Source organism: Candidatus Competibacter phosphatis, from assembly GCF_012939995.1.
Classification (GTDB): domain Bacteria; phylum Pseudomonadota; class Gammaproteobacteria; order Competibacterales; family Competibacteraceae; genus Competibacter; species Competibacter phosphatis.
In genome coordinates, this window is the sequence record NZ_SPMZ01000002.1 from 57,672 (window position 1) to 108,577 (window position 50,906).

The following is a 50,906-nucleotide window of genomic DNA, read 5'->3' on the forward strand; positions in this document are numbered from 1 at the left end:
GGGGCCGGAGATTGGCAGCCATAATATGGAAGTGTTCGGTGGCTTGCTGGGTCTGAGCGCGGCGGAACTAGCGACGCTGAAGGGTCAGGGCGTCTTTTGATTCTGACCATTTTTGTCAGCCTACGCCGGTCAGGGTCACTCTTAAACGATACGGATGACGCGTTTATGAGGCCATCCAACCCGGTTCCACACAGGAGTGTTATTATTATTCTTTGTTTAACAACATATTAAATAAAATATCCTCATCATTAGGCCGATTGGCACATCCTCTGCAACAGGGTACGCGACGGGATTGAACGATGATCCCCGAAAACTCCCAAGTCCCCCAACGGGTTTTCATGTAAAAGCGCAAGTTAAGGAGTATCCCATGAAGAAGTTCCAACAAGGCTTTACCCTGATCGAACTCATGATCGTCGTGGCGATCATCGGTATTCTGGCGGCCATCGCGATTCCAGCTTATCAAGACTATACAGTTCGCGCCAAGATAACTGAAGCCGTAAATGCAGCCGCCCCTGCCAAAACTTCGCTCGCCGAATATCTGATCAGCCAAAACGCGTACCCTGCCGATGCTAGTGCAGCCGGTTTCACGACCAACATTGATTCCAAGTATGTTCAATCTGTCAAATATAGCGGCGGCACGGCCGGCGGCACAATTAATGTTACTATCAAAGGAGTTGCAGTGGGTGGTGGTCTAGCCAACAACGATGAAGCGGTTATCCTGAGCCCAATCTGGACGGCTGGTGCCGCTACAGTGGATTGGAAATGTAAAGCTGGCTCAGACTTAACTTCCACACTGAAGTATCTGCCGGCCAATTGCCGCAATTAACCCTTGGAAGTTAACCCACTCCCTGCAATCGGGTCTCCTAAAATTAGGAGACCCGATTTAACTATAGAGCTTCAATATCCGCCTGACTCAGGCATTTCCTACACGAATCGTTACATAAAACCCTTCAAGCCATTACAGTCGACACATCGGTAGCAATCAAATTAAAGCCAAAGAGCCATTTGCAAACCAAGCATCCCTCAGCAGGACTAGGGTTTTACCCATGTTTATTACTGCAAAACCGTAGTCTAAATTAATGCATATTGCGTGTTTGGTGCAAGGTATCCAATATATTCAAGTTTGCAATAGGTTTGATAGAATGCATTATTTATTTAGAAAACCTGTTTTGATTTTCGTTACATTAATTGTTTATCTAAGCACCATATTGGCTTGCTACTGGCTCGGAATCCAAGGTGCGGCCTTCCAATTCGACGACCATCCCAACCTCTCGGTCCTCGGTGATTTTGGTAGCATCGATTCCTTCCAAAATCTCGTGGTTTATCTTCGGTCCGGTATCGCCGGCCCGACTGGCCGTCCGCTATCGCTACTGTCTTTTCTTCTTGATGGGCAAATTTGGCCGACCGATCCGCTACCCTTTCTTCGAACCAACGCACTGATCCATGCGGTCAATGGCTTTCTGATCTTCCTTATCGGCGAGCTGCTCCTGGAGCGAAGTACCGATACTCGCCTCGCCCGCCATGCGATCGTGATCGCTGGACTGGCTGCCATGCTGTGGTTGCTGCATCCCTATTGGGTCTCCACCGTGCTCTACGCCGTGCAGCGCATGGCGATACTGTCGGCATTCTTCTGTCTGCTGGGATTAGCTCTATATCTCAAGGGTCGAACACTCACTCAAGTTAAGGCAACGTGCTGGTGTGGCTGGTGGCTGGCAAGCGTGGGAGTGATTTGTGGCACTGGGTTTGCGTCCTTGCCAAGGAGAATGCGGCGGTTCTACCGGTTTTGATCCTGGTGGTCGAGTGGATGGGGGTACGCCCGCTGTGGCAATTACGGCGCTCGACCCGAATTGAGCGGGCCTGGTTTCTCGTCTTTCTCCTGATTCCGACCATCACGCTGCTTGCCTATCTCGGGCATAAGGCACAATTTGGCTCCTTTTTCGAGTTGCGGGATAACCGATTATTCACCCCCTATGAGCGTGTTATCACTCAACCAGGCATTCTGTTGAGTTACCTTTACGACCTGTTGATCCCCAAAGCGGGTTACGCGGGCTTGTATCAAGAAAACTATCCGTTCGCCCGTAGCCTAATTTCACCGCCGACAACCTTGATTAGCCTGATCTTGGTCGCCAGTCTCGCTGGTCTCGCTGTCTGGTTGCGCAAGCGTCTCCCTCTCGTCGCGCTCGCACTCCTTTTTTTTTCTGGCCGGTCATCTGATCGAGTCCACCGTCCTGATGCTCGAACTCAAGTTCGAACACCGTAGTTACCTGCCAGCGGCACTGTTGTTCCTGCCTGTCGCCGCAGCAATTGTGCTTGGACTCCAGCGCCTGCGCTGGGTGGTTGGCACACTGCTAGTCGTGCTACTCGCTGCCTTCACCTTCAATTATGCGGCACTGTGGGGACGTCCGATGGATCTGGCCGTCTATTGGGCCGAGCGGAATCCAGATTCCTGCCGCGCCCAGATCGTGGCGGCCAGTCGTCTTGCCAGGAGTGGGCACAAACAGATATCCCTGGAGCTGTTGCAGCGCGCCACGACCCACCATCCTAACTCACCCGCACTACGTCTGACCTATGCCAGCTTTCTGCAGTCGGATGGCGAGACATCGGCTGTAGAAACCGAGGTTCGGGGTGCTGTGGAAGCGATCCGGACTGGTCCCTATGATGCTCATGTCAACATGTTCCTGGAGCCTTTGCTCGACGACTATTGGGGAAAACTTGCCTCGGCCCTGCCGCGCACAGCGTTGCTGGACATCATCGCCGCATTCGAGAATCGCCCTGAGTACAACCGCTCCAGCGGCGATCGTCAGAACTATGCCTACGCCCTTGCACGTCTGGAACTCACCGATGGGAATCTACCTGCGGCCTGTGAGCATCTCCTTGCCATACAACGGCAGTCTGGCCGCATCGGCACCGATCTTGAGATCTTCAGGCTGCTGGCAAGCAAGGGGTATTACGCCGACGCCCATTATTTCCTAACAATGGCTCAGAACAAAATTGCACTCGGCACTGCGGCTGGCCTGCGCTTCCCACCCGATTGGTATCGCGCTGAGCTCAAACGTCTTGAACGCAACCTCGCGGAAGATGAGGCGCAATTCGCCGAGCCTCAAACCGCGATCTGTGGCACTCGATAACTGCTACTGATCCATAAACTAAAGTTTCCATCTTCTATGAATATTCTGCTGGTCACCCGTAACTTTCCACCCTTGTTAGGTGGCATGGAACGCTTGAACCAATATCTTCTGCAAGAACTGGAGCGAGAATATGACGCTTATCTCGTTGGCCCAAAGGGCGCCAACACACATGTAGCGCACCCAGAACGAGTCATCGCCTGTCCCTCGACACCAGTTTCCGTGTTTCTTATTCACGCTGCTGTCAAGGCAGTACGGTCGGCCAGACGCTATCGACCGTGCTTGATCATCGCAGGGAGCGGCGTGAATGCTTTGCCAGCTTGGTTGGCAGCGAAAGCTAGTGGAACCCCTTGGGTAGTTTATCTGCATGGCCTTGATCTGGTGGTAGACAACATCCTTTACCAACAGATTTTTCTACCTATTATCCGTCGTGCTGACGCCTGGTTGGTCAATAGCCATGCTACTGCACGACTGGCAATTGCCGCTGGTCTAACCGCCAATCGTCTAAGCATTCTCCATCCTGGCGTAGCAATTCCCGAGACTTTGCCATCTAATGACGATGTTCGAGCTTGGCGAAAACAACACAGTTTCGGCAACCGTCCCCTCTTGCTATCGGTAGGCCGCCTGACAAAACGCAAGGGTCTGCGAGAATTTGTACTTCACGCCCTACCCACGATTTTAGTGACTCACCCTAAGGCATTGCTCGTCGTGGTTGGAGAGGAGCCTCATGCGGCGCTGACTTCAGCCACAATCGGTATAAATGCTCTACGCAAAGCAGCCTACCAAACAGGCACGCAAGAAAGCCTAAAAATACTTGGCAACCTATCTGATGAAGAACTAGGGCTAGCCTATCGGGCTGCCTCGGTGTTGGTTTTTCCGGTTCTCGACATTCCCAACGATGTAGAGGGATTTGGGATGGTGGCTATTGAAGCGGCGGCGCATGGGCTGCCAACTGTGGCTTTTGCAGTTGGCGGCGTGCCGGATGCCATTGGCAACGGCTGTTCCGGGTGTTTAATACCACCCGGTGACTATCCAGGCATGGCGAAAAAAAGTAATTGAATATCTGCAAGGAAAATCAGACGCTACCGTAACAGCCTGCCGCACTTTTGCCTCCGGCTTTTCTTGGTCGAGATTTGGGATTGTATTACGTCAATTCTGCCAAGGCTTGATGGCGTCTTCAGAGAATGGGAGAACATAACGGTGAATCAACACGATCATCAGCGAGTCACGCAGCTTTATGATGAGGCGCATTGCCATAATACCGCCACCGACACCAAATCTGCATGATATTCATGCTCTTGATCGGATCACACGCACCACTCACTTCCAAAATGCTATTCCTTGCCCATCGCTTGTTCGCCTGGCGTCCCGGAGCTTATCTGCGTGCTAGTGCGAGGTTGTTGGGCTGGCTGTTAGTACGTGCAGCAGCGCAGGCAACGATAGTGCTGCTGCTCACTCGCACATTGGGTGCTGATGGTTATGGTCAATTCGTCGCTATCCTAGCTGTAGCCAGCTTCTTCGCCCCTTTAGCAGGATTAGGTTTAGGAAGTGTGCTGCTATGCGATGGAGCACGGCACTCCGAACGATTACCGGAATTACTGGGCGATACACTGGCATTATGGTGGCGTAGCACGGCGATATTTGCCTTAGCTGCAATAGGCATCTCGCTATGGTTATTACCCACAGGCATTCACGTCACAGCCGTCCTGGTCTTCACCGTTAGTGAAGTCACCAGTAGCTCGTTGAGCGAGTTGGTCGCACGCATCGAACAATCACAACATCAAACACAGCATTTCGGAGCTATCTTGAGCGGCCTGATCCTTGTGCGCCTTATGGCTTTAGCAGGGTACACTTTACTCATGCCCCATGATGTGAACGGCTGGCTTTGGATTTATGCGGGATCAAGCGGACTCTACGTTTTGGCACTTTGGGTATGGGTGCAGATGCGATGGCGGCCGACACGCTCCAAAGCGCTCGCCATACACTTGGTGCGCGAAGGTTGGCCCTTTACCGTAGGAGCGCTGTCGCTTCGTTTGCAAGCCGAATTCAACAAACCGGTGTTAGCTCAATTGGGTTACGCGCAAGTCGGTCATTTCAGTGTTGCCCAACGTGTGGTCGATTTAGCCAGCTTACCACTGCAAGCAATGCAAGAAGCTTTATGGTCCAGACTGTTTGCGAGTTCCACCCCACGGCGGCGTCTGTGGTTGACCGGCGGCGCTCTCGTCACCCTCGCCTTGTTCAGCGGCGGAGTACTAACCTGGCTGTCACCTTGGATACCTCGCATATTTGGAGCAGGATTCGAGGGAACTGTAGAAATCTTACTCGCGTTGGCTTGGCTACCAGCGGTGCAAGTGGTGCGCAACTTAGCGAGTGCTGCTGTCATTGCCCGTGGCCAGCGCGCCTTTTTTAACCCGAATCTATATCGCCAGCGGTATCGTCAGCGTTGTCTTCAACGGCCTGTTAGTACCGCGTTTTGGTTTATCCGGTGCGCTCTGGTCCACTTATCTTAGTGAGGCAGTAGCCCTCGCGGTGCTTTGCTTCCTATTCGCTTCATCGCAGCAGGAAACCTTATCATGACTGCCGATCCCTCCCATGAACTCTTCCAAAACTACCTCCGACATTATCAAGCTCATGGTGCCGATCGTGCCCATGTGCCATTTGAACAGGTCACGCGCTTTCGTCTCGACCGTTTACCGCGTTGGCTAGATCGCATTCCACTCAATGCACACATCCTCGATGCGGGGTGCGCAACCGGGTATTTACTCAGCCTTCTCTGGGAAACCGGTTATCATAACCTGTCTGGCGTCGAATTGTCTGAGCAGCTTGTTCAAGTCGCCGAGACATCACTCCCGCCTAAGGTGGCCATTACTGTCTCGGATATCCGTGACTTTCTCGCCCAAACTTCCGCAGAAACTTTTTGATGTCATTCTATTTCATCATGTGCTGGAGCACATTCCACGTGAGCACACGATCACCTTATTACGTGAGTTTCACCGATGTCTGAAGCCAGGAGGATATCTCAATATTAGGGTTCCTAATGCATCCTATTTACTTGCGGGCCACCATCTTTTTGGCGATTTCACACACGTTGTGCATTTCAACGAACGCTCGATGCCGCAGGTTCTGGAGGCTGCTGGCTTTGATACAAGACACCTTGAGTTCATCCATCATCCACCTCTCTTGTTTTGGTCATGGCAGCACATGGGGCGTGCGTTGTTGCGTTTCTTAAACCGTATGCGTTGGCACCTCCACAGTGTGCTTCACAAAACGGTTTGTGCATTGATTGAACTGTATCCAATTCCAAAATGCTTCGAATGGGAGCTTGAGGTTCTTGCACGAAAATGATCTCAACCTGGCGGCAGTCGCTGAATCTTAGCTGGCGCAAATTCAAGCGCTCAATCGAGTGGGTGATTTTTGGATTATTCGATACCGTTGTTCTCTTTCGCCACCCCCCCCAAACCCAATGAGGCAGTAGTTGCCCTCGTACACGTCGAATTATTAGGCGATTATGTTCTGTGGTGGCCCTATGCCCAAGCCTTGGTTAGATATCTGCGTGATCAAGAGAAACAGGTAGTTTTAGTCCTCAACGCAGATGTCTTACCGATAGCCACCAAACATTTTCCCGACTGCACGGTGCTCGGCATTTCCAGAATGCGAGGACTCATGCGCGCTCTCGAAACTCGCTCGGCATTTCTTCAACGATTGCGCAGAGTAAATGCTGGCGCTATTTATCACGACAGCCATCCGCGCGATGCCCTCATCGGCGACGCCGCCGTACGAGCTTTGGCTGCACCAGCTTGGGGGGTTCGACGCGACATTTGCTGATCGCTCTTGGCTTGATCGAACAATTAGTCGCCGGTTGTATATCCACCTGTTGCCAATCATGGAAGGGACACATCAGCATCGACGCCACCACGCTTTTATTCAAGCCGTCGGCGTCCCAGACAATTACCTCAAAACACCTTCCCATTTTGCCGAGGGTTTTGAAGCACCCACCACTAAACCATATTTCGTCATCGCACCCGGATCGAGCCAAAATAAGCGACGTTGGCCAGTGGAGCATTTCATCACAATAGCACGGCAGCTTCTGACCAAACACCCACATTGGCATTGCGTGGTGGTAGGCATTCATGAGGAACGAGCACTGGGCGAAGCGATGGCTCAATCACTCGGCGAGCGGGTCGATAATCTCGCTGGAAAGACTAATCTGTTAAACTTGATACGTTGGATCGCTCATGCGCAGATGTTGGTGGGAAACGACTCCGCTGCTGTCCACCTTGCCGCCGCCTGCGGTATCGCTAGTGTAGTTATAGTGGGTGGCGGGCATTATGGCCGCTGTTTTCCTTACGATACCAGCGAAGCATATATTAGGCGTCTACCCCTTACAGTCAGCGAATCCATGAATTGCTTTGGATGCGATTGGAACTGTCGCTACCACATAGGTAGACACTATCCTTTCCCCTGTATTGCAGCCATCCCAACGGAGCGTGTGTGGAGCGCAACAGAGTCGCTGTTGTCGTCTGATAACCCTAAAGATAGATGTCTAACGTATCTGGCGCGCATGTAGATGGGCTATACGCCAACCTTCAAAATAAGCTTTCAGCGGCACCCCACTCCGATAACGCCAAGCACGTATGCACGCCCTCAGTGCCAAGATAATCGCACGTCCAAAATACAAAACTCCTTTATCAAACCGGTTCTTAGCCAGCTTGCGCGCTAGCAACCAATGCGCTACCACCATGCGGGACTCATAGAAGGGTGACCCCATCCTACTGCTGGCACTGCCTTCGTGGCGCACCCAAACGCCCTCTGATACATGTACCATGCGTTGCCTACCCAAACGATAACCGAGTTCGGCATCCTCGCCGTACATGAAAAAAGTCCTCGTCGAATAAAGGCGAGGACATACGCTCAGGAGCGATCAGCAGACAGCAACCACTAGCGTGAGGAACACTGGCTGGTAGCGGTGTCGTCGTAATCAAGCCGAGATGACGTTGATAGTAGGCTGTGCCGATGAGGCGTCCACCATGATCGATGGTGGGATAGGCAATGACAGCCACCGGCGTTTTAGAAAGTACCTGGCATAGTGTAAACGAGCCCCCCGGCAACAAAACGGCATCGTTGTTGATGAGTAACGCCCATGAGCCGGAAAAGCGCGTAGTGATCCATGTCAAGCCGTGGTTGACACCAGCAGCGAAGCCCAAATTTACAGGGCTAATTTCGATGGTGACACGATCCTCGCTGTCTAGCAGTTTCCGCAAGGTATTTGCAGAAATACCCTCATCTTCCGAATTGTCCCATATCAGAACATGCGCCATACCATCATTGAGCAAACTGCGTATGCACCGATCTGTCCGTACGGCATCGCGGTAGTTAAGAATCAAGCCAATGATAGGTGGTAAATTCATAAGCTCTTACTCATCGCGTTCGTGACCGCAATCCATCCCGCATCCCTTGAAACATGGCTTGTATTTGGATAATACGGTGAGAATCGAAAAGTGCATGTATGGCAAACGTCAAGGCAAGTTTGATTACTGCCCAAAATTTCCAGACCTTGGGTACATAAGGACGACATATAAGCTTAAGCGCATTACGGAACAAGTAGCGATGACGAAATGGCGAACGGCTTGGCCAAACACGCCAGCCGAACCACCAGTACCGCAAACTGCCTTGCCCCATGCGGTGCTTAAAGATCGCATTCGGAATACCCCATAGCGTATATCCCCGAGCTAACACTCGAAACGACCACTCGGTATCCACATGGTCGATGAATAAGGATTCATCTAAACCGCCTAACCGCAAAAACAAGTCGATAGACACCAACGTGCCGCTGCCATTCAGATTCGTACAGCGCACAGGCTTAGCTCTAGCGGATGGATAGAGTCGCCGCCATCGCCAGTGTGTTGCCTGATGGAAGCCATGCGACAAATTGGTCGTCGCATCGATCAGCAAGGGGCCAACACACGCAACAGATTCCCCCTTGTGCTTGTAAATCCTTAAAGCCCGCCACTAGCGCAGCCAGACTGTTAGGTTCTGGTTCACTATCCTGATCGAGCAGTAAACAAAAAATACGCCGAAGATCGCATATGCCGCGCAAAGGCAACCCCTTGATTGAGTGCTGCCGCCAAACCAATATTGGCCTCATTCACGACGACATGCACATTAGGCACGGTTGCACATAAGGCATACAACGCTCGCTGAGCATCAGCGGAAGAGGCATTATCGACCAATAGTTTGAGACAATCTCGAGGCAAAGCCTGCAATTGCGATTGCAAGAGAAGAAAGTCGGGATGAAATGTCACAGTTACCGTAACAAGGTCGGCCCATCGGAAAGTTTCTATCTCCATGTTTCATCGCAAACACACTGTCGACCACATAGCATCAAAACATCATAATTATCTCAGGATCCAAAAATTATTATTGTCATTGTCTCAGCAGATCCATCAAAAAACACAAGGAAAAGAATAGTTACTATCTATAGGGATAACTAAAAATCTTATCCATAAATCAATCTCTCTAACAAAGTCTCCATCCTTATCGAATCACTGTCTATCTTATAACTGATCATGACCCTCAATCTCGTTTAGTTCTACGTTGATCTTCCTCGACTCCTTTATAGTGCAAGCTGGAGATTTGTTCCGAGATCATGCCAATTAAAAAATATTAACAAGGAATAAATTAAGAGCACAGCACTCATGTTGGTAAATCGATGTGCGGTCGCATACGTATAACCGTAATGCAAAATAGCCACTAAAAAAAAATGTCAGGCTTATCGGAAGAAAAAAAATGCATCGGCGAGAATAAGGCGCCGACCTTAAGGATAATCAGAAAAAACCGTGCACCGTCCCGCAGGAGGCGAATGTGGCTTTTCCCACCACGCTGGCCAGCTCGGATCGGGATGTAGGCGACCGGAAACCCCGCGCGGAAAAAAGCCATGGTGCTGGTGGTGGGGTAAGAAAAGCCGTTGGGCAACAAGTAAAGGAACTTGCGAAAATGACGAGCGCGGACAGCACGAAACCCGGAAGTGAGGTCCTTGATGCGATAACCGGTCATCACCGAAGCCAACCGGTTATAGAACTGGTTAGCCAACCACCGGCCCGACGAGGCGTGAGTATCGGCTTGCCGCGCGCCCACCGCCATTTCATGGCCTTCCGCTAGCTTCGCCAGCAGGCGGGGAATGTCGGTGGGCGAATGTTGACCGTCGGCATCCATGAAAACCAGCAGGTCACCCTTGGCATTCCGCGTGCCGGTCTTGACCGCCGCGCCGTTTCCCAGCGAGTACGGGTGGCGGACCACTCGCGCACCGTGCGCCCGGCCCACCTCACCGGTCTGGTCGGTGGAACCGTCGTCGACCACAATAATCTCCGCCGCCGGATACAACGCTTTCAGTTCGGTCAGCAACGGCGGCAGATTGGCCGCTTCGTTCTTGGCCGGCAAAATGATGCTCAAGCTCTCTTTCATGATCGACCTTATTCTACGTTTTGTAAGAGCATAATCGATCTATATGGCGCTGCCCACTCGACACGCCATGCTCTATTGATTCGCCTGACCGCCAGCACCTGCTCCGCCCGATTTCAACCAGCTTACTCCTGACGCAACAACAGTTGACAATACGTCTCGAAATCAACGAGATGCCCAGACAGCACGGATCGGACGATATCCAAATTCAGCTTTTGGTAATCATGAATAGCGACGTTGCGGAATCCAACCATGGCCTGCAAGCGCCGGGATAAATCAGCCGGGATCAGATGTGCCCGCTCCAGCAAGGAAAACGCGTCCCGGCTATCTTGGGGAATGCCCAGACGGTTGACCCGCACCCGATGCATAGCCACATCGATGCTGGCCTCACACGCCCGCAGCAGGTTGAGGATGATCGAATCCTGCTTGGTAAAGTGAATCGCCAGCTCGGACTCATGGCCCTCGTACTCCTCCCGAATCCGTCCCAAATAGCGCTCGATCACCGCCACCTTGTTCAGAACCACGTCATCGGGCATGAATCCTTCCTCGCTCGTGAATATCTCCGAGAATATCTCGACGAGCCTCGTTCAGCCGCACATAGTCGGCCAAGGCCCGACTTTCGAACTCCTCGGACCGGAATCGGTCGGCGCAGTAAATGCGGCGGTCATGGCCAAACACTTGCTGGCGTAACACCACAGATGCATTCTGCAAATCCACCAAGTCCACATCCCGCTTAAATTGCCGGGCCAGATCCTGCGCCAACTCCCAGCAAGCCACACTGGCCATCGGCCTGGGCGATAGGATGGCGAGGTCAATGTCACTACCAGTGTGTTCAAATGGAGTACCGGCGCTCCCAAACCGATAAATCGCCCAGACCTCGGGTAACGCCTTCAGGATTCGATCAACGATCATCTCGTCGGATATCTTCATTAGCCAAAATACACCTTATAAACTAAGGCATTAGGTCCCAGCCATCGCGCTCGCTCATGATCTGTTCCAGCTCAAACGGACAAATCTCTGGAAACAGCGTCTCCTCCAAACCCGTTTCAGCGATCGCCATCAGTACCGCATCAATGTAGGCATCCGCCATAAGTGTCGGTAATTCGGGGCGCAGACTTGGATTATCGGCCAGCAACCGAGCCACCTGTCGCTGTTGCTCCCGAATCGTCGCTCGCCAACTTCGACCACGCCGTTCCGGTTGATAACGCCATTTCAACCAATGCATCAACAACACCGCCAACCGGCTCCCCAACGCCCGCCGCTCACTCCGTCCCATGCTTTCCAATTCCTCGGCGATGTTCATGCGATCAACTTCCGCCCATCGCCCCGCGCGCAGCAGGGCCGCATTTCGCGTTGCCCATGCGTACAAATCCCGTTCATAAAGGGTTTCCATAACGCCACCTAAATCTCAAGCCAACCGGATAAATCATCGCACCCATCATCCCATTACTTGCGGGCAAGGCTGTTCCAGCAGCCGCCACTACCGCCTCCAGCGTCACTGCCGCCGACGCTTGCTCGCCCCAGATTTCCAGAAAGCACGGCATCAACTGTCGGCGCAAAATTCAAATTCCACCTTGCCGCAAGCCTTTTTAATTTCGATCAGCGCCATAGTGCCGCCAAATGGACTCGGATCTCCGGTAACCGCTCCAAGGTCAATGTTTCATCAGGTTCCGCTGTCCGGCTCTCCCGATAATTCCCCAGCACCGGTTCTCGATAGCAGTCCATCCGCCCCTCCGTCGCGTCCAGCAGCCAAACCTCCGGGATACCGTGCCGGGCGTATAAAGGAATTTTCAACTCCCGGTCATAAGCCAGCGTGCTATTCGCTATCTCGATCAACAGCAGCACATCTCCCGCAGTCGGATGCGCATCGCGATAACCACGATTCACTACCAGCGCCAAGTCCGGCACCACTTCGCTATTTTCATCCAGTTGCACTGGGTTCTGAACCCGCACTCGATAATCGCCATAATTCTGAATCGTCAGAATCTGCGCCAATCGATCCACATAATCCGCGTGCAGGCTGTTAATCGGCGCCATATCCATCAACTCCCCATCGATCAGTTCCACGCGGTCGGATTCGGTCAGAATCCCCGCCGCGCCAAGCCGCTGAAAATCGACCACCGCCAGCTTATGTCGCGGGAATTGCACCGTCGCGGCCATAACCCCTCCGCTCCACCACGTATTTCAACTAGACCACCCAGACCAGCACCGCCGGCAGCGTCACCAACGCCAGCCCGGTTTCCACCGTCACGATCGCTGCCATCAACGGCGCGTCGCCACCCAGTTGCCGTGCCAGAATATAAGCGGTGGACGATCCCGGCAGCGCGGCAAAAGTCATCAAAACCGCCGTTTCCAACTGGCCCGGTTGCACCAACCAGCATAGCGTTGCCGCCAGCGCCGGCAATACCAATAGTTTCAGCGCGCTGACCGCGACCAGCAAGCCCAGCCGGTTCAGCGCCGCTAGTCGCAAGCCCGCGCCCACCGCCAGCAGACCCAACGGCAACGCCGCCCGCGCCAGAATATCCAGCATCGCCGCCGAGCCCCACGGCAAGCCGATCCCGCTGAGATTCAAGCCAATCCCGACCAGACAGGCCAGGATCAGCGGATTGGTGATCAAGCCCCGCAACACCCCAGTCACACTGATCGAACCACCGGCGTGCGCGCTCAACACCAGCACGCACAGCACATTGATCATCGGGATCATGAGCGCCATCACCAGCGCCGCCACCGTGCCGCCCTCGACGTGAAACACCGCCAGCGCCACTGCCAGTCCCACATACGTATTAAAGCGGATCGCACCCTGGTATACCGAGCTAAAGGCTGGTCCGTCCACTCCCAGCCACGGCCGTAGCGTATACGCCAGCGCCGTCATCCCCAACAGCAAAACCACCACCACCACCGCCACCGGCCCGACCGCGTATTCCTCCAGCCGCGCCTGCGCCAAGCGGTTCACCAGCAAGGCCGGAAATAGCAGAAAATAGGTCAGTCGCTCGGCGGCCGGCCAGAATCCGTCACCCGGAAACCCCAGCCGCCGCAGCCCCAAACCCAGCAGGATCAGCGCGAAGATCGGCCCCAGCGCGCCGAGAATCAGGGGGAGGTTGTTCATGCGGATGGCAAACAAAACCGCCCGATCAGCCCTCGCAGCAGATCCAGCGTCGGCTGAATCGTCGCCAGCGACAGAAATTCGTTCGGCTGATGGGCGCATTCCACATCGCCGGGACCGAGAATCACCGTCTCCATGCCCAAGGCATTCAGATACGGCCCCTCGGTGCCGAAACTCACCACCCCAGCCGGCGCACCGGTCAGTTCCTCGGTTGCCCGCACGATGGCGGCCGCCGCTGGCGTTTCCATCGCCTCGATCCCTTCGAACAGCGGCAGGAAATCCAGTCGCAACTCGCTCTCGGTCAGCAATCGAGCCAACCGACCATGCAACTCGCCGCGCAGGTCCGCCAACGACATTCCCGGCAACGGCCGAATATCGATGTGCAGCTCGCAGTCGGCGCAGATCCGGTTGGGATTGTCGCCGCCGTGGATATGCCCCAGATTGAGGGTCGGCACCTCGACCTCGAACAACGGGTTGCGGTGGCCCGCTTGCAATTCCGCCCGCCAGCGCAGCAACTCGCCGATCACCCGGTGCATGCCCTCCAGGGCGCTCACACCCAACGCCGGATTACTGGAATGACCCGAGCGGCCTTCCAGCCGGATCGCTTCCATCAGGATGCCCTTGTGCATCCGTACCGGTTTCAGCCCGGTCGGTTCGCCGATCAGCGCGTGCCGACCCAGCGGCCGACCGGCCGCCGCCAGCGCCCGCGCGCCATGCATGCTGCTTTCCTCGTCCGCCGTGGCCAAAATCACCAGCGGCTGGCGCAACGAACCCGCTGAGAACTCCCGCGCCGCTTCCAGCGCCAGCGCCAGAAAGGACTTCATATCAGCAGTGCCCAGACCATAAATCCGCCCGTCCGCCACCTCTCCGCCAAACGGATCGTATCGCCAGCGCCCGGCATCGAACGGCACCGTATCGGTGTGCCCAGCCAGCACCAACCCACCCGGCCCCACCCCCAGCGTGGCGATCAGATTGGCCTTATCCGGCCGTTCCGGTAGCGGTTCGATCCGCACCACGAAACCGGCATCCTCCAGCCAATTGGCCAGCAGATCGACCACCGGTCGGTTGCTTTGATCGAACTGCGGCGACACGCTACTGACCGAGGGAATGGCGATCAGTTGGCGGATACGATCCAGTAACGGGGTTGACGAAATCGGCATGAGTTTTCACTAGCGATGGAGGTGAATGCTGCGAGATAATAGCAACATTCGCCGGTTGGTATCCCGCGCTTGTCCTGGCCGTTGTCGCCAAGCCGTCTTGCCCATCCCCGTTCGCCCGCCCGACTTTCGAGTCTGGAACCGCTTTGCCTTGAAATCCGCCATGCCGCGCGCCGCTACTCCGGACGACATTCCAGCCCTGTTGGCCATCGAGAACCGCTGTTTCAGCAGCGACCGGCTGTCCCGCCGTAGTTTCCGTCACCTGCTAACCCGCGGCAACGCGATCACCTTGGTCGAAGAAGACGCCGATCGCATTCGCGGCTACGTGCTGCTGCTGTTCTCGCGCGGCACCTCAATGGCCCGCTTGTACTCCATCGCTGTCCACCCGGATTTTGCTCGCTGTAAGATCGGCGACCGCCTGCTGGAAGCCGCCGAGACCGTCGCCCTGGAGCGCGATTGTGTGTCGATGCGGTTGGAGGTCCGCCGCGACAACCCCCCTTCGCTGAACCTGTTCCGTCGCCACGGCTACCGCCAGTTCAAGGAAGTGCTGGATTATTACGAAGACCACATGACCGCGCTGCGCTTCGAAAAGCGCCTGGTCCCGCAACTCCAACTCGATCTGGTCAAGGTCCCCTACTACCAGCAGACCCTCGATTTCACCTGCGGTCCAGCGGCGCTGATGATGGCCATGAAGGCGCTGGACCCCACGCTCGAACTGGACCGCAAGCTGGAACTGCGGTTGTGGCGCGAGGCTACCACCATCTTCATGACCGCCGGCCATGGCGGCTGCGGCCCCTACGGATTGGCGCTGTCGTCCTATCGACGCGGTTTCGATCTGGAGATTCACGTCAACGAAGACGGCGTGTTCCTGGTCGATTCGGTCCGCAACCCGGAAAAAAAGGAAGTGATGCGACTGGTGCAGGAAGACTGGATCGAAGAATTGAGCCGGTTGCCAGTCGCCTTGTATCGCGGCAGTCTGGGCGTGGACGAACTACGGCAGAAATTCGAAACCGGCGGTATTCCGCTGGTGCTGATCAGTTCCTACCGGATCTATGGCGAGCGCTTCCCGCACTGGGTGGTCGTCACCGGTTTCGACGATCACTGCATCTATGTCCACGACCCGTTCGTCGATGACGAAAACGGCGAAACCGTCACCGATTCCGTCAACATGCCGATTTCGCACCGGGAGTTCCAGCGCATGGCCCGCTATGGCAAGGTCGCGCAAAAAGCCGTGCTGATCCTCTATCGCTCCAACCGTCGCCCCGAACCGCCGGCCACTTAACCACCCTAACCGCACACTCGCTTTATCAGGACGCTTTGCACCGATGGCCGATCACATCATCCTGGTGGAAAATCCCACCGAATGGAAACCCCATTTTCCCAAACTACCCGTCGTCGCCGCCAAGGACTACCTGGCCAAACCCGAATACTCCACCGGCCGCAGCCTGCGGGTACTCAACCTGTGCCGCAGCTACCGTTACCTAAGTGTCGGTTACTACTGCTCGCTGCTGGCCGAGGCCCGACGCCACCGGGTGATCCCCAGCGTACGCACCCTCAACGATCTCAGCCGCAAGTCGATCTACAGCCTGGACGTCGAGGATCTGGACGACCATGTCCAGCAGGTGCTGGGCAAGCCCCGACCCGGCTTCACTGCCACGGCCTTCGAACTGGATATCTTCTTCGGCCAGTGTGCCGCCAAGGAACTACAGGAGCTGGCCCGACAACTGTTCGATGCCTTCCGCTCACCGTTGCTACGCGTGGAATTCCGATTGCAAGGCAAGTGGCGAATCGCCACCCTCAAGGCACTGCACCTGCATTCGCTGTCGGCCGAACAGGAGGAGATGTTTCTCGGAGCACTGGCGGCTTATCTCAGCCGGCGCTGGCGGCAGCCGCGGGTCCGCAGCAGTAACTACCGCTACGATCTGGCGATGCTGCACAATCCCAAGGAAGCCATGCCGCCGTCCAACCCCAAGGGACTGCAACAGTTCATCAAGATCGGCCGCGAATGCGGGGTCAATGTCGAATTGGTCGAGAAAAAGGATTTTGGCCGGCTGGCCGAATTCGACGCGCTGTTCATCCGCGAAACCACCGGCATCGACCACTACACCTATACCTTCGCCAAAAAGGCGGAAAGCGAAGGCATGGTGGTCATCGACGATCCCGACTCCATCCTCAAGTGCACCAACAAAGTCTATCTAGATGAGTTACTGCGCACCCACCGGGTCCGCACGCCAAAAACCGTCATCGTCCGCCGCGACAATCTGGAACGGGTGGATGGCGAAATCGACTACCCCATCGTACTGAAGATTCCCGACGGCTCGTTTTCACGCGGCGTGTTCAAGGTCAATGATCGGACTGAACTGCTGGACATGGCCGCTAAACTGTTCAAGTCCTCCGACCTGCTGCTGGCACAGGAATTTCTCTATACCGAATTCGACTGGCGGGTAGGAATTCTCAACAAGACGCCATTGTTCGTCTGTCAGTATTTCATGTCCAAGGAGCACTGGCAGATCTACAACCACGAACCCGGCCAAAAAACCGGTAACCGCGCCGGCGATTTCAAAACCTTCCGGGTCGAAGATGCGCCGGAGGTGGTGGTCAAGACGGCGCTCAAGGCGGCCAACCTGATCGGCAACGGCTTATATGGCGTGGATTTGAAACAGACCGACAAGGGCGTGGTGGTAATCGAAGTCAACGACAACCCCAACATCGATCACGGCATCGAGGACGCGGTGCTCAAGGAAAATCTTTATCGCACCATCGTCGAAGACATCGTCTGGCGCTTGGATCGCAAGCGGGGAAAATAAGGGAGCCGGCAGGGAGCAGGGATTACGCAAGACCTGCTCCCTGAATTCTCAAGCGGTTCAGGCCGCCTTCTTGGTCCAGGCGGTGCACCAGCCGTTGGCATGAACCAGTTTACCCTGGAAAATTGCGCAAGGGCCGCTCTCTTCGCCAGCCTTGCCGGTGTACAGGCCACAATTATGGCAAAACGCCTCGGCATCCTTGCGCTTGTCGGATTTGGTGGCGTCGGCCGCGTAACCCAGCGACGCCGCCGTGGGATCGGTCTCGCTGACCATGTCGGCCGCCTTGGCGGCTCCACTCAGCAGGGCGTTGGCGAACGGCGCGGCCGCCAAGCCGATGGCGGTCAGCTTGATGAAGCGGCGGCGACTGTTATCGGAAACAGGATTGGTCATGGGGGTCTCCTCGGGAGTTGTTATATGACCTGGTCAAACTCACGCGAACAGCACCTGCGCGAGCGCTTGAATGATAGCATGGACCGCCATCGGGCAATTTGACATCCTGCAATGACAACGACCGATTTCCTCCTTTTTGGAGCGACATTGCATGCACGCAACTGCTGACAGGGCGCGGTTTCGCCTTCGGTGGCGCCACTGGGCGCCGCAGGTCGGTATCGGCCTGTTGGCGCTGCTGGCCAGCTGCGCCATCTGGTTGTATAGCCGATTGCACGGCAGCCTGCCTCAACTGGATAGCACGGCGGTATTGGCCGGACTGAGCGCGCCGGCCATTGTCGAACGCGACGCGCTGGGCATACCGGTCATCCGTGGCGCCAACCGGCTTGATGTCGCCCGCGCCACCGGCTTCATCCACGCTCAGGAACGATTTTTCCAGATGGATCTGCTGCGGCGCACGGCGGCCGGCGAGCTGGCGGCCTTGTTCGGCCCGGCGGCGCTGGATTTGGATCGCGCCCACCGCCTGCATCGCTTCCGCCACCGTGCCCGTCAGGCGCTGACAGCGGTACCCGCCGAAGATCGCGCCCTGATCGACGCCTACACCGCCGGCGTCAACGCCGGACTGGCCGCCCTCGCCGCCCCTCCGTTCGAATACCTGTTACTGCGAACCGCTCCCGAACCCTGGCGAACCGAGGATACGCCGCTGGCGGTGTATGCGATGTATCTGAACCTGCAAGGCCAGCAATGGCGGCGCGAATCGACCCGGGGTCTGCTGCACGACCGGCTGCCACCCGCCTTGGCCGACTTCCTCGACCCGCTCGGTACCGAATGGGACGCGCCGTTGCTGGGAAACGCGCTTTCCTCGCCATCCCTGCCCGACCCCGAAGCGTTCGACCTGCGCCGTCAGTCGATCGCCGATATCGTTCCGGCGACCACGCGGGCGCATCAAGAAGCGCCCGCCTTCGCGCTCTTCCCAACTGTGACCACCGACCTCTCCGAAACGGTCAGCGGCAGCAACAACTGGGCGGTCGCCGGGCAATTGACCGCTCACGGCGGCGCGCTGCTGGCCAACGACATGCATTTGGCGCTACGCGTCCCCAATATCTGGTATCGGGCTGCCTTGCTCTACTCCGATGAGCGGGGTAACGAGCGACGGATCACCGGAGTCACCCTGCCGGGTACGCCAGCCATCGCGGCCGGCAGCAATGGCCACATTGCCTGGGGCTTCACCAACAGCGAAGGCGACTGGGCGGATCTAGTGATCCTGGAAGCCGGTGCGGATGATGATAGCTATCTGACCCCCGACGGGCCGCGCGCCTTTACCCATGTCCGGGAAACGCTGACCGTCAAGGATGGGCCACCCGAAACGCTGGAGGTGCTGGAAACCGTCTGGGGACCGGTGGTGGATCGCGATCATCAGGGCCGGCGACGAGCGCTGCGCTGGGTAGCGCACGAGCCGCGAGCATTCGACCTGGGGCCACAAGGCTTGGAGCGGGTCGAAACGCTGGAGGCGGCGCTAGCGGTTGCCAACCGGGCCGGCATGCCGGCGCAAAACATTCTGCTGGCCAGCGCGGATGGGCATATCGCCTGGACCATCACCGGTCCGATTCCGCGCCGCTTCGGCCATACGGGTCGGGTACCGTCTTCCTGGGCCGACGGCCGGCGCGGCTGGGACGGTTGGCTGGAACCCACCGAATACCCGCGCATCGCCGATCCGCCTAGCGGCCGGCTGTGGACCGCCAACGGTCGGGTGGTGGACGGGGCGTGGCTCAATCTGCTGGGCGACGGCGGCTACGCGCTTGGTGCCCGAGCCGGACAGATTCGCGACGGTTTGCAATCGACGCAACAGTTCGATGAAGCGCGTTTTCTGGCGCTGCAACTCGATGATCGCGCGCTATTTCTCCAGCGTTGGCGCGATCTGCTGCTGGCGGTGTTGACCCCGGATGCCACCCACGCTGATCCGCGTCGGGAGGAAATGCGTCGATGGGTCGCCGACTGGGGCGAACGGGCCGAGGTGGATTCGGTCGGCTACCGGTTGGTTCGCGCTTTCCGTCTGAAGGTCAGGGAACGGGCATTCGCGCCATTGACCGTTGCTTGCCTGCAAGCGGATCTGCGTTTCGACTACACCTTGATCAGGCAGCACGAGGGGCCGTTGTGGCAACTGGTCACCCAACAGCCACCGCATCTGCTCGATCCTCGCTATCCCGACTGGCCGGCGCTGCTGCTGGATGCGGCGGACGCGACGCTGGCGGAACTGACCGCCGACGGTCAGCCGTTGGGTAAGAAAAGCTGGGGAGAGCAAAATTCGATCCATATCCAGCATCCCTTCAGCCGGATTCTACCCTGGCTGGGCGGCTGGCTGGACATGCCAACACGCGCCCTACCGGGCGACCTGTACATGCCTCGGGTGCAAACGCCGGACAACGGCTCGTCCGAACGACTCGTGGTCGCACCGGGACGGGAGGCGGAAGGCATCCTACACATGCCCGGCGGCCAGAGCGGTCATCCCCTGTCGCCTTTCTACCGAGCCGGGTTCGACGCTTGGGCCGATGGCCGCCCGCTACCGTTCCTGCCCGGACCGGAGCGGCATCGGCTGACGCTGACGCCCGAATCGCTCCGACCCGAATCGCGGGTACGAAGCGAATGAAGCACCGCTTCCCCGCTGACCCGCGCGACTTCCCCACACTCAGGGAACGAGGAAAATCGGACCACAATCAATCGTCGTCATCGTCATCCTCATCGTCATCCAGCGCGATTTTCCGTTGCGGCACGGTCTTGGGATCGACGGTGATCGGTCGGTAGATTTCGACCCGATCCCCTGCTTCTAGCGGTGCGGTCGGCTTGGTGAGCTTGCCAAAAATCCCAATCTTATTTTTCTTGAGATTCAGATGCGGGTAACGACCCAGGACCCCGGATAACTCGATGGCCTGTTGTACCGTACTCCCTTCGGGCACCTCCAGGGACAGCCAGACTTGATGGCCCGATTCGGCGTAAGCGACGCTGACTTGCATAACCCCTCCTTCACACGGTCTTTGCTGCAATTACAAGCCGCGAATCACTGGACACTACAATGAAATTCTTCTTTGACTTCACGCTTTTCAGCCACCCGCTCGATCACTCGTTTGCCGGCCAGCAAAAACCCCAGCACCAGAAAACCGCCCGGCGGCAACAACATCAGCAGAAAGCCGTGATAATCCTTGATCAGCGTGGTTTCCAGAAAGGTGAAAGCTGGCCCCAGCAATAAGGAGGCGTGGGAGAACAAGGTGGCGCTGCCCAAGATCTCGCGACAAGCGCCGATCAGCACCAACGCCAGGGTCAGACCCAGCCCCATCGCCAACCCATCGGCGGCGGCGGCGGACACCGGCTGCTTGGAGGCAAAAGACTCGGCCCGACCCAACACACAACAGTTGACCACGATCAGGGGAATGAACAGCCCCAGCACCTTGTACAGCTCATGCAACCAAGCATTGATCGCCATGTCGGCCAAAGTGACCAGCGAGGCAATCAGCAGCACATACACCGGAATGCGCACCTCTTGGGCGATCCAGTGCCGCAGGCTAGAAACAACAATGTTGGACGCCAACAGCACGGCCGTGGTCGCCAACCCCATGCCGAGCCCGTTGGTGGCGGTGCTGGTCACCGCCATCAGCGGACACAAGGCCAGCATCTGAGCGAACACCACATTGTTGTTCCACAGACCGTCGGCGAAGATGCCGCGATAATCGTTCATTGGTCATGACCTCCACTCGCTTCATCCAGCAACACCGCTCGATGAGCGGCAAAAAACTCCAGTCCCCCCTTGATCGACTTGACCACCGCGCGCGGAGTGATGGTCGCACCGGTGAACTGGTCAAATACTCCACCGTCTTTTTTGACGCCCCAGCCAGCCGGTGGTGGATCGCTCAGCGAGCGACCGGTGAACCCGAGAATCCAGTTGGATTTACTCGTTTCGATCTTGTCGCCCAAGCCTGGGGTCTCGGCATGGCTGATTACCCGCACGCCCAGCAGCTTGCCGTCGCGGTCCACCCCGACGATCAGCACCATCTCCGAGCTGCCGTAACCCGGTGCCGTGGTCCGAAAACTCACCGCTTGCACCTGACCCTTGCGCCGTGCCCGATAGACTTGCACCGACCGATCGCCCTCTTGAATGGTCACCGTGTCGCGCACCGGTTCGTTGTCGTAGTACTCGGCGGGCACCACCTGCTGCAAGGTGACCTGCAAATCCTCCAACTGGCGCCGAGCGATATCGGCATTAGTCCCCAAGTTGGCGATGCCGATCGCCGTGCTGACCAGCAGCGCCACACCACCCAACAACAGGATCGGATACCCCGAGCTTTGCCGAATCTCCGGTTTCAGCCAGTGACTAATCACGCGAATCCACTCCAGATTTCCGCGCCAGAGGCGATTGTTTAGCATGGGCCGGCACCGGTCGCGGCTTGCCGCTCCAGGTTCGACCGTAGGCGCGCGGGCGGATGTAATGATCGATCAGCGGCGTGGCGGCGTTCATCAGCACCACCGCGAACGCCACTCCCTCGGGGTAGCCGCCCCAGGTGCGAATGATGTACACCAACGCACCGCAGCCGACGCCGAACACCACCTGCCCCAGCGACGAGATCGGCGAGGTGACCGGGTCGGTGGCGATGAAAAACGCGCCCAGCATCAACCCGCCCGACAGCAAGTGCAGCATGGGATCGGCGAAGCGCTGGGGATCGAGCAGATGGAAACCGCCGGCCAGCACCAGCATCGCGCCCAGCATCCCGACCGGGATGTACCAGGTGATCACCCGCCGCCACAACAGCCACAACCCGCCCAGCAGCACCAGCCATTCGGCGGTTTCGCCCAAACTGCCGCCGGTCCAACCCAGCGCGGCGGCACCGGCTTGATAATGCCCCGGTAAAATCTGGCTCAGGGAATGATTCATTCCCAACTCGGTACGGGCGTAGCCCAGGATGGTGGCGCCCGTTACGCCATCGGTCGCGGTGGAGTGTCCAAAGGTGATCAACCAGCCTTCCAATAACCCCGGCGAAGTCCCAGACCACCAGAGGTGCGGCTCCAGCCAAGTGGTCATCTCCACCGGAAACGACACCAGCAGCATCACTCGCGCCAGCATCGCCGGATTGAAGATATTCTGACCGGTACCCCCGAACACTTGCTTACCGACCACGATGGCGAACCCGGCACCGACGGCGCCGATCCACCATGGCGCCCAGGGCGGAAGCGACAGAGCCAGCAACACCCCGGTCAACAGCGCCGAACCGTCCATGATCCCCGACCGGATCGGTCGTCCCGCCAACCATAAGCAGCCGGCCTCGCAGGCCAAACCCACCAGGACGGTGACCACCAGCAGATTGAGCGCCGGCCAGCCGAATAGCACCAAGCCGTACAAGGTTGCCGGCAGGATCGCCAGCAACACCGCGCTCATCAATCGAGGCACACTGTCCTGATCATGGGCATGAGGAGCACCGGCGAGCGAATTTGAATTCATACCTCGGCCCTTGCTTTACAATGCAGTGTCTTAATCTTCATCCGCTTCCAGAACCGCGGTTCGTGGTTTCTTTGCCGCCCGCCGTTGCGCCGCCGCTTCCGCCTTGGCCCGCTCCTGTCGTTCGAACCGCGCCTGACGCTGCTCCATCAATTCGCGGGTACGCCGCGCCTTCTGTTCCTCGCGCCGTTGCGCCGCCAGCATGTCGCGCGCATAGGCGAAGTATTGCGGCAGGGGAATGTGCGATGGACAGACGTAAGCGCAGGAACCACAGGACATGCAGTCGTTCAATCCCAGCGCTTGGATACCCTCCCAATCCTCACCGCGCGCCCGTTTGGACAATTCCAGTGGCAACAGGCCCATCGGACACGCCTCCACGCAGCGACCGCAGCGGATGCACGGCGATGGCTCGCTCGCCTCCCCGATTTCGTCGGGAGTCAGCGCCAGAATGCCGTTGGTGCCCTTGATCACCGGCACCTGAGGCCCGGGCAACGGCTGTCCCATCATCGGTCCACCCATCAGCAGACGGGCACGCTCGTCGCTGACGCCGCCGCAATAGGCCAACAGATCGGCCGCCAGCGCGCCGATGGGAACCTCCAGATTACGCGGCTCCGGCACGGCCCCGCCGCTGACCGTGACGATGCGCGTGATCAACGGTCGGTCGTGACGCAGCGCCCGATGCGCCGCATAGGCGGTACCGACGTTGTGCACCAGCAGGCCCGTATCGGTACCACGCCCTCCGGCCGGCGTCTCCAGTCCGGTCAGCAGTTGAATCAACTGCTTGGCCGATCCGGCGGGATAGCGACTGGGCAGACTCAGCACCTCGATCCGGGCATCGTGCCGGCAGGCGTCGCTCATGGCCTCGACGGCTTCCGGCTTGTTGTTCTCAATGGCGACCACGGCGTGCGATGCCTGCAAGGCATGTAGCATGATGGCGATGCCGTCGGCGATTTCCCCCGCGCGTTCGCGCATGAGTTGGTCATCGCAGGTCACATACGGCTCGCATTCCGCGCCGTTGATCACCAGGGTATGCACGCCCGCCTGACGCGCCTTGCTGAGCTTGACCGCCGCCGGAAAATTGGCGCCACCCATGCCGACGATACCGGCGGCGCCGACCCGACGGGCGACTTCTTCCGGGCTCAACTCGAAGGGATCGGGCAGCGACTCGCGCTCGGCCCAACGCTCTTCACCGTCGGTGTCGAGGATGATGGTCGGCAGCGGCAACCCCGAGGCATGCGGCGCGGTAAACTCGCCTATGGCGGCGATCCGCCCGGAACTGGGCGCGTGCAGCGGCGCGGAAGTCGCCCCCTGCGCGCGGGCCAGTAATTCGCCCTTGCCGACCTGCTGGCCGACCGCCACCACCGGCAGCGCCGGGGCACCGGCATGTTGCTGCAACGGGATATAGAGCCGCGACGGCAACGGCAGGGACTCGATCGGCCGCCCGGCGCTGAGATGTTTCTGGCTAGGCGGATGAACCCCGCCACGGAAGTCATGCAGACGCATCGCTCACACTCCCACCAGCGCCGGCTTGGGCCAGCACCAGCTATCGAAAGTCGGTTTTTGGGGACGCAATTGTAAACACTCGGTCGGGCACACCTCGACACACACGCCACAGCCCGTACACGCTTCCTGCAAAACGACATGAATCTGCTTGGGTGCACCGATGATGGCGTCGGTGGCGCAGAGCTTGCCGCAATGGGCGCAGCCGATGCACAGACTTTCGTCGATCTCGGCCAGCAGTGGCGGACCTCCCGACGCATCCAGCGCCCGACCCAGCTTGGCCGCCAATGTCCGCGCCAATGCCGCGCCGCCGGGCGGGCATAGCGTCGGCGCGGCGGTGCCGGCCACCAGCGCGTCCGCCGCGCCACCGCAACCGGGATAACCGCACTGCCCGCAGTTCACGCCAGGCAGCAATTCCATGATGTCCTCGCGCAAGGCATCGCTCGGCACCTGGAAAAAGCGGGCGGCCAGGCTCAACAGCAGCCCCAGCAACGACCCCAACATGGTCAACGTCATCATGGCGGCAATCATTTTGGTGAACTCCCGATCGGGGCCGACGGCTAGCGTACCGGCAACCCAGCGAAACCCATGAACGCCAGCGCCAGCAGGCCGGCGGCGATGAAAGCGATGGGAGCACCGGCAAAAGTCGCCGGCACGCTGGCCATGGCCAGCCGCTCCCGAATCCCCGCGAACAGCACCATCACCAGGGTGAACCCCAGCGCGGAGCCGAAGCCGTACAGCAGACCGCTGAAAAAATCGTGCTTCTGCTGAACGTTGAGCAGTGCCATGCCGAACACCGCGCAATTGGTGGTGATCAGTGGCAGGTAGATGCCCAGCATCTGATAGAGCACCGGGCTGGCCTTGCGCACGAACATCTCGGTGAACTGCACCAGGGCGGCAATCACCAGGATGAACGCCAGGATGCGCAAAAACTCGATATCGAGCGGGACCAGCAGGTAATGCTCCAACAGCCAACTGGCCGCGACCGCCAAGGTCAGCACAAAGGTCGTGGCCATTCCCATGCCCAGGGCGGAGTCGATCTTGTTCGACACGCCCATGAACGGGCACAGCCCGAGAAATCGCACCAGCACCACGTTGTTGACCAGCGCCGCGCCCAACAGGATGAACAGGTAATCCCGCATAACAATCCTCCGCGTTCCTGGCTCGCTACTCCGCAGCAATCGTGCCAACGAGATTGAAGGCATGCCATTCCCTAGACGTTCAATGCCTTGCCGATCTCGATTCTCCCCGGCCGATCGCGGAACGATTGTGAGGTTCGCAACAATGACGAAGGGAAATGGGGTTCGCTTGTCATGAATGCTGCATTGCGGGTGAAAAGGCGGTGAATAGTGGATCGAGCCGAATCCCTCTGTCGCTTCGATTCATGCTCGATCCTCACTACTTCATGCCTCTCACGCTGGCCATGAACTTGCATATGGTTTTCTCACCGGTTCCAGCCTCCCACAATGCCGAGTACACCCATGGCCCAGAACGATCAGAGAACATTCGGCTACCTTTCCGCCCAGACCGACCCGAAGGCGGTGCAATCCGCCGCCGAAGCCCTGCCGCCCTGGGTGTTCGCCAAGGTGGTGGACCATCTGACCATCGCGGTCTGCCTCACCGACACCGACGCCAACATCCTCTACGTCAACCCGGCCTTCACCGAAGTCACCGGCTATGCCGCCAGCGAGGTCATTGGTCAGAACACCGCCATGCTCTCCGATCGCTGCACCCCGGCCCGGGTCTACGATCAGTTATGGCGGCAGATCAAGCGCGGCAAACCCTGGACCGGGCTGCTGGTCAACCGCCGCAAGCGGTCCACCGTCTATCTGGCGGAACTGACCGTCATCCCGATCCAGGATCTCCGGGCGGAAACCGCCTGCTTCCTCGGCATTCATCGCGACGTGACCGCCATGCACCATTTGGAACAACAGGTGCACTATCAAAAGGCGTTGATCGAATCGATGGTGGATGCCGCCCCGGCGGTCATCGCCCTCCTGGACGAGAACGGCCGGGTCATCCTCGACAACCACGAATACAAGAAACTGGTCGGCGACCTGCGGGTACGGGAACCGGCGGCCGAATTCCTGCGTGCCTGCGGGAAACCTTGGGCGAAACCTTTCCGTGGGGCGCGAACGCCGAGCACGGTTTTCGGGATCGGGAGGTCAGCTTCGATCCGGGCGGCAAGGGGCAACCGCGCTGGTTTTCCTGCTCGGGCGTGTGGTTCCGCGAACAGGACAGCAGCGCCGCCACCTTCTTCAAGCCGGTGCGACAGACCTATCTGCTGCTCATGGCCAACGAGATCACCGCGCTCAAGCGCCAGCAGGAAGCGGTGGGCATGAACGCCATGCGCGCCCTGCTGGCCGAGCAGGAACGGGTACGCAGCATGCGCGAGGCGCTGCAAGCCGCCATCTTCCAGATGCAGGGACCGATGAATCTGATCTCCGCCGCTCGCGACCTGCTGGAACGACGCGGCGCCCAGGCCGACCCCGCCCTGCGCCACGCCCTGAATCAGGCTGCCGCGACCGGTCAAACGGCCTTGGAAAGGCTGCGGGCGTTGGTGCCGGCGGTACCCCCGGAAGCGGCGACGCCGGTCAACATCAATCAGTTGCTGCGCGAGGTACTGGAACTGTGCAAGCAGCGCCTGCTGGCCGGCGGCACCGTCGTCGACTGGAAACCCGCGCCGATGCTACCCGCCGTCACCGCGCGGGCCAGCCGCTTGCGCGGCATGTTCAAGCAGTTGATCGACAATGCCCTGGACGCCATGGACAGCAATCGTCACCAACCTCGCGAACTGCGCATCACCACCGCCACTCAAGAGCAGACGGTATCGGTGGTGATCGAGGACACCGGCCCCGGCGTGGCCTCAGACCTGCAATGGCGAATTTTCGAACCGTTCTTCACCACCAAGCGCGCCGCCACCCATGTCGGCCTGGGTCTGGCCATGGTCCAGGAAGTGGTCAATGAGCAGCGCGGCATGATTACTCTTGATCCCGACTATGACGCGGGCTGCCGCTGGCAAGTCTTGCTGCCCATCAAATACGAGGATGATTCTTGACCGCCATCGGTACGCAGAACGTCGTCATGGATCGATCGGACTTGCTGGAAATCGAACTGGCCACGCTGTTCCGGGTAAGCCAAGTGCTTAGTCGTCCCTGTCCATTGTGGGAAACGCTCGATCAGGTCCTGCGGATTTTGCACGAATACGGCGAATTGCATCGCGGCGTGGTTTCGCTGGTGGACCCCGATAGCGGCGCCCTGCTGGTCAGCGCCATCCACGATCAGCCCAAGCCGCCAACCGGCGAGCCGGTGCGCTACCTGCCGGGAGAAGGGGTGCTGGGGATGGTGCTGGAGCGCGGCGAGCGCCTGGTACTGCCGCGTCTGGCCGACGAACCGCGCTTTCTCGACCGTCTGCGGCTCTACGACCGCGAACTACCGCTGATTGGGGTACCGATCCGGGCCGGCTCGGGCCAATACAGCGGCGTGCTGGCGGCGCAACCACCCCGCCGCGACGAGTGGCTGCCGGAACGCGCCCGCTTTCTGGAAATGGTCGCCAACCTGATCGCCCGCAGCGTGCGAGCCGCTCAGGCCATGGAACGCGAGCGCGGGGCACTGACCGCCGAGCGCGATAGCCTGCGGCGGACGGTGCGCGGCCAGCACGGTTTCGACAGCATGGTGGGCCACAGCCAGCCGATGCAGCAGGTGTTCGAGCAAGTGCGGCAGGTGGCGAAATGGAATACCACGGTGCTGGTACGCGGCGAATCGGGCACCGGCAAGGAGTTGATCGCCTGCGCCATCCACTACAACTCGCCGCGGGCCAGCGGGCCGTTGGTCAAGCTGAACTGCGCGGCACTGCCGGACAACCTGCTGGAATCGGAACTGTTCGGGCACGAGAAAGGCGCGTTCACCGGCGCGGTCAACCAGCGTAAGGGGCGTTTCGAACAGGCGCACGGCGGCACCCTGTTCCTGGACGAGATCGGCGACATCTCCCCGGCTTTTCAGGCCAAGTTGCTGCGGGTGATCCAGGAAGGCGAGATGGAGCGGGTCGGCAGCAGCCAGACCCTACGGGTGGACGTTCGCGTCATCGCCGCCACCAACCGCGATCTGGAAGCGGCGGTGGACGAAAGTCTGTTCCGGGAGGATCTCTACTACCGACTCAACGTGATGCCGATCTTCATGCCGCCGTTGCGCGAGCGTCAGGAAGACATTCCCGATCTGGCGCGATTTCTGGTGGAAAAGATCGGCAAACAGCAGGGACGCATGCTGACCATCACGGACGGCGCCATCCGCTTGCTGATGCGGCATCATTGGCCCGGCAACGTGCGCGAGATGGAAAACTGCCTGGAACGCAGCGCGATCATGAGCGCCAACGGCGTGATCGCCCAGGATGTGATCGAACTGAGCGGCCTGAGTCTGCGTGGCGCCGGCGCGGCTCCGATCTCCGCTCCGCCCAGGATCGAGTTGGACGCACCCGACCTGGACGAGCGGGAGCGGGTCATTGCCGCGCTGGAACAGGCCGGTTGGGTGCAGGCCAAGGCGGCCCGGCTGTTGGGCATGACGCCTCGCCAGATCGCCTACCGCATTCAAATCCTCGACATCAAGATGCGGCGACTATAGCTAGCGGGACACCTGCCTTAGCGATTCCAGGCATTGCTCGATGATCGTCAAGCCTTCGTCCACCAAGGCATCGGACGCGGTCAACGGCACCAGGATACGCACGACGTTTCCGTACATGCCACAAGGCAGTAGGATCAGGCTGCGTTCGGCCGCTCGGGTCACCAACGCCTTGGTCAGCTCGGGGTCGGGCACCCGGTGCGCCTCGTCCTGGAAAAATTCCATCGCCACCATGGCGCCCAAGCCGCGCACGTCGCCGATGCGGGTCACCTGGTCAGCCAATTTCTTGAGTCGCGCCTGGATCGTTTCGCCCAGCCGTAGGCTGCGTTCCAGCAAACCGTCACGTTCGATGACATCCAACACCGCCAAAGCCGCCGCACAGGCCGGTGGACTACCGGCATAGGTACCGCCCAGACCGCCGGGGCCGACACTGTCCATGACTTCGGCGCGACCGACCACCGCCGAGAGTGGAAAACCGCCGGCCAGACTTTTGGCCACGGTGATCAGATCGGGCACCACTCCGCTATGCTCGATGGCGAAGAACTTGCCCGTGCGCGCCGCGCCGGTCTGGATTTCATCGGCGATCAGCACAATACCGTGCTGGTCGCAAAGCTGACGCAGGCGTTTCAGGAATTCCGGCGGTGCGATGTAAAAACCACCCTCCCCCTGCACCGGTTCGATGATGATCGCCGCCACCCGCTCGGGTTCCACATCGACTTTGAATAATGTCTCCAACGCCCCCAGCGATTGCTCGACGCTGACCCCATGCAGAGGGTTGGGAAACGGCGCGTGGTAAATCTCGCCGGGGAAGGGGCCAAAACCGGTTTTGTAGGCCGGTACCTTGCCGGTCAGGCCCAGCGCCAGCATGGTCCGACCGTGGAACCCGCCGCTGAAGGCGATGACCGCCGAACGTTTGGTATGAAAGCGGGCGATCTTGACGGCGTTTTCCACCGCTTCGGCGCCTGTGGTCAACAGCAGCGTCTTGTTGGGACCCCGACCCGGTGCCAGCGCGTTGAGCCGCTCGGCCAGCGCCACGTAAGGTTCGTAGCTCATCACCTGAAAGCAGGTATGGGTATAGTGCCGCAATTGCGCCTCGACCGCCGCCATCACCTGGGGATGACGATGACCGGTGTTGAGCACGGCAATGCCGCCGGCAAAATCGATATAACGCTTACCTTCCACATCCCAGAGTTCGGCGTTCTCGGCGTGCGCGGCAGCGATGGGATGAATGCTGGACACGCCTCGGGCGACGGCTTGCACGCGGCGCGACAGCAGCTCGGCATTGGTGGTCATCGTTCGATACTCCATCGATAAAGGCAAAAGAATGGGGAGCAAGTGGCTCAGCGGTCGATGCCACCCATGCACAGGTATTTGATTTCCAAATATTCCTCAATGCCGTATTTGGAGCCCTCACGGCCGAGGCCGGATTCCTTCATGCCGCCGAAGGGTGCGATTTCGGTGGATATAAGCCCGGTGTTGACGCCGACCATGCCATATTCCAACGCCTCGCTGACTCGCCAGACCCGCCCGATGTCGCGGCTGTAGAAATAGGAAGCCAAGCCGAACTCGGTATCGTTGGCCATGAGGATGGCATCCTGCTCGGTCGAAAAACGGAACAACGGCGCCACCGGACCGAAGGTTTCCTCCCGCGCCACCGCCATTTCCGGGGTCACTTGAGTCAGGATCGTCGGCTGGAAGAAAGTCCCGCCGAGTTCGTGCCGCCGACCGCCCAGCACGACACGGGCACCCTTGCTCAGCGCGTCGGCGATATGCTCCTCCACCTTCGCCACCGCCGCCTCATCGATCAGCGGCCCCTGGGTGACGCCGGATTCCAAGCCATTACCTACCTTGAGTTGGGCCGCCACCGCTTGGCTCAGCTTGTCGGCGAACGCCTGGTAGACACCCTCCTGCACCAGGATGCGGTTGGCGCAGACGCAAGTCTGGCCGGCATTCCGGTATTTGGAGATGATCGCCCCTTCCACGGCGGCATCCAGATCAGCATCATCGAAAACGATGAAGGGCGCATTGCCCCCCAGTTCCAGCGACAGCTTCTTCATCGTGCCGGCGCATTCCCGCATGAGTTGCTTGCCGATAGCGGTGGAGCCGGTGAAGCTGAGCTTGCGGATCGTTGGGTTGGCGGTGAGCTCGGCGCCGATGACTTGCGCGGAACCGGTGACCACGTTCAGCACCCCCGCCGGTATGCCGGCCCGCTCCGCCAGTTCGCACAGCGCCAGCGCCGAGAACGGAGTCTGCGAGGCGGGCTTGATCACCATGGTGCAGCCGGCGGCCAGCGCGGCGCCGGCCTTGCGGGTGATCATGGCGGCGGGAAAATTCCAGGGCGTAATGGCCGCGCAAACGCCAATCGGTTCCTTGACGACAACGATGCGCTTGTCGGCCTGATGCGGGGGAATGACATCGCCGTAAACCCGTTTGGCTTCCTCGGCGAACCATTCGATGAAGGAGGCCGCATACGCGATTTCGCCGCGCGCTTCCGTCAGCGGCTTGCCCTGCTCCAGCGTCATCAGCACCGCCAGATCGTCCTGATGCTCCAGCATCAGATTGAACCATCGGCGCAGGAGGGTTGAGCGCTCCTTCGCGGTTCGCGCCCGCCAACCGGCGAAAGCGTCCTGAGCCGCCGTGATCGCCCGCTTGACCTCGACAACGCCCAACTTGGGCACGCTGCCGAGCGTTTCGCCCGTGGCTGGATTGGTCACCGGAAGAGTTTCTTGACGATCGGCATCCACCCAGGAACCACCGATATAGCACCGCTGATGAAACAGGCGAGAATCTTTCAGATGCATGGGAAACTCCGTGGATTCGCAAGAAGTTTAAGGAGCAGCCTCCGCAAGGCCCATAGTGACTCGCGCAATGCCGTGCCGCCAAGAGGCGGACTCCAGTTAGTATCGGACCGGCACAGCCATGGTAGTCTTTCGCGAAGACCTACGTGGTGATTGGATTCGTGTCACAGAAGAGAGAGTTGCGGCTTTCCAGTGTCAGCGTGTCCTCTCCGCGATTGTGCTCCGAGGCAATTGCCTCGCACTGCTCCAGCGCAATCCGCCGATCCACCTGGTGCTCCAGCCAATACTCCACACCGTACTCCAGCATCCACACCGTCTTGTGCTGCCAATAATGCAGATTAGCGTGAAAACTGATGGGTAAAATGTTACAGCAAAACCGAGAACTCGTGATTGTAAAAACCTTGCATACCCAGTATCTCTTGAAAGTCCCACGCCATCATTAATATCTTCTGGAGTACAGAAACTCAATAACGCTCCCATGACTCAACATCACCAGCACACACGGTAAAGATAGAGTGGGCCTCTGGCACTTCCACATTCCGATACGTTCGATATAACGCTGGGTTTCGCACCTCCAGCTTTGCCAGCAGATGTGCCCACTCATACGCCATCTGACCTGTAGTGACAGTGAGCGATACCACCTGCCGGGCCAGCTTGATTTTGCTTATATCAAAGGCATAATCCCGCGTCTTCGCCTCCTCATGAATGCCCTTCAGATATAGAGAAATGGCCGCAAGTGGCGCCGAATGATTCTTGAAGCGGTCCAATTGGGGATGATTGCGATAGCCACGGGTTTCTCCACGAAGGACTGCCTGCGCTAAGAGAGCCTCCCGCCACAGCGCCACCAGACCTTGGGGATCCAGATAGTTAGGATGTAATGACCAGAGGCGCATATTTACGGCTTCCAACGAGGCGGCGGCCAACCGACCCGGACAAGGTGCAATTTTAGGCGAGTGAGTCCGGTTGATCCGACGCCCCGTTAGGCGGCTGCCGCTGGAAAAACGAGGATGAGCTCCATTGCCCGAAACGCACGGAACAGCGCCCATCCCGAGGTAACTGCCAGCACCGGCTATATCAACAGCAGATCGGCGCGGATGTTGGCTTCCGGTGTCTGGATCTGAACCAGCTATTCCCAAGTCGCATAAGCCTCCCCCAGATGATGGAGGCAATAAACAGCGGGCGGGTGCGACGCGTCATGCCGGGCACTGCAAACCGCAGTGCCCGGCATCCCGTGATAAATATCAAGGCTACCACGAGGATGTGCCCGGCTTGCCGACGAACCGAGAGGCAAGGAATTCCACGCTGTGCCACGGGAAAGTTAGTTTTCAGCCACCCTCGGGCACCGCATCCGGGATCTCGTAGCGTTCTTCGCCAATGTGGATGATGTTGAGGTCCGCTTCTTTCTTGGCCTTGAACCGGCCAGAGTCAGCTTGGCTCTGGTCGTAGCCGACTGCACGACCCTTCTCGAAGAAGATGACCCGCTGGCTTCCATTGGCTTTGGTGACCGTCACCATGGCATTGCCATTCCCCTCACGCTTGACGCCGAACGCGCAGGAGCCCGTGGGCTGACCCTTGCCCATCGAGCAGGGGATATTCCCGGTGGCGTGGAAGTCGGTTCCGGGCACCTTGGCGTCATGACTGGGCGCGTGAGCGGTCGGCTGCCGAGCGCCATCGACGATCATCTCCAGACGATAATGGGCTACCTCATTGCGGCGAGCCGCCGAACGCATCATGTAGACGCGAATCTTGTAGTCACCGCTCGCTGGCAGGGTACCCTCGTACTGGTTTTGACTGACGGAGCCGTTGAACATGGCTACCTCGTTTTCGCCGGGAGCCATGATGTTGAAGTAGGTGGCGCCATGTTTCGTTGCCAGGCTGACGTTCATGTACTGGCCAGCATGAGCGCCCAATACGTAATCCACAGTCTCGTAGCCCTTGATGCTGGCCTCGACCACGGCACTATTTGCACCCTTCTTGAAGTGTACCCGCTCGGTGCGAACGTCATTGGCGGCAAAACCCATGGGGGCAGTTAATAGCAGCAAACAGGGCAAGAACCAAAGGTGGAGCCTATTAAAAGGATTTGGCTTCATTTGATGATTTCTCCTCGGGTTACAAGCAAACCTAGGGGGTGGATCACGTTCCGCATCAGCGGCTCAGTTTTGCTGGGTCCGACTGCATGCACTCGTTAGAAGGCGGTTGATCAGTTTTCATTCAGCACCTTTCCCTTGGTGTACTCAAGACATTTACTAATTTCGGAGTTATCGAATTTTACATCTGGTTTTGATTTAAGTTTCAGCTTGATTATGTCTTCGTTAGTTTCGATTTCTAGTGAATCCAGCTTCGAATATTCCTGGGTAGGGCACATGCAACGTCCTTCCTGGCACTCTTGAAAAGCTTCCAGTAATTTCTCTTGCTTCCCTTTGGTCTCAGAAACCTCGATACTAACTTCGTTTTCGGTTGATTCGATTTTTATATTTCATCGCCATTCTCCGCTATTACTCAACACCTTCTAGCGGAGCGGCGGATTGAAATCCGCCGCTCCGTAGTGCGAGCGTGAAGCATCTGCACTACTCCTATATCAACCGCGCGCTGCTCTTACGCGCGTCGGTCGGAGTGAATGCAATGGTTAGGCACGTTGGGGTGCAGCAGGAACAAGGCCATAGCGCGCCATGACTGCGAGGAGCTGCGTCCGGTCTGGCGGGTCGCCAGCACTGACGACTTTGGCGACGTCATGGAAGTATTGCGCGCCAATATCGGGAGTTAGCACGATAAGCGCACGCGCAAGCTCAGTATGCGGATTACTGAATCCGTGCACCGAGCCTCTGGGTGTGCGCATCCAGTCACCCGGGCGCAAATCCCGTATATCGTTGTCGACCGAGTAGCGCAATATTCCCTCCAGAACATAGACGCATTCCTCATTGTGGGTATGACTGTGCGGTGGCGGAACGTTTGATCCCGCTGGAACTGTTAATTCGAATACGCCCATTCCGGCGTGGGCCGCTCCGTCGATCAGATACCTGATCTCCAGTTGTCCAACTTTGATTACGTCGAGTTGCGTCATGGTCACTTCCTTCGGTCAACTGGTGAAAAAGCTTGTGCCTAACGGGACGGCGGGTGAACCGGCGAAAAAGCGAAGACTTTAATGACCGATGTCAGCTTGATCCGCGTTGTTGTGCGGCGCGGAGTGCCAAGCAACCTGCGGTGTGCAGTGCCTTCTAATTGATTTATCGCTGATTCTTTATTGTTGTTGGGACACCGGTTTCATCAGAAAGACGTTTGACTATTTTCTCAATCTTTTCCAGTAGCTCATCCAGCTTTTTCATTGATATTGACTGTACAGTTGATAAGGCCGGCTTCAACCATACCCTTGTGTGTGAATCTTGTAATCCATATCGGGATCGAAATTCTATAAATGTAGCAAGGCGAAAATGATTATTTTTTTTCTGTCATAACCAGTTCTGCCAACGTAACTCTATCGTACCGATGAAAGCCAATTCCTTGAAATAAACTATCTACTCTATTTAGGCGGAGGTAAGTACCGAGTCCATTAAAATGTTCATCAAGCTGTGGCATCACATCAGACATGATCAAGAGTCGTTCTGACGCGAGTGATCTGCCTAACGAATAAAGCATTGTTAAGTCGGAATACTCTTCATCTACAACGGCACGGCCGCCTCTATTGGCGAAATTATCAAATCTATACCAAAGAGACTCTAGAGAATCTTGACATTGATACAAATATGAATATGAAATCGACCTTCTTTTCTGCTGGCTTCCCGAGCGTTGTTGTAATGCATGGGAAACTGATGCGGCTCCTATTGATCCAACAACGGCACCAATCAATGCGGAAAGTAATGTTGTGAGATCCATTGCCATGGAGTATCTCTTGTATTTCCGATGAAACTGAGTTTTCTGGATAATAAGGCGGCGGATAAGCCGTAAGGACGGAAAAACCGAAGGCTTTGGCGACCGATGCCGGCTTGATCCGCGTGGTTGTGCGGCGCGAGGAGCCAAGCAGCCTGCGGATTGCTATCCGCCGCCCCGTAGTGCGGGCGCGAAGTGTTTGGACTTCTGTCACAAGTATAGCTTCGTGCTGGTGCACAAACAGAACTCGCCCACTTTTCAGAAAAATTGCGGACCAAACACCAGTCGGAACCCCTGTGCTAACCGGCCATGAGTATCCGAAAATCCGGCGGAGCACACCCCCTCAATCGCGTCCTCGCGAACGTTCCGCTTCGTTCCAATACACCGCCATTTCCTCGCGGACTTTCTCGAAGGTGGCGATGGTATCCAGCGTGTCCTGCCCGCCCTGGGCCACCACGAACGCCAGGAGCGTTTCCAACAGCGCCATGATGGCCACCGCCGACGCGAAATACTGCGGGCTTTGCGTCGGCACGACGAACACATGGTCAGCGAGATACACCAAGGGAGCCGCCACGCTGTCGGTGATCGCGATCAACCTAGCCCCACGCGCTTTGGCGTATTCGCAGGCTTGTAGCGTGTCCTTGGCATAGGGCGAATAGCTCAACGCCAGCACGGCATCCCGATCCCCCACCAATGTCAGGTCATCGAACGGCGCGCTGACATGCCGGGGCACCAAATTCAGGTTCGGCATCGCCATCCGCCCCACGTAGAAAAAGTAATGGGCCAAGGAATACGAGCTGCGCGAACCCAACACATAGGCTTGCCGGGCTTGCGCGAGTTCAAGAGCCGCTTGCTCCAGTTTGCGTGGATCGTTCTCCGAAAACGTCCGTTGCAAGTTGGACACGCTGGCGGAAGCCATCTGCGCGTACAGCGGCGCGAATCCTTCACCCTGCCCCAATTGTTGCAGCCAGCGCGCCTGACTACTGATGGTGTGCGGACCCTGCTTCAGCGCTTCCCGAAACGGCTGGCGCAGATGATCGTAGGTTGGGTAACCGAGCCATTGCCCAAGGCGCACCAAGGTGTTGGGGCTAACCCGCGCTTGCGCCGCCGCGTCGCGGATTGGCAGCAATCCAATCTCGTTCGGATGATCCAGGATGAACTTCGCCGCCCGCCGCAACGCCGGTCGCAGTTCGGGCAGTTCCCGTTGCAACCGGGCGATGATGTCCCGGCGCTCGGCGTCGGTCATGATGACTTCCCGCCGCCGTGCTGGCGTGCCAGAAAAGCGTTGACCGCGACCAGGTGCTCCTCACTGTTATGGCACATCCCCTGGAAACAGGCGCAACGGTCGAGAAAGTCCGGCAGATTCTCGCGCTGGGCGATTTTCAGCAAGCGTTTGGTCAAGCGCAGCGCTTTCGGCGGCTGTCCGGCGATGCGTCGCGCCAGGGCATGGGTCCGTTCCAGCAACTCCGCCTCGGGCGCCACCTCCAGCAACAGCCCCAGCGCCAGCGCCTCATCGGCCTTCACCAAGCGCCCGGTCAAGGTCAGTTCGGCGGCGCGCTGATAACCCACCAACCGTTGCAGGAACCAGGCCCCGCCATCACCGGGAATGATGCCCAGATTAAGGAAAGTCTCGCCGAACACCGTGCGCGGCGAACCGATGCGCAGATCGCACATACAGGCCAGATCGAAGCCGGCGCCGATGGCCGGACCGTTGACTGCGGCGATGAAGGGAATCTCGGCCTTGTGCAGCGCCAGCGGAATGCGCTGAATCCCGCGCCGGTAACGCTCCTCGACTTCGGCCACGTCACCGGCGAAATCGCCACCTCGGTTGGCCATGTCCTTGACGTTGCCGCCCGCCGAAAAGGCCGATCCGGCCCCGGTCAGCACCAGCACCGAAACCGCCGGGTCGGCATTGGCCCATTCCACCGTGCACACGATGTCGTCGATCAAATGGGTTCCGGTCAGGGCGTTGCGTACATCGTCACGCCGCATCGTCAAGGTGGCGACTCGGTCGTCGAGCGCCAGATCCGCATCTTGCAGGGTAGGCAGAGTAGTCATGCTCGTTGTCTCCTTCAGCCGATCCGATCGAGAATCATACGGGCATCGACCACGGCGTAGCCATCGGGATAGGCCACCAGCGGATTGAGATCGATCTCCGCGATTTCGGGATGCGCCTCGACGATGCTTGCCACCTTGAGGATCAATGCCACCAGCGCTGCCTTGTCAACACCCGCCGCGCCGCGCGCACCTTCCAGAATCTTGCGGGCCTTGATCTGATTCACCATGGATTCCGCGTCCTGGCGGCTCAGCGGGATCGAACGGAAGGCGATATCCTCCAGGATTTCCACGAAGATCCCGCCCAGACCGAACATCATGACCGGGCCGAAGATCGGGTCGCGGCTGACGCCGATGATGACCTCCACGCCCTTGGCAACCATCGGCGTCAGCAGAACGCCAGCGATGTCCGCGTCGGCCTGGTAGGCGCGGCACGAGGCCATGATGCCCGCATAAGCGGCACGCAGCGCGTCGCGTCCTTGCAGGTTCAGCTTGACGCCGCCCGCATCCGACTTGTGCAGGATGTCCTCGGACACCACCTTCATGGCTACCGGCCGGTCGAGCCACGAGGCGTCCAGCGTGTCCAGATCGGCGGCACTGGCAATCCAGCATTGCGCTGGCACGTCGATGCCATAAGCAGCCAACAGGTTCTTGGCTTCGGGTTCGAGCAGATCCCGGTCTGCTTGGCGCGCGGCCGCGATCATCCGTTGCATCGCCGCGTTCGGCGGCACGGGTTCCACATGAACGGCGCTGGCGTCACGCTGGGCAAACTCGCCTCGCTCGCTCAATGCGGCCAGTACTTCCACCGCGTGCTCGATCGAGTCGTACACCGGTACGCCAGACCCGCGCAATACCTCCAGCGGTTCGGGTTTCAGTGGCGCGTACAAGCTGTAAACGACCAGCGGCTTGTCGCTTTGCTGCTTGATCGCGGCGATTTCTTGGGCCGCGACCCGTTCATCGCCGGCCAACTCCTGGGCGAAACGAATGCCGTAGCCGCCGAACATGCCAACCAGAAAAACCTGATCGACGTTGCGGTCCTGACAGAGTATTTCGGCGCAAGTCGCCAGCAACCGGGGATTGGCGTCGGTGCTACCAGCCACATCGATCGGATTGGCCAGGGACGCCTGAGGAAACAGCACGGCGCGCAATCGCTCCCGAGTGACGTCTTCCAATTCGGCCAACCGCAAGCCCGCTTCCGAAAGACGATCGGAGGCGATGGTGGCCTGTCCGCCGCCGTCGGCCAAGACCGCCACGCGCCGGCCAGCGGCCTGTTGCAACAGCCCCAAGCCTTCGGCGACCGGCAAGATCTCGTCGGACTTACCGACCACATTGACGCCGGCTTGCCGCAGCACATCGACGGTCATGGCGTAGCTGCCCGCCAGCGCCCCGGTGTGCGAACTGGCCGCTTTCTGGCCAGCCGCCGTGCTGCCCGACTTGTAGACCACGACCGGCTTTTTCCGGGCGGTTTCCCGAGCGACCCGCAAAAACTCGCGGCCATTCTTGAAACCTTCGACATACAAGGTCGCAACCTGGGTGTTCGCCTCTTCGCCCAGATAGCGCAGGTAGTCGGCGAAGCCGATGTCGGTCTGGTTGCCCGGTCCGACATAGGTGCTGAAACCGATGTGGCCGTTGTGCTGGGCCTCCAACGCCAAAGCCAGCAACATGTTGCCCGACTGCGAAACGATGCCTACGTTGCCGGGCTTGACCGCGTCCAGCGCCAACAGGTTGACCTTCTTGTGCAGATTGAACAAGCCGGAGGTATTGGGGCCGATGATGCGTACCCCGCCGCGCCGCGCCGCTTCCAGGGTTTCCCGTTCCAGTCGGGCGCCGGTCTCACCGGCTTCGCCGAAACCGCTGGCCAAGATCACCGCGCCCTTGACGCCATTTCGGCCACTCAGTTTGAGAATGCCGGGTAATGTCTTCGCCGGCGTGCAGATCAGCGCCAGGTCCACCGGCTCCGGCACCTGTTCGATGGAGGGATAGGCTTTGAGACCCATAATCTCCTCCAGCTTGGGATGGATCGGATAGACCTTGCCGGCATAACCGTCACCGAGAAGACCGACCAGTGCCTTGTAGCCACGTTTGGTCGGGTCCAGGGAAGCGCCGATGATGGCAATCGAGTCGGGCGCCAGGAATTGATGCAGCGGACTGTTCATGCTCAATACCCCTTGAACCGTGGCGCGCGTTTTTCGGCGAAGGCATTCACCCCTTCCCGCCAATCTTCGGTCACCGTGCAACTGAACACGCCATCGAGTTCCAATTGCAATTGGGTGGCGAAATCATGACCGGTGGCTTGATTGAGCAGATTTTTCGCCACGGTCATCGACACGGGCGCCTTGCCCGCGAGTTCCAGAGCGAATTGCCGGGCGCGCTCCAGCAGTTCCGCATCGGGATGAACCTGAGTGGCTAAACCGATGCGTTGCGCTTCAGCTCCATCGATGCGGGTACCCAAAAAGAGCAACTCGCGGGCCTTGTTGAGACCGACCAGGCGCGGCAGGATCTGGGTGACACCCCCTCCCACGCTGGTGCCGATGCTGACTTCGGGAAAGCCGATTTGCGCGCTCTCGGCCATCAGCACGAAATCGCAGGATACGGCCATTTCCGCCCCCGCACCCAGCGCATAGCCGTTGACGGCCGCCACCACTGGCTTGCTTAGCCGGAAGATCTTCTCGCATACGTCGTTGCCGAGTTGTAGATACTGACGCCGCTGATGGGCGGTGCGTTGCCCTGCCCCGTGCTCCTTCAAATCGGCGCCGACGCAGAATGCTCGGCCCGCACCGGTGAGGATGACGGCCCGGATCGCTGAATCGCGTTCGGCCAACGATAGTGCCATTAGCAACTCGGTGTAGAACTGCTCGACGACCGCGTTGAGGCGGTGTGGGCGGTTGAAGTGAATTTCAGCAACTTGCTGTTTTACAGCATAAATCAGGGATTCAAAGTTTAGTGTATTCATCGCGAGACCATGCAAAATTACTTATGTGTCATAAAAAAATAAATAAAATACATTTGTGCTTTAAAAGCATACACCAATGAGCTTTCTTGTAAATGTTTTTGTTCTTAATTTTTTAAGATATCACAAATGTTTTTTATCGAGGGTCGCGCTGCCCTAACCCGCCCTACGCGCTGCCGTACCGTGGTAACCCACCGTACCGTGGTCCAGATGTCAGGGATCGGGAAAAGTGGTTTGCAGTATCCTGACGACCTGTTCCCGCAGTTGTGGGGTGTCCGACGAGGCCGTCTGCCATACGATCTGCCAATCAACCGAGAAGTACGCATGGACCGCGATATTGCGAAAGCCGACGATGTCGCTCCATGGCGTCTCGGGAAAACGAGCGCGCAAGGGCATCGAAACGCGGGCCGCCGCCTCACCGATGATCGTCAACTTGTGAAGCACGGCGCTGCGCACGAGATCGTTGTTCAGGAAACCCTCGGTATCGACATCGGAGATAAAGGCGGTAATCGCATCCGTTGCTTCGATAATATCCACCAGGTACAGCCGGTCACTCCGCATACAGAACCTCGCTGTTCCGGAGTATTGGCTCACGGAGCAGAGGCTTAAGTCCTTTCTGTGGCACCAAATCTACTTTGCGGTGGAACAAATCGGAGAGTTCGCGTTGCATTCGAGACAGCGCCAAGCAACCGATCCGCGCGTCCGAACGAAACTCGACGAGAAGATCCACATCGCTACCAGGGCCGAAATCATCCCGCAACGCCGATCCGAACAGGGTCAGCCGCTGGATGCCGTTGCGTCGGCAATACGCCGGAATCAAGTTGGATGGAATCGCCAAGTGTTTATTGATCATGAAAATTCCTCTGATTTTGAGGAACCGCGCTTCCCTAAAATAGCTTATGACTTGGAGAGTTTATCTCTTTATCCAAACCGTAGGGCGGGTTAGGGCATCAGTCCGTAACCCGCCTTGAGGGAGATCAACGAACCAGCGGGTTACGTTACGCTAACCCGCGCTACGCGCTTGCTGCGCGCACCCGTCCACTGCCTGACCTACCCGGCTGACAAGTCGGCCAGCGCTTTGGTGAGCGTTTCTTCGGACACCCCTTGCACCTTCAAGTGTTCCAACAGGCGGGCGATGGGAGCGTCCTCCAGGCGAGCGAGATCGGCGCGCAGCCCTTGGCCGATATAGGCGCGCATCAGGGGTTGATAGCCCGCGTAGCCCAGCAGGGGCGCAACGCGCTTGAGGTCGTCGATCACGTCTTCCGGCATGCGCAGGGTAACGGTCGTCATCGGCCGGTCTTGGCGCAGCCGTTGTTTGAGATCAGTCATTTTCATAGAGCCGACGCTGATAACCCGCCGTACCGCGCTATGCCGGTTCCACCTCCGGCTTGGCGGGTGGTGATGCGGGCTCAAAGTGCAAAACCATCAATTGATCGGGGTGCAAGCCAACGGATTCGTAGGTATGTCCTTGGCGGTCGGAGAATTCGACCTCGAAGGCTTGCCCGTCGGCCAAGATGTCCACCACGGTGCCTACTTGGCCGCGATGCAGGTCGTATTCCGGGATGTCGGCGGTCAGCGCGACCACGTCCAGCAGGTGAATAGCGTCGTTCATCGTCGTTCCTCTCTCAGCGCGGATAACAGGTAGTGAGGCGGGGAACATCCGATCCATGTTCGATGATCCATCCGCTACGCAAGATCGTCTGCCGACCACACCAGTCGAATGCAAAATCGATTTGATAGCGTTGCCCGTAGGCATCGCGCCGTTCAAGTGTCGCGTCGTGGGATTTGACCACTTACAGCAGAACGTCGTGGAGAGGCTCAGCATTAGCTTCGGTCATGCCCAGCGCGGCCACAAATAACCGCGCTTTGTGCTTGCCTTCGGGATGCTCCGGATTCAGGCAGTAGTCGCGCAGCTTGCGAATATCAACTATTGCGTTTTCCGCATGGGGAATGCGCATGGGGAATGCGCATGAAAATTGCTCATTGTAGGGCGGATTGTCGCTGACGCTCCGAATCCGCCTTACGAGTTACGAGTTACGAGTTTTATAGACTACCAAAGTCAACTCGGCCACCAGTCACTCGTCACCTGCTCCACTGTGAACGGGCACTGTTCTGGGAAGGTCACCAGCGGCAAGCCGGTTTCCCGGCTGGCCTTCTGACGCGCCCGTGGGTAAACCTCCTCAACAAAAGCAGGCAGTTTCGGGCGCAAGCTGGGACTGTCTTTGATGAGCCAATCGATCTGTTCCCGTCCATTCTCAATGCTATCCGTCCAGCTACTTCCGCGCCGTTCGGGTTGATAACGCCACTTCAGCAGATGCAACAGGATGTTGGCAAGATGGCTCCACACGGCCCGCCGGTCACTTTTGCCCATGCTCTCGATTTCCTCAGCCAGGTTCGCCGCGTCTACAGCAGAGAGTGATCCCTGGCGCAACAGCGCCGCCTGCTGCTGCGTCCACAGGTAGAAGTCGGTTTCGTAGTCGGCTAGGGTCATGGCAGTCACTCCTCATGTACACTCTGGGGACAGCGAAGCACCGTTATATCACGCGAGTGGGCGATGGGCCGTATTCCACGTTCCATCGGTCTGTGGCGGCGGGGACGTACCCGGCGGATTGGGGCGGTGAAGACGCCGCGACCGCCACGGAAACCGATTTCGGCGAATCGGGGTAGGGCGGGCATGGCCCGCCATTTCAATCGTGTCGCCGATGAGTAGGGCGGGCATAGCCCGCCATGTCGGTGGCGTCGGATGATGGAAAAGGTGGGCGGTGCCCACCCTACCCGGCTATTGGTGCTGATCATGTGGGTTTATAATTAGAGGAATAATTAAGATACTAGCAGCTCCCCCAAGGGCCGCGCCCCATGGGCTTTTCGTCAAAATCGCTCCTCCGAGCGCGCCAATTACTACCAATTCAGTACCAACAACAATAGCATTAACATCAGTTCCTCCTACTGGTTCACTATCAGGATTTTTCTGCGGTTTTGGGCTTAGAGATCCTGCTTCGGGAGGTGGGTTATTACCCCCGGATTTATCCCCTTTTGGAAAACCTTTCCAGTCGGGTTTATCCGGTCCGGTGTCAAAATTACTTCCTGGAGGGGAATTTTCTGGGGGGCACTTACCATAGATATCGAATAAATTCACTGGATCACTTAAGACATACCCATACAAATTCGCATCCCCACCCCCAAACAAAATCGGATCTTTCGCCGTCCACCGCCCCATTTCCGCGTCGTAATCCCGCGCACCAAACCGCACCAGCCGGGTATCCCGGTCATACAACCCGCCGGCGAACCCGAACGGCTGAAAACCCGGATTGGTATCTTGAGTGACACTGCCGAACTCGTCGTAATCCATCCGCTGGACCACGTTACCCGTGCCAGTGTCCACCACCAGCCGGGGACTGCCGAGATGGTCGGTGACGATCCGATAAGTCGCGCCGCCCTTGATCAGATAGTCGGGCACGTTGACGCCGGTGGCGTAGACGAAGCGACCGACGATTTGTCCGTTGCCGTCCAGTTCGGCGACCGGCTTCAGGCCGTCCTGATACAGGAAGCCCTGCACCAGCGTACCGTTCACTTTCTTGCCAATGCGCCGGTTGGCGCCGTCGATGAGGTACTCGATCTCGGTGCCGCTGGGCAGGGTGATGCGCCGCAGGTTGCCCAGCACGTCGTATTGGTAGGCGGTGGTCTGCCCGCCCGTCGTCTTGCTGGCCAGTTCGCCGTTGGCGGTGTAGGCGTAGGTCGTGCCGCCGTATTGGGTCAAACGATCCTGGGCGTCGTAGGTCCCGTTCACCGTGCTGCCGCCCGCCGTCTTGCTCAGGCGGTTGCCGTTGGCGTCGTAGGCGTAGCTGGACAGCACCGCGCCGTTCTTGGTGACCTGCACCAGTCGGCCCGCCGTATCGTAGCCGTAAGCATAGGTATCCGTGCTCCCTTGGACGGTTTCCTGCTTTTGGGTGATGCGCCCGAGCGCGTCGCGGGTGTATTGGGTGCTGAAGAGCGCCCCGCCGTTGGCGGTGGCGCTGTAGCTGGCGACTTCGCCGAAGCCGTTGTAGCTCAGGCTGTCGCCGACGCCGCCCAAGCTCGTGCCGGTCAGCAGGCCGTTTTGCGGGTCGCGGCTCAGGGTCAGGTTGCCCGCCTGCGTCAACAGGCTGTCGGGGTCGTACTGGTAGGCGACGGGATCGGCGCCGTTGACGCTGACCGAGGTGAGGCGGAAGTCGTTGTCGTAGCCGAAGCCGACCGTGCCGGCGATCGCGCCGGTCCAAGCCGTTTGCGTCAGCAACGCGCCGCTGTAGCTGTAGGCCAAACTGCCATCCGAGGCGGCGATGCTGGCCAGTTTACCGGCCGCATTGTAGCCGTAAGCGTAAGCACCGGTGGGCGTGGTCAACGTGCCCAACCGGCCCGCGTTGTCGTAGGCAAAGCTCACCGTCTGGCCGTCGGGCCGGCTGATCTGGGTCAGTTGCTTGTCGGCGTTGTAGCTGTACACCGTGCTGGGGTCGCCGCTATCCACCGTCGGCGGGGTGTACTGTTGGGTCAGGTCCACCGGCGTGTAGGCGAACACATGGCCGGGCCGGCCCGGCGGGGTCAGCGAGACCAAATTGCCATTGATATCGTAGCCGTACTGAATCTGGCGGCTGTCGGGCAGGGTTTGAGTGGTGACCCGGCCCGCTGCGTCGTAGGCGTAGTTCACGGTGCGGCCCAGCGGGTCGGTGACGGTCTGGAGGTAGCCTTGCGGGTTGTAGGCGAAGGACAGCGTGCGGGTTTCGCCACCGCTGCTCTGGCTGAGACTACTCGGGCGACCGTGCCCATCGTAACTGGCGTTGACCGTCGCCAGTCCGGGCACCTGCGCTTGGGTGAGCCGGCCTTGGGCATCGATCATTGCGGTGCTTTGCCGGCCCGCCGCTGAGGTGGCCGTCGTGGTGCGAGTAGCCGCCGTGTAGACGCGGGTGGTGGTGCGGCCGTTGAGGGTGACGGTGTCGGTCAACGTCGTCAGGCTGAGGAGGTTTTTCGGATCGGCCAGCGTGGCGATTCGCTCGGTGGTCAAAGTAGACGTCAACCCGCCCGTAGTGGTCGTCAGGTTCTTGCCGAAAGGCGCCTGCATCCCGAAACGCGGGTCGGGGCCTTGCAGGAGGTTGCTGACCGTGCCGTCGGCCGAGGTGGTCTTTTGGCTGCCGTCGGTGCCGCTGAGCACTTCCGACCGCGTGCCGTCGGGCCAGGTATTGATCTGATGCTGGCCGCCCGTCGCCAGAGACTCGACCCGGTGGGTCGTGACCCGATTCAGCGCCGTGGTGCGGCTGACCTGATAGCCGTCGACGAACTCCGTGCGCGCCAAGGCTTGACTGCCGCCGCCAGCGTTGTTGTCTTGCTGCAACCGCCCGAGCGCGTCGTAGGTCATCGTCGAGGCGTTACCCTTGGGATCGACGAACCGGCTCAACAAACCGTCGCCGGTGTAGTCCAGACTGTGGGTTTCCCCCGCAGGATTAGTGATGCTGGCGAGGTAACCGCCGCCGTTCACCGTCAAAACGGTGCGCTGGCCGAACGGAGAAACGATGGCGGTGGGTTGGCCAGCGGCATCGTGCTCGACGGTGGTGACGTTGCCATCGCCGTCCGTGACGGTGGTGAGGCGACCCGCACCGTCATAGCCGAATTGGTAGACGGTCGCGCCGGTCACGGTGTTGAGGGTGCTCAGATGCCGGCCGGTGAAGTCGAAGCGGTACAGTTGCCCGCCGCTTTCCGAGGCGATCACGATGTCGTCCACGCCCGCGCCCGGCAACGGCAAGCCCACCGAGCGGACTCGGTAGTTGTTCCGATCAGCGACGTAAACCGTGCCGTCCGCTCCCACGGCCACGCCATACGGATTTTGGAGCAGGCCGGCGGTGGCGGGGCCTTTGTCGCCGCACGCCGTGGTCGAATCCGTGCAGTACGCGCCCGTTCCCGCCAAGGTCGCGATGACGCCATCGGACCGGATGCGGCGGATGCGATTGCTATTGCCATCTGCAATGAGGATATCCCCCGCGCCGCCGACGGCGAGACCAAACGGGGTTCTGATCCTGGCTGCAATCGCCGGACCGCCGTCCCCGCAAGAATCCGTGGTGGGGAAACAAGAACTGCCGTTGCCGGCGACAGTCGTGATAACTCCCTCTGGTCCTACCCGCCGAATTCGGTAATTGACCGTGTCCGAAATATAGAGACTGCCGTCCGGTCCTAGCGCGATGCCCTCGGGATATTGCAATTGCGCGGCCGTGGCGGGTCCGCCGTCGCCGCTGAAACCGCCCGTGCCGTTACCGGCCACGGTGGTGATCAACCCATCCGGACCCACGCGGCGAATGCGATGGTATCCCGTTTCCGCGATATACACCGTCCCATCGAAAGCGACGGCCACATCCCTAGGATCATAAAGTGGGGATTGAATCGCCGGAATTCCCTCTCCGCCGAGATCGATCCTCTGATTCCCCCGCAATTTTCGTGAGCGAGCGATCCGCCTCAATCCGATATACTTCGTCATTGCTCACCGATGCGAAATAGACGCGGTTGTCCGGGCCGACATCAAGGCCGTCCGGCACCACGACCGGAGAAATCGTTTCGATGGTTCCATCCGGCTTGATGCGACGCACCCGGCTACCTTCCGAAGCATACACGCTGCCGTCGCCGCCCACCGCGACATCCTTAACGCTCGCCAACCGAGCCTCCGTGGCCGGCCCGCCGTCACCGCCGAAACCGTTGACGCCGGTGCCGGCAGCGTTCGCGATGATCGCATCCAACAGTTTGTCCGCGTTCCGCCGCCCGCCGTTGCCGAGATAGAGTATTTTGCCCACTGGGTCATAGGCGTGATGAACGCCCAGCGCCCAGCCGCCTAGACCCTGCTGTTGAGCGTTCCACGGACCAATCTGGTTTTTCTGCTCCTGCCAGAGGATCACTTCCTGACGGGCCGGGATGTTGCCGGGCACCGGTACGCCGCTGGAGAGACCAAAACTTCTGCCGAGCGCTCGCGGTAACGCATAAAAACCGTCGTACACATAACCGATTCGGATCGCGACCGGTTGCTGTCCCAGCAGGCTGCGCCCGTAGGCGTCCTTGCCATCCCAAGCGAAAGCGAAAGTTTGGTTGGGTGCGGCCGGGAAGCTTTGCTTGAAAGTTCGCCCCGCCACGTCGATTTCCAGCTCGATCCGTTTGAGCACGGACGGTATGCTGGCACCGCTCAACGGGATGTCGAGCGTGTTGGTGGTCAGGCGTCCCAACACCCGGTCGCTGGCGTAATTCAGGTTGTACGGCGTGCCGGTAATGCCGACGGACTCAATCAGGGTCTGGCTTTCGCACTGGATTATTGAACCACACGCACCGTTCGGATCACGGGGCTGATCTTGATCCTCGTTCTTGGGCTCATCCGGCTGTGGAGGCGCGCTCCCGCTCGCTGCCGCCACACCGTAGTTGGTGTCATAGGTGGACAAATGTGCTAGCGGCACGCGCCACAAAGTCTTGCCAACAGTGTATAGGCTGGCCAACTGTTGGCGTTCCGCGTCCGTCACGCCCAAGGCGGCGCCGTTGTCGGCCGCGTTGTCGCCGTCGGTATCCAGTTCTGCTAACCCGCCGGTGATATTGACGATTTTGATGACCCGCCCATCGTCGGCTGGTATCCAGGCAGCTTTATCTTTGTCGTAATAACCTACCGGCACTTGAGTGCCAACCGGCATGTTCAGGAAATTGTCCAGATAGAACGGCACGGGCCGGTCGAACAGCACGTCCTTGCCGTCTTTCTTGATCGTCGCTTCCGCCGCGCTCAGCTCCACGGCGTAGGTGTAGGCGCTGGTCGGCGGCAACGGTCCCGGCATCGTCGCCAAGCCGTTATCGCCCACCGTGTATTCGGTGGCGCGCAGGGTCAGACTGGTGACTGATCGGGTGCTGCCGTCGGGGTTGTAGACTTGTGCTGTAGTTCCCGGTGGGATCAGCAACGTCGCCTGCCGTTGCCCGCTAGCATCGCTCACCACGCTCCCTCGGGCGACCTGAACCGCGCTGGCCGTCAAATCCACCGTCGTGACCTGCGGATCGGCGGCGACCAGCACCACGTCCGGCGCGACGACATAGTCCTGCCACGGCACGTTGACCGGGCGCTGGGCTAGCAGATAGCCATCGCGCCGGTAGTTCAGGGTGAGATAGCCGCCGCCGTTGACGGCCAGGTCGAACCCGCCATCCGCCCGACTCAAGGTCTGGCCGAATTCGGGATGGTTCAGGACGGTGACGACCACCGCCGGCAAGGGATTGTTCTGCTTGTCCAGCACCCGGCCGCGAATCACGGCGGCGCGCTTGGCCTCGATGGTGCCCGGCGCGACCCCGGTTTGGATCGGGTTGGCACCGCTGTAGAGGAATTGGGTCGCGGCATAGGTGGTGGTCGCCACGGTGGCATCGATCTTGGGCGCCACCGTGCTCGGGGCAGGCGGCAGTGGCGGCAGCGACACCTCGGGATTGACGATGACGGTCACCGTGTCCGAGGCGCTCTGGTCGCCGTCGCTGGCGGTCAACTTCAGCACGTAGGTGCCCCGCCGCCGAGAAGGTGGCGGTGGTTTGCGGGGCGTCAGGCGGGTCGAACGTGACCGTGCCGGTACCGGTGCTGCTGTCGTCTTTGCTCCAGCTCACGGTGACCTTGGCGGGCGGATCGGGCAAGCCATCATCCGTGACCGTGCCGCTCAGACTGGCGCTGGCCGGCAGGGTGATGGTTTGATCGCCCCCTGCGCTGACCTGCGGGGCCTGATTGGCGGTTGCCACCGCAACGGTGATCTTGAACGCCTGCGCGGCGGACAGCCCGCCTTGATCGCTGACCTCGACCCGGACCTCGTGTTCACCGGCTTGAGCGAGGGTGGGCGTCCACCCGATCAAACCGGTGGTGGTGCCGATGGTCATCCCCTCGGGTTTGACCGGGAGCGCGTAGCGCAGCACATCGCCGGCATCCGGGTCGGTGGCCGTGACTTGATATTGATAAAGCTGATCGACGCTGGCCTGTTCGATCGCCGTGGAGGTGATCGTGGGTGGGTTGTTAGACGGGGTGAGGTCGGTCACCGTCACCAGCGCGGTGTCTGGCGCGCTGTCCACCGTGCCGTCGTTGACGATCAGTTGTGCCACGTAGTCGCCCGCCAGATCGGGGACAAAGCGGGCTTGCGCCGGGGTTGGATCACTCAGGGTAACGGTGCTGTTCAGCGGCCGGTCGATGAGCGACCACCGATAAGTCAACGGGTCGCCGTCGGCATCGCGCGACGCCGTGCCGTCCACCGTGACGGTGTCGCCCACCTGCTTTTGCTGGTCAGGGCCGGCGTCGGCCACCGGCCGGGAATTCTCGGTGGTGACGATCACCGAATCCGGCACGCTCGCCTCGATGCCATCGTGGACGATCAGTTGCAGCAGATAGGTGCCGGGCAGGTCGGCCACGAAGTTCGGACGAACCGCTGTGGGATCGGACAAGGTGGCGGTACTGTCGGTGGGAGCGTTCAGCAATGCCCATTCATAGGTCAGCGCATCGCCGTCCACATCGTCTGCGCAGCCGTCGCCGTCCAGGGTANTGGTCGTGCCCACCGACCGCCTCTGGTCGGGGCCGGGCATTAGCCACTGGTGGCGAATTTTCGGTGGTAA

General features: G+C 59.1%; 49 protein-coding genes and 3 pseudogenes (1 of these 52 only partly in view). 16 read left to right on the forward strand and 36 right to left on the reverse strand.

Annotated features, from left to right (window positions below):
• From E4P82_RS00470 to E4P82_RS00515, 10 genes are all read left to right on the forward strand, one after another.
• On the forward strand, nt 1-100 hold the 3' portion of the coding sequence (locus E4P82_RS00470) for a CaiB/BaiF CoA transferase family protein (RefSeq protein ID WP_169247110.1). Its footprint begins 1,097 nt before the window's first position; only the last 100 of its 1,197 coding nucleotides appear in the window; the start codon falls outside the window, past its left edge; it ends in the stop codon at nt 98-100.
• Nucleotides 101-367: 267 nt separating this feature from the next.
• Complete coding sequence (locus tag E4P82_RS22665; RefSeq protein ID WP_169247063.1) at nt 368-826, forward strand: pilin; 459 nt, start codon at nt 368-370, stop codon at nt 824-826.
• Between the two features lie 316 nt (nt 827-1,142).
• Entirely contained in the window at nt 1,143-1,787 is a 645-nt protein-coding gene (locus tag E4P82_RS00480) for a hypothetical protein (protein ID WP_169247064.1), read from the forward strand.
• Nucleotides 1,784-2,260 (forward strand): hypothetical protein, encoded by a 477-nt coding sequence (locus E4P82_RS00485; protein WP_169247065.1) that lies wholly within the window; start codon nt 1,784-1,786, stop codon nt 2,258-2,260. The genes E4P82_RS00480 and E4P82_RS00485 overlap by 4 nt, the downstream gene beginning before the upstream one ends.
• The gene (locus tag E4P82_RS00490) at nt 2,232-3,128 is read left to right on the forward strand and encodes a hypothetical protein (protein WP_169247066.1); all 897 of its coding nucleotides are present in this window, start codon (nt 2,232-2,234) and stop codon (nt 3,126-3,128) included. The genes E4P82_RS00485 and E4P82_RS00490 overlap by 29 nt, the downstream gene beginning before the upstream one ends.
• Before the next feature lie 36 nt (nt 3,129-3,164).
• Complete coding sequence (locus tag E4P82_RS00495; RefSeq protein ID WP_169247067.1) at nt 3,165-4,184, forward strand: glycosyltransferase family 4 protein; 1,020 nt, start codon at nt 3,165-3,167, stop codon at nt 4,182-4,184.
• 272 nt (nt 4,185-4,456) lie between these two features.
• Nucleotides 4,457-5,635 (forward strand): oligosaccharide flippase family protein, encoded by a 1,179-nt coding sequence (locus tag E4P82_RS00500; protein ID WP_281383623.1) that lies wholly within the window; start codon nt 4,457-4,459, stop codon nt 5,633-5,635.
• Between the two features lie 63 nt (nt 5,636-5,698).
• Complete coding sequence (locus E4P82_RS00505) at nt 5,699-6,046, forward strand: methyltransferase domain-containing protein (RefSeq protein WP_169247069.1); 348 nt, start codon at nt 5,699-5,701, stop codon at nt 6,044-6,046.
• Nucleotides 6,009-6,470, forward strand: a complete 462-nt coding sequence (locus E4P82_RS00510) for a methyltransferase domain-containing protein (RefSeq protein WP_169247070.1) — start codon at nt 6,009-6,011, stop codon at nt 6,468-6,470. Before E4P82_RS00505 ends, E4P82_RS00510 begins: the two co-directional genes overlap by 38 nt.
• 370 nt (nt 6,471-6,840) lie before the next feature.
• Nucleotides 6,841-7,692 (forward strand): glycosyltransferase family 9 protein, encoded by an 852-nt coding sequence (locus tag E4P82_RS00515; RefSeq protein WP_169247071.1) that lies wholly within the window; start codon nt 6,841-6,843, stop codon nt 7,690-7,692.
• Between the two features lie 265 nt (nt 7,693-7,957).
• Here E4P82_RS00515 and E4P82_RS00520 read toward each other — a convergent pair whose 3' ends face one another.
• The 9 genes from E4P82_RS00520 to argE all read right to left on the reverse strand — a co-directional run bounded on the left by E4P82_RS00520 (nt 7,958) and on the right by argE (nt 14,846).
• On the reverse strand, nt 7,958-8,533 hold the full coding sequence (locus E4P82_RS00520) for a glycosyltransferase (RefSeq protein WP_169247072.1): 576 nt from the start codon (nt 8,531-8,533) through the stop codon (nt 7,958-7,960).
• A gap of 633 nt (nt 8,534-9,166) precedes the next feature.
• Nucleotides 9,167-9,472 (reverse strand): glycosyltransferase, encoded by a 306-nt coding sequence (locus E4P82_RS21585; protein WP_246327258.1) that lies wholly within the window; start codon nt 9,470-9,472, stop codon nt 9,167-9,169.
• A gap of 403 nt (nt 9,473-9,875) precedes the next feature.
• Entirely contained in the window at nt 9,876-10,574 is a 699-nt protein-coding gene (locus tag E4P82_RS00530) for a glycosyltransferase family 2 protein (protein ID WP_420887046.1), read from the reverse strand.
• Nucleotides 10,575-10,708: 134 nt separating this feature from the next.
• Nucleotides 10,709-11,119: a type VII toxin-antitoxin system HepT family RNase toxin gene (hepT, locus tag E4P82_RS00535; RefSeq protein WP_169247073.1), complete on the reverse strand. Its 411-nt coding sequence runs from the start codon at nt 11,117-11,119 to the stop codon at nt 10,709-10,711.
• A complete protein-coding gene (gene mntA, locus E4P82_RS00540; protein ID WP_169247074.1) occupies nt 11,109-11,513 on the reverse strand; it encodes a type VII toxin-antitoxin system MntA family adenylyltransferase antitoxin in 405 nt (134 codons plus the stop codon). Before mntA ends, hepT begins: the two co-directional genes overlap by 11 nt.
• Nucleotides 11,514-11,535: 22 nt before the next feature.
• A complete protein-coding gene (locus tag E4P82_RS00545) occupies nt 11,536-11,976 on the reverse strand; it encodes a DUF29 domain-containing protein (protein ID WP_169247075.1) in 441 nt (146 codons plus the stop codon).
• A 206-nt stretch (nt 11,977-12,182) separates the two neighbouring features.
• The gene (locus E4P82_RS00550; protein ID WP_169247076.1) at nt 12,183-12,743 is read right to left on the reverse strand and encodes a Uma2 family endonuclease; all 561 of its coding nucleotides are present in this window, start codon (nt 12,741-12,743) and stop codon (nt 12,183-12,185) included.
• Between the two features lie 28 nt (nt 12,744-12,771).
• Nucleotides 12,772-13,689: an AEC family transporter gene (locus tag E4P82_RS00555; protein WP_169247077.1), complete on the reverse strand. Its 918-nt coding sequence runs from the start codon at nt 13,687-13,689 to the stop codon at nt 12,772-12,774.
• On the reverse strand, nt 13,686-14,846 hold the full coding sequence (gene argE / locus E4P82_RS00560) for an acetylornithine deacetylase (protein ID WP_169247078.1): 1,161 nt from the start codon (nt 14,844-14,846) through the stop codon (nt 13,686-13,688). The genes E4P82_RS00555 and argE overlap by 4 nt, the downstream gene beginning before the upstream one ends.
• 160 nt (nt 14,847-15,006) lie before the next feature.
• Between argE and E4P82_RS00565 the strand changes: the two genes are divergently transcribed.
• Together E4P82_RS00565 and E4P82_RS00570 are read left to right on the forward strand one after the other, a co-directional pair.
• A complete protein-coding gene (locus E4P82_RS00565; protein WP_169247111.1) occupies nt 15,007-16,125 on the forward strand; it encodes a GNAT family N-acetyltransferase/peptidase C39 family protein in 1,119 nt (372 codons plus the stop codon).
• Between the two features lie 43 nt (nt 16,126-16,168).
• A complete protein-coding gene (locus tag E4P82_RS00570; protein ID WP_169247079.1) occupies nt 16,169-17,650 on the forward strand; it encodes a RimK family protein in 1,482 nt (493 codons plus the stop codon).
• Between the two features lie 57 nt (nt 17,651-17,707).
• Here the strand turns inward: E4P82_RS00570 and E4P82_RS00575 are convergent, their stop codons facing one another.
• Nucleotides 17,708-18,037 (reverse strand): high-potential iron-sulfur protein, encoded by a 330-nt coding sequence (locus E4P82_RS00575; RefSeq protein WP_169247080.1) that lies wholly within the window; start codon nt 18,035-18,037, stop codon nt 17,708-17,710.
• 151 nt (nt 18,038-18,188) lie between these two features.
• On the opposite strand from E4P82_RS00575, the gene E4P82_RS00580 reads away from it, so the two are divergent.
• Complete coding sequence (locus tag E4P82_RS00580; RefSeq protein ID WP_169247081.1) at nt 18,189-20,681, forward strand: penicillin acylase family protein; 2,493 nt, start codon at nt 18,189-18,191, stop codon at nt 20,679-20,681.
• 67 nt (nt 20,682-20,748) lie between these two features.
• On the opposite strand, the gene E4P82_RS00585 is transcribed toward E4P82_RS00580, so the two are convergent.
• From E4P82_RS00585 to rsxA, 7 genes are read right to left on the reverse strand one after another with little or no spacing between them, the layout of a single operon-like run.
• Nucleotides 20,749-21,045 (reverse strand): RnfH family protein, encoded by a 297-nt coding sequence (locus E4P82_RS00585; RefSeq protein WP_169247082.1) that lies wholly within the window; start codon nt 21,043-21,045, stop codon nt 20,749-20,751.
• 44 nt (nt 21,046-21,089) lie between these two features.
• Entirely contained in the window at nt 21,090-21,764 is a 675-nt protein-coding gene (locus E4P82_RS00590; RefSeq protein ID WP_169247083.1) for an electron transport complex subunit E, read from the reverse strand.
• Nucleotides 21,761-22,405, reverse strand: a complete 645-nt coding sequence (gene rsxG, locus E4P82_RS00595) for an electron transport complex subunit RsxG (protein WP_312913679.1) — start codon at nt 22,403-22,405, stop codon at nt 21,761-21,763. Before rsxG ends, E4P82_RS00590 begins: the two co-directional genes overlap by 4 nt.
• On the reverse strand, nt 22,398-23,519 hold the full coding sequence (locus E4P82_RS00600; RefSeq protein ID WP_169247085.1) for an RnfABCDGE type electron transport complex subunit D: 1,122 nt from the start codon (nt 23,517-23,519) through the stop codon (nt 22,398-22,400). Before E4P82_RS00600 ends, rsxG begins: the two co-directional genes overlap by 8 nt.
• Before the next feature lie 30 nt (nt 23,520-23,549).
• Nucleotides 23,550-25,019: an electron transport complex subunit RsxC gene (rsxC, locus tag E4P82_RS00605; protein ID WP_169247086.1), complete on the reverse strand. Its 1,470-nt coding sequence runs from the start codon at nt 25,017-25,019 to the stop codon at nt 23,550-23,552.
• 3 nt (nt 25,020-25,022) lie between these two features.
• Nucleotides 25,023-25,547, reverse strand: a complete 525-nt coding sequence (locus E4P82_RS00610) for an RnfABCDGE type electron transport complex subunit B (protein WP_169247087.1) — start codon at nt 25,545-25,547, stop codon at nt 25,023-25,025.
• Nucleotides 25,548-25,576: 29 nt separating this feature from the next.
• Nucleotides 25,577-26,158, reverse strand: coding sequence for an electron transport complex subunit RsxA (gene rsxA, locus E4P82_RS00615; RefSeq protein WP_169247088.1), 582 nt, complete (start codon nt 26,156-26,158; stop codon nt 25,577-25,579).
• 339 nt (nt 26,159-26,497) lie between these two features.
• Between rsxA and E4P82_RS21590 the strand changes: the two are divergent.
• The 3 genes and pseudogenes from E4P82_RS21590 to nifA all read left to right on the forward strand — a co-directional run.
• A pseudogene (locus E4P82_RS21590) lies at nt 26,498-26,890 on the forward strand (PAS domain-containing protein); the annotation flags it as partial.
• A 233-nt stretch (nt 26,891-27,123) separates the two neighbouring features.
• Nucleotides 27,124-28,074, forward strand: coding sequence for a nitrogen fixation negative regulator NifL (nifL, locus tag E4P82_RS00620; protein ID WP_169247089.1), 951 nt, complete (start codon nt 27,124-27,126; stop codon nt 28,072-28,074).
• A gap of 26 nt (nt 28,075-28,100) precedes the next feature.
• On the forward strand, nt 28,101-29,633 hold the full coding sequence (gene nifA, locus E4P82_RS00625) for a nif-specific transcriptional activator NifA (RefSeq protein WP_169247112.1): 1,533 nt from the start codon (nt 28,101-28,103) through the stop codon (nt 29,631-29,633).
• Here the strand turns inward: nifA and gabT are convergent, their stop codons facing one another.
• The 19 genes and pseudogenes from gabT to E4P82_RS23955 all read right to left on the reverse strand — a co-directional run.
• Nucleotides 29,634-30,923: a 4-aminobutyrate--2-oxoglutarate transaminase gene (gene gabT / locus E4P82_RS00630; protein WP_246327260.1), complete on the reverse strand. Its 1,290-nt coding sequence runs from the start codon at nt 30,921-30,923 to the stop codon at nt 29,634-29,636.
• Nucleotides 30,924-30,970: 47 nt separating this feature from the next.
• On the reverse strand, nt 30,971-32,431 hold the full coding sequence (gene gabD, locus E4P82_RS00635) for an NADP-dependent succinate-semialdehyde dehydrogenase (RefSeq protein WP_169247090.1): 1,461 nt from the start codon (nt 32,429-32,431) through the stop codon (nt 30,971-30,973).
• A 461-nt stretch (nt 32,432-32,892) separates the two neighbouring features.
• Nucleotides 32,893-33,321 (reverse strand): pyrimidine dimer DNA glycosylase/endonuclease V, encoded by a 429-nt coding sequence (locus E4P82_RS00640; RefSeq protein ID WP_169247091.1) that lies wholly within the window; start codon nt 33,319-33,321, stop codon nt 32,893-32,895.
• A gap of 432 nt (nt 33,322-33,753) precedes the next feature.
• Nucleotides 33,754-34,470: a hypothetical protein gene (locus tag E4P82_RS00645; RefSeq protein ID WP_169247092.1), complete on the reverse strand. Its 717-nt coding sequence runs from the start codon at nt 34,468-34,470 to the stop codon at nt 33,754-33,756.
• Nucleotides 34,471-35,054: 584 nt separating this feature from the next.
• A complete protein-coding gene (locus E4P82_RS00650) occupies nt 35,055-35,489 on the reverse strand; it encodes a cupin domain-containing protein (protein WP_169247093.1) in 435 nt (144 codons plus the stop codon).
• Between the two features lie 371 nt (nt 35,490-35,860).
• Nucleotides 35,861-36,304, reverse strand: a complete 444-nt coding sequence (locus E4P82_RS00655) for a hypothetical protein (RefSeq protein WP_169247094.1) — start codon at nt 36,302-36,304, stop codon at nt 35,861-35,863.
• 331 nt (nt 36,305-36,635) lie between these two features.
• Nucleotides 36,636-37,538 (reverse strand): MurR/RpiR family transcriptional regulator, encoded by a 903-nt coding sequence (locus tag E4P82_RS00660; RefSeq protein WP_169247095.1) that lies wholly within the window; start codon nt 37,536-37,538, stop codon nt 36,636-36,638.
• Entirely contained in the window at nt 37,535-38,350 is an 816-nt protein-coding gene (locus E4P82_RS00665; protein WP_169247096.1) for an enoyl-CoA hydratase-related protein, read from the reverse strand. Before E4P82_RS00665 ends, E4P82_RS00660 begins: the two co-directional genes overlap by 4 nt.
• 14 nt (nt 38,351-38,364) lie before the next feature.
• A complete protein-coding gene (locus E4P82_RS00670) occupies nt 38,365-40,503 on the reverse strand; it encodes an acetate--CoA ligase family protein (RefSeq protein ID WP_169247097.1) in 2,139 nt (712 codons plus the stop codon).
• 2 nt (nt 40,504-40,505) lie between these two features.
• Nucleotides 40,506-41,300 carry an enoyl-CoA hydratase/isomerase family protein gene (locus tag E4P82_RS00675; protein ID WP_169247098.1) on the reverse strand — a complete coding sequence of 265 codons (795 nt, stop codon included), beginning with the start codon at nt 41,298-41,300 and terminating at the stop codon, nt 40,506-40,508.
• A gap of 210 nt (nt 41,301-41,510) precedes the next feature.
• The gene (locus tag E4P82_RS00680; protein WP_169247099.1) at nt 41,511-41,858 is read right to left on the reverse strand and encodes a HepT-like ribonuclease domain-containing protein; all 348 of its coding nucleotides are present in this window, start codon (nt 41,856-41,858) and stop codon (nt 41,511-41,513) included.
• On the reverse strand, nt 41,848-42,150 hold the full coding sequence (locus E4P82_RS00685; protein ID WP_169247100.1) for a nucleotidyltransferase family protein: 303 nt from the start codon (nt 42,148-42,150) through the stop codon (nt 41,848-41,850). The genes E4P82_RS00680 and E4P82_RS00685 overlap by 11 nt, the downstream gene beginning before the upstream one ends.
• Before the next feature lie 197 nt (nt 42,151-42,347).
• Nucleotides 42,348-42,632 (reverse strand): hypothetical protein, encoded by a 285-nt coding sequence (locus E4P82_RS00690; RefSeq protein ID WP_169247101.1) that lies wholly within the window; start codon nt 42,630-42,632, stop codon nt 42,348-42,350.
• A 31-nt stretch (nt 42,633-42,663) separates the two neighbouring features.
• Nucleotides 42,664-42,909, reverse strand: coding sequence for a DUF4926 domain-containing protein (locus E4P82_RS00695; protein WP_169247102.1), 246 nt, complete (start codon nt 42,907-42,909; stop codon nt 42,664-42,666).
• 13 nt (nt 42,910-42,922) lie between these two features.
• Nucleotides 42,923-43,255 (reverse strand): annotated as a pseudogene (locus E4P82_RS23360) (DUF6883 domain-containing protein).
• A gap of 101 nt (nt 43,256-43,356) precedes the next feature.
• Nucleotides 43,357-43,788 carry a DUF29 domain-containing protein gene (locus E4P82_RS00705; RefSeq protein ID WP_169247103.1) on the reverse strand — a complete coding sequence of 144 codons (432 nt, stop codon included), beginning with the start codon at nt 43,786-43,788 and terminating at the stop codon, nt 43,357-43,359.
• Nucleotides 43,789-44,076: 288 nt separating this feature from the next.
• Nucleotides 44,077-47,670: an NHL domain-containing protein gene (locus E4P82_RS00710; RefSeq protein WP_169247104.1), complete on the reverse strand. Its 3,594-nt coding sequence runs from the start codon at nt 47,668-47,670 to the stop codon at nt 44,077-44,079.
• Between the two features lie 10 nt (nt 47,671-47,680).
• Nucleotides 47,681-49,681, reverse strand: coding sequence for a carboxypeptidase-like regulatory domain-containing protein (locus E4P82_RS23950; RefSeq protein WP_169247105.1), 2,001 nt, complete (start codon nt 49,679-49,681; stop codon nt 47,681-47,683).
• A 379-nt stretch (nt 49,682-50,060) separates the two neighbouring features.
• Nucleotides 50,061-50,876: pseudogene (locus tag E4P82_RS23955) on the reverse strand (PKD domain-containing protein); the annotation flags it as partial.
• Nucleotides 50,877-50,906: the final 30 nt, after the last annotated feature.

What these genes read in the sequence shown, in the direction of transcription:
- E4P82_RS22665 (WP_169247063.1), top strand. Translation starts at nt 368, where the DNA reads ATGAAGAAGTTCCAACAAGGCTTTACCCTGATCGAACTCATGATCGTC.
- E4P82_RS00480 (WP_169247064.1), top strand. Translation starts at nt 1,143, where the DNA reads ATGCATTATTTATTTAGAAAACCTGTTTTGATTTTCGTTACATTAATT.
- E4P82_RS00490 (WP_169247066.1), top strand. Translation starts at nt 2,232, where the DNA reads ATGCTCGAACTCAAGTTCGAACACCGTAGTTACCTGCCAGCGGCACTG.
- E4P82_RS00495 (WP_169247067.1), top strand. Translation starts at nt 3,165, where the DNA reads ATGAATATTCTGCTGGTCACCCGTAACTTTCCACCCTTGTTAGGTGGC.
- E4P82_RS00500 (WP_281383623.1), top strand. Translation starts at nt 4,457, where the DNA reads ATGCTATTCCTTGCCCATCGCTTGTTCGCCTGGCGTCCCGGAGCTTAT.
- E4P82_RS00505 (WP_169247069.1), top strand. Translation starts at nt 5,699, where the DNA reads ATGACTGCCGATCCCTCCCATGAACTCTTCCAAAACTACCTCCGACAT.
- E4P82_RS00515 (WP_169247071.1), top strand. Translation starts at nt 6,841, where the DNA reads ATGCTGGCGCTATTTATCACGACAGCCATCCGCGCGATGCCCTCATCG.
- E4P82_RS00520 (WP_169247072.1), bottom strand. Translation starts at nt 8,533, where the DNA reads ATGAATTTACCACCTATCATTGGCTTGATTCTTAACTACCGCGATGCC.
- E4P82_RS21585 (WP_246327258.1), bottom strand. Translation starts at nt 9,472, where the DNA reads ATGGAGATAGAAACTTTCCGATGGGCCGACCTTGTTACGGTAACTGTG.
- hepT (WP_169247073.1), bottom strand. Translation starts at nt 11,119, where the DNA reads ATGCCCGATGACGTGGTTCTGAACAAGGTGGCGGTGATCGAGCGCTAT.
- mntA (WP_169247074.1), bottom strand. Translation starts at nt 11,513, where the DNA reads ATGAAGATATCCGACGAGATGATCGTTGATCGAATCCTGAAGGCGTTA.
- E4P82_RS00545 (WP_169247075.1), bottom strand. Translation starts at nt 11,976, where the DNA reads ATGGAAACCCTTTATGAACGGGATTTGTACGCATGGGCAACGCGAAAT.
- E4P82_RS00550 (WP_169247076.1), bottom strand. Translation starts at nt 12,743, where the DNA reads ATGGCCGCGACGGTGCAATTCCCGCGACATAAGCTGGCGGTGGTCGAT.
- E4P82_RS00555 (WP_169247077.1), bottom strand. Translation starts at nt 13,689, where the DNA reads ATGAACAACCTCCCCCTGATTCTCGGCGCGCTGGGGCCGATCTTCGCG.
- argE (WP_169247078.1), bottom strand. Translation starts at nt 14,846, where the DNA reads ATGCCGATTTCGTCAACCCCGTTACTGGATCGTATCCGCCAACTGATC.
- E4P82_RS00565 (WP_169247111.1), top strand. Translation starts at nt 15,007, where the DNA reads ATGCCGCGCGCCGCTACTCCGGACGACATTCCAGCCCTGTTGGCCATC.
- E4P82_RS00570 (WP_169247079.1), top strand. Translation starts at nt 16,169, where the DNA reads ATGGCCGATCACATCATCCTGGTGGAAAATCCCACCGAATGGAAACCC.
- E4P82_RS00575 (WP_169247080.1), bottom strand. Translation starts at nt 18,037, where the DNA reads ATGACCAATCCTGTTTCCGATAACAGTCGCCGCCGCTTCATCAAGCTG.
- E4P82_RS00580 (WP_169247081.1), top strand. Translation starts at nt 18,189, where the DNA reads ATGCACGCAACTGCTGACAGGGCGCGGTTTCGCCTTCGGTGGCGCCAC.
- E4P82_RS00585 (WP_169247082.1), bottom strand. Translation starts at nt 21,045, where the DNA reads ATGCAAGTCAGCGTCGCTTACGCCGAATCGGGCCATCAAGTCTGGCTG.
- E4P82_RS00590 (WP_169247083.1), bottom strand. Translation starts at nt 21,764, where the DNA reads ATGAACGATTATCGCGGCATCTTCGCCGACGGTCTGTGGAACAACAAT.
- E4P82_RS00600 (WP_169247085.1), bottom strand. Translation starts at nt 23,519, where the DNA reads ATGAATTCAAATTCGCTCGCCGGTGCTCCTCATGCCCATGATCAGGAC.
- rsxC (WP_169247086.1), bottom strand. Translation starts at nt 25,019, where the DNA reads ATGCGTCTGCATGACTTCCGTGGCGGGGTTCATCCGCCTAGCCAGAAA.
- E4P82_RS00610 (WP_169247087.1), bottom strand. Translation starts at nt 25,547, where the DNA reads ATGATTGCCGCCATGATGACGTTGACCATGTTGGGGTCGTTGCTGGGG.
- rsxA (WP_169247088.1), bottom strand. Translation starts at nt 26,158, where the DNA reads ATGCGGGATTACCTGTTCATCCTGTTGGGCGCGGCGCTGGTCAACAAC.
- nifA (WP_169247112.1), top strand. Translation starts at nt 28,101, where the DNA reads ATGGATCGATCGGACTTGCTGGAAATCGAACTGGCCACGCTGTTCCGG.
- gabT (WP_246327260.1), bottom strand. Translation starts at nt 30,923, where the DNA reads ATGACCACCAATGCCGAGCTGCTGTCGCGCCGCGTGCAAGCCGTCGCC.
- gabD (WP_169247090.1), bottom strand. Translation starts at nt 32,431, where the DNA reads ATGCATCTGAAAGATTCTCGCCTGTTTCATCAGCGGTGCTATATCGGT.
- E4P82_RS00640 (WP_169247091.1), bottom strand. Translation starts at nt 33,321, where the DNA reads ATGCGCCTCTGGTCATTACATCCTAACTATCTGGATCCCCAAGGTCTG.
- E4P82_RS00650 (WP_169247093.1), bottom strand. Translation starts at nt 35,489, where the DNA reads ATGACGCAACTCGACGTAATCAAAGTTGGACAACTGGAGATCAGGTAT.
- E4P82_RS00655 (WP_169247094.1), bottom strand. Translation starts at nt 36,304, where the DNA reads ATGGCAATGGATCTCACAACATTACTTTCCGCATTGATTGGTGCCGTT.
- E4P82_RS00660 (WP_169247095.1), bottom strand. Translation starts at nt 37,538, where the DNA reads ATGACCGACGCCGAGCGCCGGGACATCATCGCCCGGTTGCAACGGGAA.
- E4P82_RS00665 (WP_169247096.1), bottom strand. Translation starts at nt 38,350, where the DNA reads ATGACTACTCTGCCTACCCTGCAAGATGCGGATCTGGCGCTCGACGAC.
- E4P82_RS00670 (WP_169247097.1), bottom strand. Translation starts at nt 40,503, where the DNA reads ATGAACAGTCCGCTGCATCAATTCCTGGCGCCCGACTCGATTGCCATC.
- E4P82_RS00675 (WP_169247098.1), bottom strand. Translation starts at nt 41,300, where the DNA reads ATGAATACACTAAACTTTGAATCCCTGATTTATGCTGTAAAACAGCAA.
- E4P82_RS00680 (WP_169247099.1), bottom strand. Translation starts at nt 41,858, where the DNA reads ATGCGGAGTGACCGGCTGTACCTGGTGGATATTATCGAAGCAACGGAT.
- E4P82_RS00685 (WP_169247100.1), bottom strand. Translation starts at nt 42,150, where the DNA reads ATGATCAATAAACACTTGGCGATTCCATCCAACTTGATTCCGGCGTAT.
- E4P82_RS00690 (WP_169247101.1), bottom strand. Translation starts at nt 42,632, where the DNA reads ATGAAAATGACTGATCTCAAACAACGGCTGCGCCAAGACCGGCCGATG.
- E4P82_RS00695 (WP_169247102.1), bottom strand. Translation starts at nt 42,909, where the DNA reads ATGAACGACGCTATTCACCTGCTGGACGTGGTCGCGCTGACCGCCGAC.
- E4P82_RS00705 (WP_169247103.1), bottom strand. Translation starts at nt 43,788, where the DNA reads ATGACCCTAGCCGACTACGAAACCGACTTCTACCTGTGGACGCAGCAG.